Annotated in this window: 49 protein-coding genes (1 of these 49 cut by a window edge); 19 read left to right on the top strand and 30 right to left on the bottom strand. The window is 36.0% G+C overall.

The window, feature by feature from the left end; translation table 11 throughout:
• Positions 1-450 carry the 5' portion of a helix-turn-helix domain-containing protein gene (locus tag EHR07_RS16150; protein ID WP_135746000.1) on the bottom strand. Its footprint begins 324 nt before the window's first position, so the window shows 450 of its 774 coding nt (coding positions 1-450); its start codon is at positions 448-450; its stop codon lies beyond the left edge, outside the window.
• Positions 451-702: 252 nt separating this feature from the next.
• Between EHR07_RS16150 and EHR07_RS16145 the strand changes: the two genes are divergently transcribed.
• Positions 703-1,683, top strand: a complete 981-nt coding sequence (locus EHR07_RS16145) for an LLM class flavin-dependent oxidoreductase (RefSeq protein WP_135746332.1) — start codon at positions 703-705, stop codon at positions 1,681-1,683.
• A gap of 5 nt (positions 1,684-1,688) precedes the next feature.
• Positions 1,689-2,717, top strand: coding sequence for a CE1 family esterase (locus EHR07_RS16140; protein WP_135745999.1), 1,029 nt, complete (start codon positions 1,689-1,691; stop codon positions 2,715-2,717).
• 41 nt (positions 2,718-2,758) lie between these two features.
• Here the strand turns inward: EHR07_RS16140 and EHR07_RS16135 are convergent, their stop codons facing one another.
• Both EHR07_RS16135 and EHR07_RS16130 read right to left on the bottom strand, forming a co-directional pair.
• A complete protein-coding gene (locus EHR07_RS16135) occupies positions 2,759-4,045 on the bottom strand; it encodes an alanine racemase (protein WP_135745998.1) in 1,287 nt (428 codons plus the stop codon).
• 146 nt (positions 4,046-4,191) lie between these two features.
• Positions 4,192-5,982 (bottom strand): methyl-accepting chemotaxis protein, encoded by a 1,791-nt coding sequence (locus EHR07_RS16130; protein WP_135745997.1) that lies wholly within the window; start codon positions 5,980-5,982, stop codon positions 4,192-4,194.
• Positions 5,983-6,303: 321 nt separating this feature from the next.
• Here EHR07_RS16130 and EHR07_RS16125 point away from each other — a divergent pair, with 321 nt between their 5' ends.
• Entirely contained in the window at positions 6,304-6,675 is a 372-nt protein-coding gene (locus tag EHR07_RS16125; RefSeq protein ID WP_135745996.1) for a hypothetical protein, read from the top strand.
• Between the two features lie 52 nt (positions 6,676-6,727).
• Here EHR07_RS16125 and EHR07_RS16120 read toward each other — a convergent pair whose 3' ends face one another.
• The 3 genes from EHR07_RS16120 to EHR07_RS16110 are packed head-to-tail and all read right to left on the bottom strand — an operon-like array spanning position 6,728 to position 8,306.
• Complete coding sequence (locus EHR07_RS16120) at positions 6,728-7,210, bottom strand: SRPBCC family protein (RefSeq protein WP_135745995.1); 483 nt, start codon at positions 7,208-7,210, stop codon at positions 6,728-6,730.
• Positions 7,211-7,212: 2 nt separating this feature from the next.
• Positions 7,213-7,560: an ArsR/SmtB family transcription factor gene (locus EHR07_RS16115; RefSeq protein ID WP_135745994.1), complete on the bottom strand. Its 348-nt coding sequence runs from the start codon at positions 7,558-7,560 to the stop codon at positions 7,213-7,215.
• A 41-nt stretch (positions 7,561-7,601) separates the two neighbouring features.
• Positions 7,602-8,306, bottom strand: a complete 705-nt coding sequence (locus EHR07_RS16110; protein ID WP_135745993.1) for a glutathione S-transferase family protein — start codon at positions 8,304-8,306, stop codon at positions 7,602-7,604.
• A 237-nt stretch (positions 8,307-8,543) separates the two neighbouring features.
• Here EHR07_RS16110 and EHR07_RS16105 point away from each other — a divergent pair, with 237 nt between their 5' ends.
• Positions 8,544-9,503 carry a hypothetical protein gene (locus tag EHR07_RS16105; RefSeq protein ID WP_135745992.1) on the top strand — a complete coding sequence of 320 codons (960 nt, stop codon included), beginning with the start codon at positions 8,544-8,546 and terminating at the stop codon, positions 9,501-9,503.
• The gene (locus EHR07_RS16100; protein WP_135745991.1) at positions 9,496-10,560 is read left to right on the top strand and encodes a DUF1554 domain-containing protein; all 1,065 of its coding nucleotides are present in this window, start codon (positions 9,496-9,498) and stop codon (positions 10,558-10,560) included. Before EHR07_RS16105 ends, EHR07_RS16100 begins: the two co-directional genes overlap by 8 nt.
• A 50-nt stretch (positions 10,561-10,610) precedes the next feature.
• On the opposite strand, the gene EHR07_RS16095 is transcribed toward EHR07_RS16100, so the two are convergent.
• From EHR07_RS16095 to EHR07_RS16075, 5 genes are all read right to left on the bottom strand, one after another.
• Positions 10,611-11,699, bottom strand: coding sequence for a helix-turn-helix transcriptional regulator (locus tag EHR07_RS16095; protein ID WP_135745990.1), 1,089 nt, complete (start codon positions 11,697-11,699; stop codon positions 10,611-10,613).
• Positions 11,700-11,860: 161 nt separating this feature from the next.
• Positions 11,861-12,127, bottom strand: a complete 267-nt coding sequence (locus tag EHR07_RS16090) for a cysteine-rich CWC family protein (RefSeq protein ID WP_135745989.1) — start codon at positions 12,125-12,127, stop codon at positions 11,861-11,863.
• 304 nt (positions 12,128-12,431) lie between these two features.
• Positions 12,432-13,214, bottom strand: coding sequence for an ethanolamine ammonia-lyase subunit EutC (gene eutC, locus EHR07_RS16085; protein WP_135745988.1), 783 nt, complete (start codon positions 13,212-13,214; stop codon positions 12,432-12,434).
• 4 nt (positions 13,215-13,218) lie between these two features.
• The gene (locus EHR07_RS16080) at positions 13,219-14,604 is read right to left on the bottom strand and encodes an ethanolamine ammonia-lyase subunit EutB (RefSeq protein WP_135745987.1); all 1,386 of its coding nucleotides are present in this window, start codon (positions 14,602-14,604) and stop codon (positions 13,219-13,221) included.
• Positions 14,605-14,784: 180 nt separating this feature from the next.
• Positions 14,785-15,111: a hypothetical protein gene (locus EHR07_RS16075; RefSeq protein WP_135745986.1), complete on the bottom strand. Its 327-nt coding sequence runs from the start codon at positions 15,109-15,111 to the stop codon at positions 14,785-14,787.
• A 406-nt stretch (positions 15,112-15,517) separates the two neighbouring features.
• Between EHR07_RS16075 and katG the strand changes: the two genes are divergently transcribed.
• Both katG and EHR07_RS16065 read left to right on the top strand, forming a co-directional pair.
• Positions 15,518-17,749 (top strand): catalase/peroxidase HPI, encoded by a 2,232-nt coding sequence (katG, locus tag EHR07_RS16070; protein WP_135745985.1) that lies wholly within the window; start codon positions 15,518-15,520, stop codon positions 17,747-17,749.
• Between the two features lie 2 nt (positions 17,750-17,751).
• On the top strand, positions 17,752-18,126 hold the full coding sequence (locus EHR07_RS16065; RefSeq protein ID WP_135745984.1) for a high-potential iron-sulfur protein: 375 nt from the start codon (positions 17,752-17,754) through the stop codon (positions 18,124-18,126).
• Between the two features lie 10 nt (positions 18,127-18,136).
• Here the strand turns inward: EHR07_RS16065 and EHR07_RS19235 are convergent, their stop codons facing one another.
• Positions 18,137-18,649, bottom strand: coding sequence for a hypothetical protein (locus EHR07_RS19235; protein ID WP_244288965.1), 513 nt, complete (start codon positions 18,647-18,649; stop codon positions 18,137-18,139).
• Between the two features lie 721 nt (positions 18,650-19,370).
• Positions 19,371-19,943: a TetR/AcrR family transcriptional regulator gene (locus tag EHR07_RS16055; protein ID WP_135745983.1), complete on the bottom strand. Its 573-nt coding sequence runs from the start codon at positions 19,941-19,943 to the stop codon at positions 19,371-19,373.
• Between the two features lie 103 nt (positions 19,944-20,046).
• Here EHR07_RS16055 and EHR07_RS16050 point away from each other — a divergent pair, with 103 nt between their 5' ends.
• From EHR07_RS16050 to EHR07_RS16040, 3 genes are all read left to right on the top strand, one after another.
• Positions 20,047-20,565, top strand: coding sequence for a DUF4442 domain-containing protein (locus EHR07_RS16050; protein ID WP_135745982.1), 519 nt, complete (start codon positions 20,047-20,049; stop codon positions 20,563-20,565).
• A complete protein-coding gene (locus tag EHR07_RS16045; RefSeq protein ID WP_135745981.1) occupies positions 20,562-21,320 on the top strand; it encodes a response regulator transcription factor in 759 nt (252 codons plus the stop codon). The genes EHR07_RS16050 and EHR07_RS16045 overlap by 4 nt, the downstream gene beginning before the upstream one ends.
• Before the next feature lie 113 nt (positions 21,321-21,433).
• On the top strand, positions 21,434-22,444 hold the full coding sequence (locus EHR07_RS16040; protein ID WP_135745980.1) for a hypothetical protein: 1,011 nt from the start codon (positions 21,434-21,436) through the stop codon (positions 22,442-22,444).
• A gap of 80 nt (positions 22,445-22,524) precedes the next feature.
• Here EHR07_RS16040 and EHR07_RS16035 read toward each other — a convergent pair whose 3' ends face one another.
• Entirely contained in the window at positions 22,525-22,812 is a 288-nt protein-coding gene (locus EHR07_RS16035; protein WP_135745979.1) for a hypothetical protein, read from the bottom strand.
• Positions 22,813-22,839: 27 nt separating this feature from the next.
• Positions 22,840-24,279 (bottom strand): lactonase family protein, encoded by a 1,440-nt coding sequence (locus EHR07_RS16030; protein WP_244288964.1) that lies wholly within the window; start codon positions 24,277-24,279, stop codon positions 22,840-22,842.
• A gap of 78 nt (positions 24,280-24,357) precedes the next feature.
• Here EHR07_RS16030 and EHR07_RS16025 point away from each other — a divergent pair, with 78 nt between their 5' ends.
• The 4 genes from EHR07_RS16025 (at position 24,358) to EHR07_RS19225 (ending at position 28,301) form a co-directional block, all read left to right on the top strand.
• Positions 24,358-26,319: a sensor histidine kinase gene (locus EHR07_RS16025; RefSeq protein WP_244288963.1), complete on the top strand. Its 1,962-nt coding sequence runs from the start codon at positions 24,358-24,360 to the stop codon at positions 26,317-26,319.
• 1 nt (position 26,320) lies between these two features.
• Complete coding sequence (locus EHR07_RS16020) at positions 26,321-27,115, top strand: response regulator transcription factor (protein ID WP_135745977.1); 795 nt, start codon at positions 26,321-26,323, stop codon at positions 27,113-27,115.
• Between the two features lie 277 nt (positions 27,116-27,392).
• Positions 27,393-27,860, top strand: coding sequence for a hypothetical protein (locus EHR07_RS19230; protein WP_238778218.1), 468 nt, complete (start codon positions 27,393-27,395; stop codon positions 27,858-27,860).
• Positions 27,861-27,878: 18 nt separating this feature from the next.
• Positions 27,879-28,301, top strand: a complete 423-nt coding sequence (locus tag EHR07_RS19225) for a hypothetical protein (RefSeq protein WP_238778220.1) — start codon at positions 27,879-27,881, stop codon at positions 28,299-28,301.
• 171 nt (positions 28,302-28,472) lie between these two features.
• Here the strand turns inward: EHR07_RS19225 and EHR07_RS16010 are convergent, their stop codons facing one another.
• Positions 28,473-29,918 (bottom strand): RecQ family ATP-dependent DNA helicase, encoded by a 1,446-nt coding sequence (locus EHR07_RS16010; protein ID WP_135745976.1) that lies wholly within the window; start codon positions 29,916-29,918, stop codon positions 28,473-28,475.
• A 69-nt stretch (positions 29,919-29,987) separates the two neighbouring features.
• Positions 29,988-31,862, bottom strand: coding sequence for an AMP-binding protein (locus EHR07_RS16005; RefSeq protein ID WP_135745975.1), 1,875 nt, complete (start codon positions 31,860-31,862; stop codon positions 29,988-29,990).
• Between the two features lie 305 nt (positions 31,863-32,167).
• On the opposite strand from EHR07_RS16005, the gene EHR07_RS16000 reads away from it, so the two are divergent.
• The 3 genes from EHR07_RS16000 to EHR07_RS15990 all read left to right on the top strand — a co-directional run bounded on the left by EHR07_RS16000 (position 32,168) and on the right by EHR07_RS15990 (position 38,802).
• The gene (locus EHR07_RS16000) at positions 32,168-32,743 is read left to right on the top strand and encodes a WG repeat-containing protein (protein WP_135745974.1); all 576 of its coding nucleotides are present in this window, start codon (positions 32,168-32,170) and stop codon (positions 32,741-32,743) included.
• A gap of 208 nt (positions 32,744-32,951) precedes the next feature.
• Positions 32,952-34,991 carry a sensor histidine kinase gene (locus EHR07_RS15995; protein WP_135745973.1) on the top strand — a complete coding sequence of 680 codons (2,040 nt, stop codon included), beginning with the start codon at positions 32,952-32,954 and terminating at the stop codon, positions 34,989-34,991.
• 94 nt (positions 34,992-35,085) lie between these two features.
• Positions 35,086-38,802: a LamG-like jellyroll fold domain-containing protein gene (locus tag EHR07_RS15990; protein ID WP_135745972.1), complete on the top strand. Its 3,717-nt coding sequence runs from the start codon at positions 35,086-35,088 to the stop codon at positions 38,800-38,802.
• 90 nt (positions 38,803-38,892) lie between these two features.
• On the opposite strand, the gene EHR07_RS15985 is transcribed toward EHR07_RS15990, so the two are convergent.
• The 3 genes from EHR07_RS15985 to EHR07_RS15975 form a co-directional block, all read right to left on the bottom strand.
• Positions 38,893-39,156, bottom strand: coding sequence for an RNA recognition motif domain-containing protein (locus EHR07_RS15985; RefSeq protein WP_135745971.1), 264 nt, complete (start codon positions 39,154-39,156; stop codon positions 38,893-38,895).
• Positions 39,157-39,643: 487 nt separating this feature from the next.
• Positions 39,644-40,366 (bottom strand): DUF4386 domain-containing protein, encoded by a 723-nt coding sequence (locus EHR07_RS15980; protein ID WP_135745970.1) that lies wholly within the window; start codon positions 40,364-40,366, stop codon positions 39,644-39,646.
• Positions 40,367-40,376: 10 nt separating this feature from the next.
• Positions 40,377-40,847, bottom strand: coding sequence for a hypothetical protein (locus tag EHR07_RS15975; protein WP_135745969.1), 471 nt, complete (start codon positions 40,845-40,847; stop codon positions 40,377-40,379).
• A gap of 137 nt (positions 40,848-40,984) precedes the next feature.
• Here EHR07_RS15975 and EHR07_RS15970 point away from each other — a divergent pair, with 137 nt between their 5' ends.
• The gene (locus EHR07_RS15970; RefSeq protein ID WP_135745968.1) at positions 40,985-42,079 is read left to right on the top strand and encodes a helix-turn-helix transcriptional regulator; all 1,095 of its coding nucleotides are present in this window, start codon (positions 40,985-40,987) and stop codon (positions 42,077-42,079) included.
• 51 nt (positions 42,080-42,130) lie between these two features.
• Here EHR07_RS15970 and EHR07_RS15965 read toward each other — a convergent pair whose 3' ends face one another.
• Both EHR07_RS15965 and EHR07_RS15960 read right to left on the bottom strand, forming a co-directional pair.
• The gene (locus EHR07_RS15965; RefSeq protein ID WP_135745967.1) at positions 42,131-43,279 is read right to left on the bottom strand and encodes an MFS transporter; all 1,149 of its coding nucleotides are present in this window, start codon (positions 43,277-43,279) and stop codon (positions 42,131-42,133) included.
• Between the two features lie 21 nt (positions 43,280-43,300).
• Positions 43,301-43,801 (bottom strand): DUF2938 domain-containing protein, encoded by a 501-nt coding sequence (locus EHR07_RS15960; RefSeq protein WP_135745966.1) that lies wholly within the window; start codon positions 43,799-43,801, stop codon positions 43,301-43,303.
• A 136-nt stretch (positions 43,802-43,937) separates the two neighbouring features.
• Here EHR07_RS15960 and EHR07_RS15955 point away from each other — a divergent pair, with 136 nt between their 5' ends.
• Entirely contained in the window at positions 43,938-44,555 is a 618-nt protein-coding gene (locus tag EHR07_RS15955; protein ID WP_238753678.1) for an ArsR/SmtB family transcription factor, read from the top strand.
• A gap of 39 nt (positions 44,556-44,594) precedes the next feature.
• Here the strand turns inward: EHR07_RS15955 and EHR07_RS15950 are convergent, their stop codons facing one another.
• From EHR07_RS15950 to EHR07_RS15915, 8 genes are all read right to left on the bottom strand, one after another.
• The gene (locus EHR07_RS15950) at positions 44,595-46,451 is read right to left on the bottom strand and encodes a 7TM-DISM domain-containing protein (protein ID WP_238778224.1); all 1,857 of its coding nucleotides are present in this window, start codon (positions 46,449-46,451) and stop codon (positions 44,595-44,597) included.
• A 29-nt stretch (positions 46,452-46,480) separates the two neighbouring features.
• Positions 46,481-47,140, bottom strand: a complete 660-nt coding sequence (locus EHR07_RS15945; protein ID WP_135745964.1) for a response regulator transcription factor — start codon at positions 47,138-47,140, stop codon at positions 46,481-46,483.
• Positions 47,130-50,741: an adenylate/guanylate cyclase domain-containing protein gene (locus tag EHR07_RS15940; protein WP_135745963.1), complete on the bottom strand. Its 3,612-nt coding sequence runs from the start codon at positions 50,739-50,741 to the stop codon at positions 47,130-47,132. The genes EHR07_RS15945 and EHR07_RS15940 overlap by 11 nt, the downstream gene beginning before the upstream one ends.
• Positions 50,742-51,048: 307 nt before the next feature.
• Positions 51,049-52,326, bottom strand: coding sequence for an ankyrin repeat domain-containing protein (locus tag EHR07_RS15935; RefSeq protein WP_135745962.1), 1,278 nt, complete (start codon positions 52,324-52,326; stop codon positions 51,049-51,051).
• Between the two features lies 1 nt (position 52,327).
• The gene (locus EHR07_RS15930; RefSeq protein ID WP_135745961.1) at positions 52,328-53,854 is read right to left on the bottom strand and encodes a parallel beta-helix domain-containing protein; all 1,527 of its coding nucleotides are present in this window, start codon (positions 53,852-53,854) and stop codon (positions 52,328-52,330) included.
• Positions 53,854-55,212, bottom strand: coding sequence for a cytochrome-c peroxidase (locus tag EHR07_RS15925; RefSeq protein WP_238778226.1), 1,359 nt, complete (start codon positions 55,210-55,212; stop codon positions 53,854-53,856). The genes EHR07_RS15930 and EHR07_RS15925 overlap by 1 nt, the downstream gene beginning before the upstream one ends.
• Before the next feature lie 68 nt (positions 55,213-55,280).
• A complete protein-coding gene (locus EHR07_RS15920; protein ID WP_135745960.1) occupies positions 55,281-56,084 on the bottom strand; it encodes a hypothetical protein in 804 nt (267 codons plus the stop codon).
• Between the two features lie 291 nt (positions 56,085-56,375).
• Positions 56,376-57,260 carry a tyrosine-type recombinase/integrase gene (locus tag EHR07_RS15915; protein ID WP_208739811.1) on the bottom strand — a complete coding sequence of 295 codons (885 nt, stop codon included), beginning with the start codon at positions 57,258-57,260 and terminating at the stop codon, positions 56,376-56,378.
• Between the last annotated feature and the right edge of the window lie 411 nt (positions 57,261-57,671).

Genomic DNA, 57,671 nt, shown 5'->3' with positions numbered 1-57,671 from the left:
CTTCTCCCCTCTTTCTAGAACAAATTTTATTAATACAGAAGAAGCAAGTGAAGAAGAGAACTCATTGATCGCAATTCTAAAACCGGGTTCCTTGCTCCAATCCAAAGCAGGAATGGTCCAACATGAATTTGTTAGCTCAATGGCAGGTATTCCAAATGATTCTTCCACTAAAGCAGGGAAAAGTTGGACCATCACAAAGAAAAAAGGGCCGTATATTTCGATTTGAATTGGTTCTATGGTTTGTCCATACACAAAGACTGGATCCATAATTTTGGATTCTGATCCAACATAAACCGTTACCGGTTTTTCAGAATGGAAAAATACAATTCCAGGAAATCCATCTGCATAAAAAGGGAGCAACTGCCTTTCTTCTTTATCTGATTCAAAAACATAAACAGCTTGGATGAATGACTTTTCTTTCGGACTTAAACTTGCTTTCCATACTTTCATGTGTATTCTTTAAATAATCGTCCGAGGAACTCTCGGACTGGTTTCTTTTTCTTAAAAAAGATGAAAAAGAAAAAATTCCTCACTCACAATGGACTTAGACTTTTATTTTATATCTTTAGATATTTTTTTTATCATTTAAAACTACAAAATTGAAATCTCACATAACAGATGTATTAATTTTTTTTATTGAAAACATGATTTTCATTTTTTACAAATTTACAGGGGAAAGTGGCAAAAGCGAATGTGTTCTTAATGGTAAAATTATCAATTCTCGATTTAGTATTTATCAACGAAGGAAACACCGCAAAAGATGCACTTGCGAATTCTGTCCGTGTGGCAAAGGCTGCGGAAAGTTTAGGTTACCACCGCATTTGGGTTGCCGAACACCATAACTTCCCTTCGATTGCCAGTGCCGCTACTTCTGTGGTCATCGGACATTTGGCAGGGCATACAAAGAAAATTCGAATTGGTGCCGGTGGGATCATGTTGCCAAATCATTCTCCACTTGTCATTGCAGAACAATTTGGAACTTTAGAGAGTTTATATCCAGGAAGGATTGACTTAGGTCTTGGTCGCGCTCCAGGAACCGATCAACTCACCTTACGTGCGTTAAGACGTGATGCGATGAGTTCACAAACTTTTCCAGATGATGTCCAGGAACTACTTACTTATTTTGAAGATGACGGAAACCAATTACAAGTTCGTGCGATCCCAGGAATGGGAACTCATGTACCCGTATGGATTTTGGGTTCCAGCTTGTTTGGCGCCCAACTGGCAGCTATCCTTGGACTCCCTTATGCATTTGCTTCCCATTTTGCACCAGCTGCTCTTATGGAAGCCATCAGTATTTATAGAAAACAATTTCGACCCTCTGCTTACTTGGAGAAACCTTATGTGATGGTTGGAGTAAATGTAATAGCAGCGGATACAGACAAAGAAGCAAAGTTTCTTTTCACAAGTTCCCAACAATCGTTTACACGTATCCTCAGAAATGCAAGGAGCACGTTTCCTCCTCCTATCGAAGATATTGATTCTTACTGGTCCCCACAAGAAAAACAAATGGCTTCCCAAATGTTATCTTATTCAGTTGTAGGTGCAAAAGAAACAGTTAAAGAGGGAATCACAAAGATACTCGAGGAAACAAAAGCTGATGAACTAATGACAGTTACCTCTGTTTATGATACAGATGCCAAAATCAGATCCTTAGAAATTTTATCAAAATTGGAAATTTGACTTCTATGAAATATAACTCAAAAGCGCTATGGTTTGTCTCACTTGCCCTCCTCATTTTTTCCTCTGTCTCCTGTTCTCGTGGTTGGTTACGCAGCAAAATCCAAGAACGTTTTCAAAAGAAAATGGATGAAAAACCAGCACCCATTGCTTCCAGTGATCTCTCCCAAAAAATCGAAAGTCCAGGTGATTATACCTTTACTTTTCCTTTTGACGGAATTCCACGTTATTACAAAATTCATGTACCTAAATCATATTCACCTAACAAAAAAACTCCATTACTCTTTGTATTGCACGGTGGTGGTGGAGATATGGAAATTCAATCAAACGAAGATTATTATCACCAAATATCTAAATCAGAAGATAATGGACATATTGTCATATTTCCAAACGGGTATAGTAAATACAAATCTGGCAAAATTGCTACTTGGAATGCAGGAAATTGTTGTGCCGAAGCTCGAGACAAAAAAATCGATGATGTTGGCTTTATTAAAGAAATTTTAAATTACACCACTAAACAGCTGCATATTGACAAATCCAAAGTATATTCTACGGGGATGTCCAATGGAGCAATGATGAGCTATCGCCTTGCTTGTGAAATGACAGACAATCTCACAGCAATCGCAACGATTGCTGGAACGGATAATACAATTTCCTGTAATCCATCCAAACCAATTTCTGTTTTGCATATTCATGCAAAAGATGATGATAAAGTTTTATTTTATGGTGGTGCTGGAGAAAGTTTTAGAGACAGGTCTCTTGTTACTGATTTTGTTTCTGTTCCAAAATCCATTTCCAAATGGGTCCAATTCAACCAGTGTAACCCAACTCCCAAACGAGTATTAGACGAACCAGGTGTGACTTGCGACGAATACAATGAATGTAAAGAGGGTGTGAAGGTAAAACTTTGTGTCACTGAAAATGGAGGTCACTCATGGCCGGGTGGCAAAAAACCCTCTCTATTCTTTGGCTCGGCCTCACCATCAATGGCCATCAAAGCCAATGATGTAATGTGGGATTTTTTTAAAGACAAGTAACCTAAAATGATATCAACTAGAATATGAATCTTAGTCCTATCCTAGTTGATAAAACACTTCCAGGTTCCTATGATTTTTCCTTTTCGTAAAAGAACCACTTCACCCATCTCCGCCATCACCTTTTCACTTTGTGTGGGGCGAAAAAAAACGTAATCATCCGGTTGCAATGCAGTGGCCAAACTTCCATTTAAGATCCCTTGGTTTGTGCTTGCCCCATACAGACTATTATCAAAAAGACCTTGCGGTGATTCTTTTTTGGCAAGATAAGCACCACCATAAATAAAATATGTTACCTGTAAGTTCGGATTCCATATAGGAAATAAAAACGAAATAGATTCTAAAAAAGGAATGGTTGTCCCGTCCAATCGCTTCAAAACGGGAGCTGCAATATAAAACGCTGGTTTGTGTTCTTTGAGTGTAATTACATCAAAATCGGTAGGCATTACAAGGGCCGAACCAACAGAAACATCATTCACAACTTGTTGGTTCTTTTGATAAAACCGGTAAGTTTTACTTCCCCCACCATTCATAAGTAATTCTTTATTAAATAAGGAAGGAAAAGATTTTTTAGCATCACTCACAAATCCTTCATATTTTTTTAAAGAGGATTCAATCTCTTTTTCAATTGCCTCTGTCTTGTCACCTAACAAGTTCGGAACGGAAGCCACATGAGGCTCATATCCCATAAATCCTCCAAATTCTAAATGATTTGGATGATCTTGGATTTTCGAAATAGATTGAGTTGTCAAAGTCGGATAAGTAAATCCTCCCCGGTGTAGCCCAATATCAATTTCTAAAACAATATTTAATTTTATGTTCTTCGATTTAGCAAATTCCAAATATTGGTTGAGTCTAGTTTCGGTATCCACTAACCAATGGATTTTTTGGAACCGATCTTTCTTTGATTTTTGGTAAATTTCTTCTAAAGCACGAACTGGCATCGGTTTCCCAAGTAGAATATCAAACGAAGAAAACTCGGGATCTCTTAGTAACATCACAAGGTCACCAGAATGAAAAACCATTAGACGCCTTGTGTTAGTTGCCTTTGTAATATATCTAAGAAGATCCAATGAAGGAAGAGACTTTACAACGATACGGTAGTGTAAAGGAGGTGGGATGTTTTTGGAAAGTGTGGATAAATTTTCATCCAATCGGTCCAAATCCAAAAGTACTACAGGTTTTCCAAATCCATTTGTTTTTAGCTCTTTGTTTATTGCGGAGAAATATTCTGAATATGATGAACCTTCGTCTTTTGGTTTGAAGATTAAAACAACGACGATAATAATTATTAGAAAAACCCAGATATATAACTTTCGATTTTTAAACATAAGTTACCAACTTACATTGATTATCAAAAATGTTTGGTAGATGTAAATAGAAAAAAGTTTTCTTCACAATCCCCAAAGTTTACACTGAACAGTTCAAAACCTTAAGGATTATATAAAACTCAAAAATAGAAAAAAATAGAAGTTTATTATATTTTAAACTTCTCGATTTCCGACTTTAACTCATCGGCAAGCACACCTAAATTGTTTGCGGCAGCAGTTACTTCTTCGGAGGAAGCAAGTTGTTCTTCAGAAGAAGCTGCAATGGCCTGCGTACTATCAGAAATTCCATTGGAAATTTGTGCTAATTGTTCGGTCGATGCATTTAATTCTTCCGTGCTCGCAGAAATTTCTTCTGTAGTGGCAGAAACCCCTTGCATTTCATCAGTTACTTTTTCAATTGATCCGGCAATCCTTTCAAAAGTTTGACCTACTTCGTTTACCATTGAAACACCTTGGTCGACTTCCCTACTGCCATTTTCCATCATCGCTACCGCAGATGATGTGTTTTTTTGAATTTCCCCAATCAATACACTGATTTGTTTCGTTGCATCTTCCGAACGTTCTGCCAACTTTCGAACTTCGTCCGCTACTACCGCAAAACCCCTTCCCTGTTCTCCAGCCCTTGCCGCCTCAATGGCAGCATTGAGTGCCAGTAAATTAGTTTGGCTTGCAATTTGATTGATCGTTTCTACAATTTGTCCAATGGCTTTCGAATTCTCACCTAACACATGAATACTGCTCGATATACCACTTACGGAAGAATTAACAACTGCCATCTGTTTAATGGTAGTTCCAATAACATTTCTTCCCTCTTGTACTTTTTCCAAAACTCCATTCGCTAAATCAGAAACGGTTGCAGTAGATTCAGCAATTTTTGCTACAGCTTGCGCGTTCTCAAGCATGGCCCGTTTATTTTCTGTAAAAGCAACCAATTGAGATTCTGTGCTTACCGCAACCTGTTGAATGGATTTAGCAATGCTGCCAGCAACGGCAGAAGAATGTTCTGCACCTATGTACATTTCTTTTGCTGACTCAGCCACTTTAACGGAAGAATTAGATACATGTTTCATCATCTCTCGTAAGTTATTTGCCATTTTATTAAAGTCATCACCAAGGATTCCAAATTCATCCTTAAATGCTAAATCGACTTTTTCGCGGAGGTCTCCTTCGCTTGCCTTCTCCACAACAAATTTAATTTTCTGAATTCTTTTTGCAATGAAGGAAGCAAGGATATAGGAGAATAACATCGATAAGGTTAAACTGATTGCGGCGCTAACCAAAAAAACAATTTGCATTCCACGTAATCTTCTTTCGTAAATGATCTGCTCACGTCCACCGGCTCCAATGACCCAATTCCAAGGTTTATAATAAGCTTGGTAAGCCATAAAGGTATAAATAGGTTCACCAGGGTTTTGCCAAATTTCACGTAACGGGTATCCAGTCGCCTTTGGGTTTCCCCAAGTATCTCGCACAGTGTATTTTCCTTCGATTTGGTAATCCCAAATATTAGCACCTTCGATATTGAATGGATGCATAGTAGCAATCCCTTCTGGTGTGATCCCCCAAAGATACATATAATCATTTGTAGACATTTTAGTTTTGGAAATATCACGATTCCCATCTGGCATCTTTGGTCCGACAATGTATTCTTTGGCCATGTCTTGAGCTTCTTCTAATGTCATGTCACCTGCCTTAACTCTTTCGTTTAAAGCATCCACAAGTCCAACCGCATCCTTAAGTACGTTGGTAAACATTTCTTCACCGACATTCAAAACCTGCTCTTTTGCAGTTGTATAGGAAATATAAAAGATACAAGTAAGGACAATTGATAGAATCAAAAATATAAATAACATAAGTTGGCCTTTAATTCCAATTGCCCTACTTGTGTTGATTTTTTCTTTTACGGATTTTTGAGAATTAGAAGTAGAATTTGTCATATAATGTTTCTGTTCATTTGTATTATAATGATCCAAACCAATCACTAAAAATTTAGCAATTCTGAATATTTTCTTTAGTTTTTTCTAAAGAAGATTTCGGAAAAGACATTTTGTACTAAATACTTGCTTAACTATGTAAATCCGCATCAAAATTCTAAAACAAGAGACTTTGGTAGTTTTCTTAGGAATTATACGAGGAAATAGATCCCTTTTTTGTCTCAATTTGAGTTTTAGAATCAGATTTTTTTTATTTTTTTTCTCAGGACAAACGCATTTTGTCCTACCTAGCTTGTATTCTGTTTTTACTGAGGTTAACAATAAATGGAATACATTGAATCACTTTTGGAAGAATACTATGAGCTTTCTGAAGCGTTATTGGCACTTGGTGGGCCGAACAAAGATTCAGATCTTTATGATGAGATTTTATCAATTGAAGAAGAAATCTGTTGGGAATGTTCACTACCTGCTTCAATTAAAAACCGACAACTCTTTCAATTTTACAAACCAAGTGAATCAAGAGAAACCAACATCCAAAATGCAATCCATTCTTTGGAACAAGCAAGATCCAAATATTTTTATAAACCTGAAAAAACATTTTCCCAGTTTCTAGAAATGAATGCAAATCATGATCTAAAAAACATTAGAGTTCCTATGGTCAATGGCACATTTTATGAATTTTTATATCCAGTTTGATTCTTTAGTAGAATCATTATAAGAGATACAACCTAAGGTTTTCCAGTTTGCCTTAGGTAAATTCCTTTTCCAATCTGTCAAATCCAGCATTAGTTCCTTCCACACGACCGCGGATTTCTTCTTCAGTAGAAAAACCTGAAACCTTTGGATCTTGTAAAAGTACAATCTGTTCGGTAAATATCATCTTTGTTCTACCAATTATTTCTGACTCAAAAAGCACAGTTACCAAAGAAACAGAGATGCGAATGTTATTTACATACATTCCGAAAGCATATACAATCCTTTCATTCGGGATGATGTCATAATAAGTGGCATCAAATACATGACGACTTCCGGCTGGTGTTAATACAAGGTTCGTTTCTTTTCCACCAACCTGGAAGTCCAAACCGAATTCGACAGTTTTCCAGTCATCATGACAAGCAAACCATCTTCTTTTGGAATCAGGGTTAGCCCAAGCAGCAAAGGCCCTTTCTTTGGAAGCAGGTAAAATCCTTTCAATCGTAAATGTTGAATTTCTGACTTGTTTTTCTTTCACTTTTATGCTCCGTCGGAATTCTCTTCCGATGTTTCGATTAAAAAATTTCCTAAACGATCAAAACTGCGATTCCAGGCGGTCTTCCTTTCTTCTATCCAAGAATCAATTCCTGTCAGTTGTTTAGGATCCAATCGATACGTGCGAACTCGACCTGTCTTTTCGGAAATAACAAGCCCTCCATCTTCTAACACTTTTAAATGTTTTAAAACGGAAGGTAAGGCCATCGTGAGTGGTTCAGCTAATTCTTTTACAGAAGCAGGACCAAGACTCAATCGTTCGACCATCTGCAATCGACTACGATCGGCGAGTGCATGAAAAATATGTTCCAAACCTTGTGTATTATACTTCATAGCGGAATCGATTCATAGTTTTCTTAGGGAAAAAGGTGTCTTTACTTTTTTTCTTTTAGAAATCGTTTTGGAATTTGATCAAATAAAGGATACATATAAAAATAAGGCTCAGCTTCAGCTATCGTTCGTTTGACGGAAGGTCTTTCCAATAGCCTTTCAAAATAGGCGGTGAGTTTTGGATAAGAGTTCCGGAAACTTAAAATTGTATCTGTATAAAATAATGCAGGAGCTGCAGAACAATCTGCCATACTAAAATGATCACCAGCAATAAAGCGCTGAGAATTCAATTTTGCCTCAAGCATACCATAAGCAATCGGAAGTTTTTGGTAAGCTTGTTCCACACCTAAATGATCTCTTTGGTTTTCGGGTCGCAAACGATCGACCACAATTTTCTGCATAGGTTCACTGACATAAAGATCGAAAAATCGATCCCACAGTTTTGTCTCTAAGGCCAAAGGAAATTCAGAAGGAATCAGCTTCACTTTTCCTGGATAAAATTCATTTAAATATTCAATAATAATCGTGGTCTCAGGGACCGTCTTTTCCCTGAAACGATCCCGAAGGAGAGGGATTTTTCCCACGGGCCAATAAGCGAAGAGCTCCGCACTGGATTCTTCAGATAATAAATCCACCAATCGAGGTTCGAACTCTGTTCCATTTTCATACAAAGCGATGAGAACTTTATGACAAAAAGATGCGAGAGGATGGTAATAGAGTAAAAGTTGGGGAGTTTGATAGTTATCCATTTGGAAAACTATTATCAAATAGGGATTTAAGTGCAAGTAAAATAGTTAGCTAAAAGGGAAACTTTCTTGCTGAAATACCTTTTTTTGATCCTTCGCCAAGGGGAAGGAAACGGCGAACATTCTAAGCAAGAAATATACTCAATGGGATTCAAACATGACATTTGGGATAGGTCAAATTTCCTACACGTGACATCCGGGACATGGTATAAACAATAGGACCATGTTACCTTGGGTGGCATGAAAACATCCAACCAAACCAATCTACATTGTGACAGGTTATACCAAAGATCCATTCAGTTTCTACGTTGGAACCTACCGGTTTTAACTTGGACTGTGATTTCACTTTCTGTCTTAAAGTGTGAAGGAACTTCTCCCGATCCCAAAACCATTCTTGTGCCATTGCTCGTTGCAGCGGAACCAAATACATCGGCAAACCTTGGAGGGAATCAATCAGGTTCAGGAACGGAAACTCCTATAGGAGTCGGTGAGATCCCCGCAAGTCCTCCATTACTCAATGAAGTTACTTATATCACAAATCCTGCAAATCCAGCAGACGACCCCTACTCCACCAAGGGATTATTACAATTTCAAAAAACAAGCGTTAGCTTCCAGAAACCAGTTCCCGCAAATACTGAAATTAATTTTTATTTTGGAAAAAACAATATGGCATTAAATCCAGATGGAACAGTAACGAATGCAATAGAAACTTTGAAACGCACAACTAGTAACTTTTCTGGTTTTACTTACCTTTGTGATTCTGATAAAAAATACAAAGTGTTCGTTGTGGCAAAAAATGAATTTGGAATCGCAACAAAAGAACTAAGAATCGGACATGCAAGAAAGTGTGCGGATGCACCAAAGACACCGGCATTTTTTGGGGACTGTAATGACCACTGCATTGAAGCTACAAAGGAAGGTGATACCATAGAGCTTACTGCAAAGTTCAACTTACCGGTTCAGGGGTCATCTCTTAACTTAGATATAATTGGATACAGTCCGAGAAGTTTGCCAGAAACAATTGCCCCTTTTGCCGACTTAGAAATCCCAATCCCAAATGCCGGCTTTCATACAATTAAAACAAGTTTCAACATTCAAAATAAAGAACTCCTGTGTGCGAGAGTGGAATCCACCTTAATTATGGGCCAACCATTTCAGTTTACCATCACAAATGGATATATAAGTATTCCCAATGAATGATAACAAATTAACAAATTCCAGATGTTACTTTGTAACAAAAATCCAAAGGACATCTGGGATTGAAAATCATTCGAAACCAATTACAAAAGAACCAAAGTTTAAAAAACTTTTTTACCATTTCCATACCTTTTCTGATTTTACTTTGGGCCTCATTTTTGTAATCAGCTTGGTCACAAATTGTTCTCCATCGGAACTAGAAAACACATGTGATATAAGTTCAAAATCTTATGAAAAAACCATTGCCGCAAAATTCATACTCAGCGACTCAAATCCTCTTTGTTTATCCGCGAATTCGTTTAATCAAACAGACTTCACTGTTGGTGGAAAAATTTTTGGATTAACTGGGAGCGGTTTGACATTGATTTTAAATCATAATAATTCAATTACGATTCCTTCTGGTAGCACAGAATTCTCTTTTCCCATCCAGATTCCAAAAGGTGCTCATTACGAAGTTAATTTTGGCAGCCAAGCGGAAGGTAACTTCTGTGAGTTGGTAAATTCTACGGGGACAGTTTCCAATAAAAACATAAGAGATATTGAAATCAACTGCCAACCCTCCTGTTTAAAATGTATTATATTCATAACTCAGAATGGTTACCCTGCAAATATCGGTAAAGCATCAAACTTTGACTCTAGTTGCCACTCTGACCCAAACTACCCTGGTTCTGGTACTTACAAAGCAATGGTTGTCGATGGGATTTCACGTCGAGCCAGTATCACTGCTAATTTAGGAGATGGTCAAATGGATTGGGTTTTTAAACCCAATCAAGCTTATATCAGGCCAGGTGGGATCAATATAGAAACATCCAACGCCAAAGGATTATTTACATCAGCCCTATCTGCTCCAATAACAACCATTAGCTCCGACCATTGGACCGGTCTCAATACAGATTGGACAACCAACTTAGATGGTGTTTGTTTGAAGTGGACTACAAACTCTGCTTCTGAACTTGGAACCGCTGGAGATGCATATACTCAAGATATTGTGACCCTAACAGCAGGAAAAGGACTACAAAATTGTTCCGTGAATCGAGAGTTAGTTTGTGTAGAACAATAAAAATTGAATCAATATTTCGAATTAACAAAACGTTTATTTAGTTCGATATCTTATGATACATTGATTTTTTGTTTCGATAAAAAGACCGTTAAACGTTGGAGTTGGTCTTTGGATGTTGAATTTGATTCAGGTAATACTTTGCCATAAATGTTTTTTAGATGGTTTCGTAAAGTTCCGTCAGAAACATTCAGAATCAATCGAATGAAAGAACGACTATGACCTTCCGCTATCAATTCACAAATTCGAAGTTCTTGTTTCGACAATCCATAACTCTCCAGTGGAAGTGAAAAATTTAGATTTGGTTTATTGTCTTTTAGTGTAGTTTTCAACAAGTAGGAAAAAAACACAAGGCTCGTCAATGTCGTAACAATGGAAATCATATACTCTTTATAGCTAAATTTAGGAAGAATTCCTAAAACTAAAATCCCGATGAGTAAGCCAACAGCAAGCGATATCAAGATGGAAGCAATAAAACCATAAATACTTGGTTTAGATGCATTAAACCGATTTAGGTAAATAGAAAATAATACAGACAAAGTGGCATCTACTACAGGGTGAAGGGGAGGAAAATTAAATCCATACATAGGTAAAAAATTAGAAAAAAGACCAATCCACCAAACACACAAGGCAATGATAAAGGTACGTCTTTCAAAAAATACATTCCATTCCAAAGGAATTAATACAAAGTATAATGACAATGAGATTGCAAAAAAATGCACTGAACCGCCAAGTATACCACCAACATCAGTGAGTAAGGGTGCCATTCCAAAAGGAAACTTAGCAAAACCGTATACCACAGTTTTCGGTATCGAAGAACATATCAAATCAACAACCAATGCATAAATTGCAATGCCAACGGTTCCTTGATTCATTAATTTTCTTCCAGTACAAAACGAACAAATAGCAACTAACACGGGAGCCAATAGAAAAAAAGAATGGCACTGAAAGATCCAAAACGCAAGACCAGTGGTCTCATCAGGTGCAAAACAAAGGGCTGCTGTGGCAGCATTCTGAACGCCTATGGTAAAATAAAAAACACTCAGGAGTCTATGGAAGCGATGATCACGTGTAATATTTTCAATAAAACAACTTATATTTGCCAAGGATGCAAACAAAGGGACTAAGAAGAAAACACTCATCTGGAAAAGTTTAACCTAACTTTAACTAATTAAGCTCTGTGCTTATTTTTTTTACCATTCAAATTTACAATTTAAATAAAAAGAATGAATAAAATAATACTATCATTTGGCGAACTTATATGTTTAAGACAAACGATTGGTTCCTTTTATTCTATAAAAAGTCAAGAGGTAACCTTATAGGATTTACCTTTCCTAAATTCAAATGCTAAAGTTTCCATACATTGGTAACAAAGACAATCGGCATACTGTGTCGCCAAGTATTCTCTTTCTTCTAAGGAAAGATTCACTTTCGTACATTGGCATAGGCTAATGGAGCCCACTTTACATTCAAAAATTCGCAGACAATGAGGGCAAATTTTATTCTCATGTTTGCCATCACTATGGACTAAATTGTTATTTTTTAATTGTTTGGTATTATAATCTTCCAAGAAAATCTCCTTTCAAAAGAGATCTCTAACTGATATTTTTGCACGCAAGTTAGAGATTCCTAATTCTTTGTCCGGGATCCCTTAGAAAAATTTAGGAACGAATGATCGTTTACGGGCGATTCATTTGTGGGAAGATCCGACTTTTCCATCCAAAATCGATAAGGATGAGAATTCACGGTTGCACCGTCAGTTGAGGAGTTTCACCTCATTCCTCCCGGAATTACTTTGATGATCAATGGAAAGCACCAAATCTGTCAATCTTCTGTTCCTATCTTTTTCATTTTTTCTATTGTGAAACTTTATGTTAATGAGAATTGCCAATCACCTTGTTATCTTTGGATTGTAATAAAAATTCAGGTGGCATTTCATCTTTTAATCCTACACCAGACAACTTTCTTTGTATAACTTCAGTGATTAGATAGATTGTTTTTTTCACAGCACTTTCAAATCCAAAACCACTAGGCCTAATATTAGAAATACAATTACGGCTTTCATCTGTTTTACCAACTTGCGGATGATAGGTGATATATACGCCCAAACTATCAGCAGAAGAGAGGCCTGGACGTTCACCGATAATGACAACAGATACCTTCGCATTTAATACTTCTCCAATTTCGTCTCCAATGGCAACCCGCCCCCACTTCGAAAGTATAAGGGGAGCAATTCGTATACCAGTGTTACTTAACGAATTCATTAATTTCGTTATAAAAGGAATAAAATTCTCATCTAGTGCCTTTGCTGAAAGGCCGTCAACTCCAACCAAAACCAAATCATATTCACCAGAAAATTTCCTAATCTTTTCAAGCGAGTTTAAAGACAATCGCCTTCCTAAATCAGGTCGCATCAAATATTCCTCTTTTGAACTGATTTGACTTTCTAAAAATAAAGAAGGAATGGATTTGGGTTTTCCTAAATCTTCCAGTTCTTTTAATAACTTTGCAAAATCGGGACTTAATAAAACTGCATCTCTAGCCCTCGCATGATCCAACCGAAAACGTAACATATCTTTTGTGGAAATAGATCCACCAGACCGCGCTAAACCAATCCTTGCTTGAGTCAATAGTTTCCATTCTTCTAAAAAAGTCATAACTTTACTTTCCTAATAAATCTTCGAGTAAATTCAAGTTTCGATTTTCCTTCGGGAAAAACCCATTTTCATTGGTAAAAATTCCTCTATCAAGTAACCAACGTTCAAACTCAGGTGCAGGTTTTAATCCTAAAACTTGCCTTAAATATAAAGCATCATGAAAGGAAGTACTTTGGTAAGACAACATCACATCGTCGGCACCTGGAATTCCCATGATATATGTACATCCAGCAACACCCAAAAGTGTCAAAAGTGTATCCATATCATCTTGGTCTGCTTCTGCATGATTGGTATAACAAATATCCACTCCCATAGGAAGGCCGAGTAACTTTCCACAGAAATGATCCTCAAGACCTGCTCGAATGATTTGTTTTCCATTATATAGATATTCTGGTCCGATAAAACCAACAACTGTGTTTACAAGAAGGGGGGAAAACTTTCTGGCAACAGCATAAGCTCGTACTTCTAAAGTTTGTTGGTCAATTCCATGATGGGCACCCGCAGACAAAGCACTTCCTTGTCCCGTTTCAAAATACATAACGTTATCGCCAACAGTCCCACGTCCAAGAGACAAAGCCATCTGTCTTGCTTCATCCAAAATGGATAAACTAACACCAAAACTTTTATTTAAGTCTTCTGATCCACCTATCGATTGAAAAACCAAATCCAAAGGTGCTCCTCGTTTCATAACTTCCATGGAAGTAGTTACATGAGATAAAATACAGGATTGGGTAGGAATGGAATACTTTTGAATGAGGTTGTCCAACATTTCTAAAAGTGTAATGGAAGTAGGAATATTATCAGTGGCGGGGTTAATTCCAATCACAGCATCTCCACTTCCGAGTAATAACCCATCCAAAAGACTTGCTGCAATTCCTTTTGGATCATCTGTAGGATGATTGGGTTGCAACCGAACTGAGAGTCTGCCAGGTAAACCAATCGTATTTCTAAATTTTGTAATGATGTTTATTTTCTTACTAACAAGAATTAAATCCTGGTTGGACATTAGTTTTGATACGGCAGCTACCATCTCAGGGGTAATGCCCCATCGAATCGAAGTAATTACCTCAGCATCAGTTGATTCAGCTAACAAAAAATCACGAAACCCACCAACAGTAAGATGAGAAATCGATAAAAAATCCTCTTTTTTATGAGATTCCAATATCAGTTTTGTCACCTCATCTTTGTTTGCTGGAATTAATTCCAGGTTTAAAAATTCAGAAAGGTAAACATCAGCAAGGGCCATTTGTGCGGCCACTCTTTCTTCTTGGCTTTTTGCCGAAAGTCCCGCAAGGACATCACCAGAGCGATGAGTACTCGCTTTGGCCAAAAGGTCTTTTAAATCGGGGAATTGGTAGGTTTTGGTGCCGAGGATTGTTTTATAACCCATAGACAAATTCTAACCGAGATCATCTGTTTCGGATAGAATTTTTCCATTGGATAGGGAAGGATCTGAAAGATTTTTGAAATACTAGGACCAAGGAGTCAAAAACAATTCCCTCCATTGGAAATGGCATTTACCAAAGTTCCAAAAGTCAGATCTATCAATCTAAAGATATTTGGATGAAAATTATTCACCACATTTCTTTTTTTTCTGGTCTTTACAGCTTTGGGTTAAAGCGAAACGAGTCAGTTCGCACCCAGTATCACTCACTTTTACCGTATAAGTTGTTGGGTTAGATGGGTATTGATAAGAAGTTCTACGATCTTCTTTCACGCAACTAGGGTAGGCCACATAAACTGCTAATTCACAAATAGCTGCTTCATCTTTGGCTTTGGAACAATCATTACCTGTGGGTAAACCACAGTGGTAACTAAACACTGTTAAAAACATAAATAGAATGATTCGAAACAATGTTTTAGGGAAATATGAGAGAATAGAATCATTAAAAAACAAACATGCACCTTCCTGAATATAATGTATAACTTATATTTTCTAAATTAAAAATGTTTTGTTTTTTTTTACAACAAAACATTTGTTTTGCTATAGAAATTAATATATGTTAGCTCCTTTCAAGCGAACATATATTAAATTTTAGCTCTAATAAACTCATCGTTTTCCCCAAGTGACAAATCGAAATCAACTTCCGATTTTGTAGGGTAACCTGACTTCCTTCTCCCAAAGGCCAAACCGTCTCAGTCCCTAAAAAGAATCGAATTCAGAATTTTTTACCGTTCCCCTTGACAAACTATTGAATTTCTGCCTCCAACAGTTTAAATTTAGACTAAATCTAAAAAATTGCTTGCCCCAAATAACTAGATTAAATCTAAATCTATACTAAATCTAGAAAGTGAAGGTCAATATGAGAACGTTAAAAATTTCTACAATGGCCCTCTTGGTGCTCGTTTTGAGCCCATTGGGAGCGACAGACACAAAAGAACCTTCGAGCGTCATGGAACGCCAAAACATCTCCAATCAGTTTTGGTGGCCAGAACGACTCGATTTAGCCCCACTCCGCCAACATGCAGCGGAATCAAACCCAATGGGTAGACAATACAACTACTCCAAAGAATTCAAAGAACTAGACCTCCAACAACTTAAAGAAGAGATTAAAACCTTGATGAAAACTTCACAAGATTGGTGGCCTTCTGACTATGGTCACTACGGCCCCTTCTTCATTCGGATGGCTTGGCATAGCGCCGGAACCTATCGAATCTCTGATGGACGGGGAGGCGCCGGCGGCGGACAACAAAGATTTGAGCCACTGAATAGTTGGCCCGATAACGCAAACCTAGACAAGGCCCGTCGTCTCCTTTGGCCTATCAAAAAGAAATATGGAAAAAAAATCTCTTGGGCAGACCTAATGGTTTTAACAGGAAACGTCGCTCTCGAATCAATGGGATTCAAAACTTATGGGTTTGCCGGTGGAAGGACCGATGATTGGGAAGCCGACCTAGTATACTGGGGACCAGAAAAAAAATGGTTGGCCGACGAACGATACGAAGGTGAAAGAAAATTAAAAAATCCACTTGGTGCCGTACAAATGGGACTTATTTATGTCAACCCAGAAGGACCTAACGGAAACCCAGACCCACTAGCGGCCGCTAAAGACATCAGGGAAACCTTTGGCCGAATGGCTATGAATGACGAGGAGACCGTAGCTCTGATTGCTGGTGGCCATACTTTCGGTAAGGCTCATGGAAAAGCAGATCCATCCAAACATGTAGGTAAAGAACCAGCAGCAGCAGGAATCGAAGAACAAGGGTTTGGTTGGAAAAATAACTATAAAAAAGGAAATGCGGAAGATACGATTACCAGTGGACTCGAAGGTGCCTGGACCGCCAATCCAACTAAATGGACCACTCAATACCTAAACAACTTGTTTGGTTTCGAATGGGTGCAATCAAAAAGTCCAGCAGGTGCCATCCAATGGATTCCTAAGGATGGAGCCGGTGCCAATATGGTTCCGGATGCCCATGACAAAACACTTCGTCATGCTCCTATCATGTTTACAACTGATTTGGCTTTAAAATTTGACCCAAGTTACAAAGTAATCGCAAAAAAATTCCAAGAAAATCCAAAAGAATTTGAACTCGCTTTTGCTAAGGCTTGGTTTAAACTCACTCATAGAGATATGGGTCCCCTTTCTCGATACATTTCAAAAGATTTACCAAAAGAACCACTCATTTGGCAAGATCCTTTACCAGCCGTAGACCATAAGTTAGTTGGAACAAAAGAAATTGAAGCTCTTAAAGCTAAAATTTTAAAATCAGGATTAACGATTCCTGAGCTTGTAAAAACGGCTTGGGCCTCGGCCGCAAGTTTTCGCAGCACAGATATGAGAGGTGGAGCCAATGGAGCAAGGATTCGTTTAGAACCTCAAAAAAACTGGGCAGTCAATGATCCGGAAGAACTCGCAAAAACATTGAAAAAATTGGAAAAAATCCAATCCGAATTCAATGAGTCTGAGAACAAAATTTCACTTGCCGACTTAATCGTGCTAGGTGGAAATACTGCCATCGAAGAAGCCGCAAAAAAGGCAGGAATTAAGGTGACTGTGCCTTTTACACCTGGAAGAACTGATGCAAAGGTAGAACAAACAGACGTTTATTCCTTTTCTGTTTTAGAACCCAAAGCAGATGCTTTCAGAAACTACTATGGCCCGGGGAACTCTTTGTCTCCAACCGAAATGTTAGTAGATCGTTCCAACCTGTTGTCTTTAACCATTCCTGAAATGACAGTGTTATTAGGTGGAATGAGATCTTTAGATGGCAATGCGGGGAAATCAAAACATGGAATTTTGACAAATCGTCCAGGAGTCCTAAGTAACGATTTTTTTGTCAATTTGCTGGATATGTCTACTAAATGGCAAAAGTCTTCACAGGCAGATGGTCTTTATGAAGGTTTAGACCGCAAAACAGGCGCTAAAAAATGGACGGCAACTTCTGTGGATCTTATCTTTGGATCTCATTCAGAGTTACGAGCTGTGGCAGAAGTTTATGCGGCAGACGACGGAAAAGACAAGTTTGTAAAAGACTTTGTTTCGGCTTGGAACAAAGTGATGATGCTTGATCGTTTTGATGTGAAGAAGTAACAATGAGTAAAACTTCAAGAAAACAATTTTTTATAACATCGTTCTCTTGGATGGCCTCCCTCTTTTTTCTAGAGGGGGGGTTGGGATTGGTAAACAAACTAAGTGCAGATAAAAAAAATTCTACCCCCATTCCGGGTGATGCACATCCTGTTTTAGAATCTGATCCGACAGCCAAAGCACTTGGATTCCATCAAGATGCAAAGGATACTGATTTTAATTTGTATCCCGAGAGAAAGGAACCCACCGCAAAAAATCAATTTTGTAAACATTGTGCCCAGTATACCAAAATAAACGAAGGATGGGGAAAGTGTAATATCATTACCTCTGGAATTGTATCCTCTAACGGTTGGTGTTCTGCCTGGTCAAAGAGATCCTAATCAAAAATTTTTATTTCCAAACACATTTGGTTAAATCAACTCTCTCATATACCCAAGGTTTGTGAGCGTGTTTCGCATTTTTATCTTCGATTAAATCGAATGATCCTGCTTGGGAAGATATACTTTGAAAATAGAGGGAAAAAGGAGTATTTTTCATCTGAGTTCGTTTCGGACAAAGCCCCACTCCCTCTGTTTTTAAAAAAGAATAGGATGTTCCTAAATCATCTTGGAAAACCATACCTTCTTTTAATACACAAACTTTTTTAGATTCTTTAGTATATAATTCTAATTTTGTTTCGGTATCCGATACACAAATTTTACTGAGTACAACGACTCCTAAAAATTCCGAATGAAGATCACAACAAAGAGGTGCCGCATTCCAAGTTCGCTTAGTCAGTGTAGATACTTCAGATTTTTCTAAAGTATTTTCCTTAACGGTTTCTGTTGAACAAAACAGCTGTGAAAAGAATACACATAAAAATAAAAAAATATATTTTTTGAAAATCTTAGAAACCACAATCATTTTCCTTAAAGTTTATAGTCGTTTAATGTAACTTTTGTTCATGAAATGTGAATTTTCAGATTTGTTCCATCTATTTTTTGGAAACCATAAAATTTCAGAACGGAAAAGCCTAGGCTTCCCCCTTATTTTATTAGGTGTTGCAAAAAATGAAAGATTATAAATACAAACAAATCTCTAACTAAAAACTAAAACAATTTGCATCCGGATTCCCGTCCCTGGACGACAAATAAGCTGCTTTATATTAAAATGTGATTCAAATATTTATTTTAAGGAACATATTATCGTGAATTCGAAAATAATTTCATATATTCTTCCATCATTACTTATATTTTATTGTGGCTCTTTTCCTGTCGGTCAAAAACGTTTTAACGAAATGATCACGAAAAGGTAAAGGCAAGAGCGGCCTATGATTTTGATTGTCCAGTTGAAAATATAAAAATTAGTATAATAGACGATAAAAATTACGGAGCCAATGGTTGCAAACAACGTGCAACATTTACTGTATATCCTGCAGATTGTTCTCCGGCAACTACGAACGAGTATGGAGTTGAAAAGTATTGTCAAATTATAAAAAATTAAAATATATGCTTTGACTATATGACAAAATCCCAGTGTAATTTGGGTTACATTGGGAAATTTATAGTTACAGAAAAGAATTTTGTCAACCGTGAACATTCGCAATATTTGCAATTTGCCTCTAGTTTCTCTGCCAAAAAACGAATCAGTTCGATTTAAGATTTTCCATTAGAATTTTGTTTAACTTTTTAATACGGTTCTGAAAATAATTTTTATCATCCAATGAACAAGAAAAGAGATAACTTCCATAAACGGATACTATCACGTTTTCAGAAATATTCCATGCTTTACTATGCGGATACCCCTCCTTCGAAATTACTTTTGACAATTTCAAGGTAAGATCCTTATAAAAAAGATTAAGTTTGTCCATATAGTGGACTCTATGATGGCTTAATGCCAAACTACTCATAAAATGAATATAAGACAAAAGAAGAGTATCATACACAAAGGTGTTAAGAAAATCTTCGATCCCTTTTTTACCCTTAAGTTTATTTTCACTTAATAACGACAATTTCTCATTCAGATACTGCTCTGCATGTAAAATTATATAATCTACCATATCCGGTTTTCCACCGGGAAAAAAATAATAAATACTCCCTTTCCCTAAACCTGTGGCTTCTCCAACCATTTTAATGGATACACCATCAACTCCATAATTACAAAACAACTCGAGTAACTTAGGAACTAAATCAACCTTTTCCGTAACTGCCTTCGCCATGTTTACCAAACGGTCAACTGTTTACCAATCAGTAAATACTATTTCAAGAATTCCATTTTTTTTCATTGCATACTATAATCCTCTTTCAAATTCTAATTTTCAAATGAAAGAAAATTTGGCTGATTCTTTCCATCCAGATCCAAAGTGGAAATGGATGGAGTTTTTTTTAGGATTTAAAAAAGCAATCAACCTCTATAGTCCCTTCTGGGGATCCGGTATAAAAGTATTAAATTACAATAAAGAAAAACAACAAATCAATGTTCAGTTAAAAATGAACTTCTTTAATAAGGGCTACATGGGCACACATTTCGGCGGATCTCTTTATTCCATGTGTGATCCATTTTATGTTTATCTATTAATGAAAAGTTTAGGAAGCAGTTATATGGTTTGGGACAAACGTGCAGAGATAGAATACATTAAACGAAACAACAATTCAGTTTTTGCAAAATTTGAAGTATCAGAAAATGATATAGAGACCATAAAATCTCAGTTAATGAAACAAAAGAAAATCGATTATTCTTTTACGATAAACGTAACTGATTCAAAAGAAAACACAATCGCATTAGTTAAAAAAACAATATACGTAAGAAAGCTGACACCAAAGTCAAAAAACAGAATATGAAAGTATTGATTTTAGAAGACGAACCTATACACGCAAAATACCTAACAAAACTATTAAATTCAATTTCAGAATTTCCGATTGATGAAATATTTCACGCTACTTCCCTGGAAATGGCTTATAGTTATTATAGGCAATTGACTATTAATATATTTTTCTTAGATCTTACTATATTTGGTTCTGATGGTTTTCAATTTTTAGATCAATTCCCTAATGAAACAACAAAAACCATTGTTGTTTCTGCAAATATTGATATTGCCATTCGTGCTTTTGAGTATGGAGTAATAGACTTTCTAGCAAAACCGGTTTCCGATGAAAGGTTACGATTGGCCTTAGAAAGATATTCCCTTAGATCAGGAACTAGTCTAAAAGAAACAAAAAACCGAAACTATGTTAAATCACGTTTATTACAAGTTGATATAGATAAACTCGAGAGTCGTTTGTCTGAGCTAATGGAAGTTAAAAAGGTTTATCAAAACGAAGAATTAACCCTTGAAACATTAGCTGAAAAACTAGAGTTACACCCAAGACAGCTATCAGAATTTTTGAATGGAATCAAACAAACTAGTTTTAATTCATTTTTACATAGTTACCGAATTAAAGAAGCTAAAGAACTTTTGATCAAATATCCAGAAATGAAAGTCAGTGATGTATGTTTTGAAGTTGGCTACAAATCCCTTTCGAGTTTTTACGAAGCTTTTAAAAAAGAACAAAAAACCACCACATCAGAATTTAGACAAAAGACATTAACTACGTAAAAAATTCAAAACCTATAATCCTGACTCCCCTCCCAGGACGACAGGAAAATCAAAATGTATTAGAATCATATAAACTCACAATATAACTAGCTCATTTAGTTTAGGAGACTTTGATGTTTAGAGCAAATGATTCATTGAACCGTTCGATTTTCTCAGAAAAAATTAATTTAATGAAAGCGATATTTAATATATCAGTGTTTTATCTATGTTTAATAATTTCTATAACATTCGTCAGTTGCGCAAAGGAAGAAAATAAATCTGACAAACCAGATACCATTGGATTATTAGGATTACCAGATGAAAAAGAGACTTCTATAAGTTCGGAAGGTAACAATCCAGGAGGAGTATTGCCTCCCATCCCACCAGTGGTAGGCCAATCTGCTCCTCCGGGGCAACCGCTAAATGCTCCTATTTTAAACCAACCACAAAGTAAAGTTGAAAATGCACCTGTGTCAGAAGATCCAAGTGGATTCCATGGAAATATTCTCATCGATCATATTAGCTTTCAACTACCGGTACATAATCAGACAACGATTACTGCCTATATTGGAAAACGTAATATGAAACTAGAGCAGGATGGAACAGTTGTTAATGCAACAAACTTTAAGACATTAACTCCACTGAATCCCAATGGAGGTGCATTTTGGTTTAATTTTAAATTTCCTTCAGACCAAAAGCAGAAACTAATTCTTGTGGCACGAAATGAATTCGGTGCATCTTCGAAAGAAATTGACTTTTCTCACAATAGAAACTGCATCGGTGCACCTCTTGTGCCCATTACCATTGGCGATTGCGATCAACATTGTTTTGAAATCACAAACATTGCAGGAAATTTGGAATTTAGATCAAAACTCAAACATGGAGAAATTACTTATATTGAATTTGATTTTACTGGACCTTCGCCTAAAACGGGAGGACATCTTCTTGTTCCTAATTTCTTCAGTTATCTATGGGATGATCCTGCGTTTCCACCCCTGCAGCCAGGGATTACATCTGTTGTAACAGGTCTAAATCAAGAAGGTAAAGATAGTGTTTGTGTCCTATTGCAAAGTAATATAAATATGGAGGATGGAAACGGAAATTTTAACACCGAATTCTTTCATAGTTTAATTAGATTGGAATAGAAACCAAAATTAAACATAAGTGGAAAAGAAAATTTACTTCTTTTAGTATCAAAACCCTCTTGTGAATCTAAATGGGAGGGTTAGATAATAAAATTCCCTTCCATCTTCATTGATAAGTTTTCAGCTGAAATGGATATTCCATCATTTCCCTCGACTATAAAAGACGATCCTCTTATTGTTTTATCTTGAAACCAATAAATATGTGTTTTGCCATCATTCTTATTGTCTTCATAAAAATAACTAGGAATATCAGAAGTCCACAACCCTGTCATCGACCATTGTATACTTCTTTTTTTAAATCCAATAACCGTAGGTTGAGGTGACAGACTAGAAACGTTATAAAAAAACATATCAGATTCACCTAACAAAAGAATGCTTATTCATTCTTTTATATTTTATGGATTTGATCCAGATGTAACTATCGCACTTGGTAAAGTACTGGTACCAACATTTCCATTGGATGTCAAATTTCCATCACTCAAATTGATCCTAAACATATCGACTGTGTTTGAATTGATATTAGTTACATATAAAAATTTCCCTGAAGTATCTGTAGAAATTCCATTTGGTGCATCACCTTGGTTGACCAGATACGTAGGCCCTTGAGACAAACCACCATTGATCGGATCAACTCTGTACATAGAAACTAAATCAGATCCCTGGTAAGTTATGTAAATATATTTCCCTGTAGGATCAACAGTTAATGATTTAGCATTTATACCAATAGCGGTTGTGGGGGAACCCAAAGATTCTAACAGTCCATTATCAGGATTAATTCGGTAAGATGAAATATTATTATCTGAATCATTAGCGAGGTAAAGATTTTTACCATTGGCCAATATTTCCAAGCTTCTCGGAAAGGCTCCTGTACCAATCGATTGAATTACAGTCGGATTAGGTATACCCGTTGTTGGATCTATATGATAGACATCCATACTCCTTCCGCCATAATTAAGAACATATAAGTAATTTCCCAAAGGATCTATCATTAAGCTAGATGCACCTGTGTTTACTGCCATCGTATATACTGATGATAAAGTTCCCGTTGCTTGGTTCACAACAAAAGTATTTACATTTTCAAAATTCCGAATATAGACCATATCCTTATAAGGATGGTATACTAAACTTGATGGAGAATTTCCGCCACTAGCGATATTTCCTAAGCTCGTTAAATTTCCATTGGTTTGGTTAATCGAAAATTGGGTAATGTCATTGGAATTTCTATTTGGTACAGTTAAATATTTTTGGCTGGGACTAACAGCCAAAGATTCTGGTCCCCCGCCAGCAGCTACAAACCCGGAAGCATTTAACACTCCTGAACTTGCATTAACTGAATAGGAATTCACTAGTCCCGAATTTGTATTTACTACATAAGCAAATTTAGGGATAAACAAAGATTTAATGATGATAGAAATAGTGGTTTGTTTACTTCTGCTATTAGCAGTAATAGAATATTTAGTTGAATTCATCCCATATAAAGGAGTACCAGAAATCACACAATTCGATTCATCTAAGTTCAGTCCTATCGGCAAACTTGGTTTAGATTGGCAATGCTCAATTGGCTCAGAAGAAAAAGGAATAATCGGCGTAAGAGTTTCATTTTGTCGTACGACAAGAAAATCAGAACTATAATTTAATCGCAGAGGAGCAAATCCAGCAAACAAAGGACATAAATATTGACCATCATCAGAAGCAAATTCTAATACAGCTGACATAGCAAAACTTGGACTTTCTGGATCGCAAGTTCCATTTAATCTGGCGGGTGCACATTGGAAAATTAAAAATAGGATTAAAAAACTAAATAATAAATAGACAATAATTAATTTATTTTGCACTACAGAGACAACCTCACTAAACATTCTAATACAACTGTTAGAGTTTGTCGTCCGGGGACGGGAATCAGGAGTCTTGAATTGAAAAAAGCAAAATCAATGAAGTCTGATCAGACAACAAACTTGTTATGGATTTCTCGTAGCTTAATAAACCAGATTCAAACCTTTGTTATCGCGGTATTCCTAATATCTTGTCAAAATAAAGATACAGGCTTACTATTACCGAAAGCCATTGATGGTAAAATGATTACTCATGAGTCGATGTTTAACAAACAAACATCGATAAAACTTGATGGAGAATGGGATTTTTATTACGAAAAGCTTTTGGATTCCGATGATTTCAAATACCCAACTACAATATTATCAAAAGAGTTAATGACACTTCCTGGTTTTTGGAACGAAAAAAAGTTGATAGGAAAAGTTTATTCTCCGCAAACCTACGGTACTTTTCGCCTACACCTAACTTTGCCTAAAAAACCGACAAACTTCCAATGGTCTTTTTATATTCCTCACGCTTTCACTACATATCGAATGTATTTAGATGGATATCTGATTTCTGAAAATGGAATTGTTGGTAAAACAGAAATAGAAACAAAAGAATATTGGTTACCAAAGATTGTTTTTTTTACACCGAAATCAGAAACGGTAGAAATTATTATCCAAGTAGCAAACTTTAAGTCTTTAAATGCAGGGTTTCGGCAGAGTATTGAAGTTGGAACACAAGAATCAATGATTCAACTTAAACAAACTAGACTTGCATTAGATATTTTTTTAATTGCCAGTTTGTTTGTTATTTCATTATACCACTTCACACTTTTCCTTTTGAGAAAAAAAGAAATTGGTCTGCTGTATTTCTCAATGTATTCCTTTGTTAGTTTGATATACAAATCAACAAGCGGGGAATTTTTCCTACTAATACTCTTTCCCAATTTCGAATGGAATTGGCTCATTAAAATTTTCTTTATTTCAATTTATTTAACTTTACCTTTGTTCACCAGCTTTATAAGCAATTTATTTCCAAACGAAACCAACAAAAAGATAAATATTCTTTTTCAATTTACCTTTATCACTCTTTCTATTTTTGTCCTATTTTCTAAATCAAATTGGATAGAAAGAACTCTTTTACCTGCTGAATTTATTATTCTCCTATGTTGTCTTTATATTTTTTGGATTTTAGTTAGAGCGATTATTCAAAAAAGAGAAAGCTCTCATGGATTCTTATTTGGATTTATTTTCCTATTTTTAACCGTACTGAATGACATATTATTCGAAAAAAATATCATTAAAACAGAAGTTTATGGCCCAATTGGTACCTTTGTTTTGTTTTTTTCCCAATCTTTCTTCTTATCGAAAAAATACTCCAAACTCTATTCAACCATTGAAAAACAAAATGAAGAACTAGAACATTCTGCCCAATTAAAGGATAAAATATATTTATCAAACATTCAGTCAAAGCGAATGGAACTCGAACTATATAAAAAAACAATCCAACCACACTTCCTGATGAACTCACTTTCTGCAATTCGTTATTGGGTTTCTGAAAGTCCTGAAAAATCCGCACAAATATTAGATTCTCTAGTAGGTGAACTTCGTATCATCTTAAAAGTTGCTTCAAAACAATTAATTCCTATCAAAGACGAAATTGATTTATGCAAATACCATATTGAAGTCATGAAAATAAGAATGGAAAAAGACTATAGATTCCGAATTTTTGGAATCAATTTTTCAGAGGAAATTCCACCTCTAATCTTTCACACACTCATCGAAAATGCCTTTACCCACGAAGATTCTGTAAAGGCAAAATTAAGCTTTTTGATTCTCAAAAAAAATATCAAGAAAGATGAGAATTTAATTTCGGTCTATTGTTTTATTGTGTATAACCATTGTAAGACAAAGGAACCTATTACTTCAAAGAATGGATCGGGAACAGGGTTGGAATATGTAAGACTCCGATTGGAAGAATCCTATTCTGGGAAGTGGTCGTTACAACACGGGAAATCTAAAAAAGGATATCGAGTTCTCATCAAAATTCAGACAAATTAAAATGAAAATATTGATATTAGAAGACGAACCAGTCCATGCAAAATTTTTAACCAAATTATTACTCTCGATTTTAGAACCTTCTGGTTTGGAAATTAAACATGTAACTTCCATTGATGAAGCTGATACAGAATTAAAACAATTGCCAATCAATCTTCTTTTTTTAGATCTCAATATCTTTGGATTTGATGGTTTTGAAATTTTAGAGAGGATTCCTACAATCTTCACGAGCACCATTGTTGTTTCCGCAAACACTAACAACGCAATTCGAGCATTCGAATTTGGTGTCATCGATTTCATAGCAAAACCTATTTCGGAAGACCGTTTGCGTTTGGCATTAGATAGACATTCCCTTTTTGCAAGCACATACCAAAGAGGAGGAGACCCAAAAAACAATACTAAGTCTCGTCTGCAGCGAGTTGATCTTGAAAACCTACAAAATCGATTAAGCTACCAAATGGATGTTAAAAAAGTTTATTTAAACGAAGACCTTTCTCTTGAACTTTTAGCGGAAGAACTTGATTTACACCCAAGACAACTCTCCGAATTTCTAAATGGAAAAAAAAAGACAAGCTTTAATTCTTTTTTACACGGATATAGAATAAAAGAAGCAAAAGAACTTCTCATTAAATTTCCTGAAAAAAATATCAGTGAAATAGGATTTGAAGTAGGTTATAAATCTCTTTCTTCTTTTTACGAAGCTTTCAAAAAAGAAATCAAGATCACTGCTTCCGAATTTAGACAACAACAACTCTCTACTGATTCAACAGTCGACCCTATTTGCATTTCTAACAGTTAATTTATTTGAATCAAAAATCCAAATCATTCTTACTTTATCGTAGTGTATGGAAAGATAGAACGACATCCTTGAAAACCTTCATTAGTCCATATATTCTAAATTATCATGGTAACCGAAAAAATATCTGCAAATTCAAATTTAACTACGACATAGTATAGTTTAAGTCTTTGATCTATATTTTTGAACTTTTTTTCATACATCGATAGGTATTTATTCGTAATTATGTTATGAATAAATACTGCTCCCAACCAATTCAAAGTTTGGGTTAGTAGGAAAAATGGCAGAAATGTCTCGAGAAATCACAATTAAAGAATTTACATATGCCTTTTTCTCTTCACTTCCTGATGGGAACTATGTTCTTCTTTCAAAAAATGGTCAAATTTCGGAAGCAATTCACGCCAAAACAAATCGATTGGGAATCAATTGTGAAAGTATCGGAAAATCATTTCGAAATCTTTTGCCTGAGTCATTGACAACACTCGAAGAAACTTTTCCACAAATAGTCTCATCAGGAAATTCGCTTGAGAAACGTTATCCCTTTCCAAAATTCCAACTGATCGTAAAACTTGCCCCTTTTGCAATACCCTCACAGTCTGAAAAATATATTTTATTTTCTGCCTTAGAAATGGATGAAGAAACGGACGGATATTTATCTGAAGTAGAAAGGTCTGTCATTCAATATGAAGAAAACCTACATAAAGAAATTATAAAAATCTTTAATTGGAGGCATGAAATTGAAGGTTAAGGTAATCACAGAGATTGGATGGAAAAAGCACTTCAAAACTTGTATACATCTTTAAGGCGAGGATCAGGACTAGGAGCTTTAGTTACTACAGTTGGTTCCCTACTTAAGAAAGCAAAAATAGATGGAAACCATCATATTATCCCCTCCACCATTTATGAATTATTAGAAGAGAATTTTAGTAGTATCAAAAAGCTGGTTCAAACATTAGCAAAAGCGCAAATTATTTTTGAAGGGAGTGCTACCAAAACAGAAACCACTTCACTAGAAGATTTTCGAAACATGATACAGGAAGAAGTAAACTATCTTTCTGATATGGCCTCAATTAAAAACCAAAAGTTTCATATTTCGAATTTACAGTTAGGTGCAGAAAGTAAGTTTCAATGTCATTTTAAACTTTTACAAACTGCGATTAGAAAACTTCTCATCAATGCAATGAAATAAGGCCTTGAAAGTTCAAGTATATACATTCTTTTTATAAAAGCCGGAGAAAAAATTTCACTTAAAATTTCAAATGCACCTATGTATCCTTCAATTCAACAAATTGATTGTAAAAAAATCAATCGACGAAATTCCTTTGACAGAGGTAACAAACGTAATTTAAAAAATTGGTATTCAATTCGAAACTTGACTCTTTAAACACAAATCACAATTGCCACATCCACTAAACGTTGAATCAAAATATTCATGGATGAACTTACGCCTACAATCCTTTGTTTTTGTATACAAAAGAGTTTGATATAATCTTTTTTGAGATTCCTTTTTCTTTTCCAACAACTCCTCTTCAGAAAACAAAGAATCTGACCATTCAGATTCAATTTGTAATGTTCCTCTTTCCATATCCCCTGATATCAAACCTTTACTTGCTAATAAGTTAAGTGCAGTTTGAATCCGATGATCTCCTTTATTTTTAAAGGTCATATAGGATTGTAAGGTTCCATAATCTAGACCAGACAATTCATTTTGTTTAGATAATAGGGTAGTAAATAATTTTTTCAAATACGTTCTATCTGGATTTTGCCAGTCAATAAACTCCATTTGCACAGCAAGGTCGTCCTCGCAGTAGAAAAGTTTACAATCAGAATCGTTGCCATCTCTTCCTGCACGACCAATTTCTTGATAATAAGATTCTATACTTCCCGGAATTTGTGCGTGATAAATGTTTCGGATATTTGGTTTATCAATACCCATTCCAAATGCATTTGTAGCAAGAAGGATTCCATTTTCGATATTAAGAAACTTGGTTTGCACTTTATTCCTTTGGTCAGATGAAAGTTTACCGTGATAAACAAAATGTTTTTTATGTTTGGTATCCAGCCAATGACTGAATTTTTCTAACTCTTGAATCAAACTAAAGTAGATGATCGAAGCACCATTTGTTTTTTTCAATTCGGAAAAGATAGTTTGGTATTTTGCCTCTGTATCAAAACAATCAACAACAGACAATTTTAAGTTTGGTCGAAACAATCCATCGTCGAATATTTTTATTTTTTCTTTAACAACTCCCAATTGGTTCACAATATCTTCTTGGACACGAAAGGAGGCCGTAGCAGTTAAAGCAATCGTAGTAGGATTTCCAAGTATCTCACGAAACCAAGATATTTTTGTATAATCAGGCCGAAAATCATGACCCCATTGGCTAATACAATGTGCTTCATCGATCGCTAAAAGAGACACTGATTGGTGATTTAGAGCCTCTAAAAATTCTTTTTTCTGAAACCGTTCTGGAGAAACATATAATATTTTATACTCTCCAGATTTTAGCTTACTATATCTTTCTAATCGTTCTGACTTCGACAAACTTGAGTTAATAAAATCCGCCGATACACCTTTTCTTTGTAAGGCGGAGACTTGGTCTTTCATCAAAGCAATCAATGGTGATATCACAATACAAATGCCTGGCATAAACAAAGCAGGAACCTGATAACATAGAGATTTTCCCATGCCCGTAGGCATAAGGACCAAAGCATCTCCCCGATTAAGGATATGTTTGATTATGATCTCCTGCTTTCCTCGAAAAGAGGAAATTCCGAATGTATTTTTAATAAGATCTAAATCCAAAGAAAAAACAAACCACCAACTGCGTACAAAGTTATTTCGAGAGGTTGTTTCTAAAGATTTGACAATGTTTTATCTTTGAATTTTTAGCTGAACCGCATCCATTACCTCTTCCAAGATAGAAGGATCGTCAATCGTTGATGGGATAACATAAGTCTCTCCATCAATCATTTTCCTCATCGTTTTACGAAGAATTTTCCCTGACCGAGTTTTTGGTAGTCTTTTTACAAAGACAACGGTTTTCAAAGAAGCGATTGCACCAATCTTTTCACGAATTCGGTGAGTGATATCGGATTCGACTGCCTTTTCTTCCAAAACCACTCCATCCTTACAAACAACAATTGCTAACGGGACCTGTCCTTTGATCTCATCGGCGATTCCAATTACCGCTGATTCTGCTATCGCAGGATTTTCTGCAACTATCTCTTCCATTTCTCCAGTAGACAACCTATGTCCTGCTACGTTGATTACATCATCAATGCGACCTAATATGAATAAATAACCATCTTCATCAAAATATCCACCATCTCCTGTTAGATAATATCCAGGATAATGTGATAAATAGGAAGATTCATAATTTTTATGATCCATCCAAAGTGTAGGCAAACATCCTGGTGGTAATGGAAGTTTAATGACAATATTTCCTTTTTCTCCTTGATTGACTTCATGTCCTTCTTCATCAAGAATTCTCACATCAAAACCAGTGACTGGCTTTGTCGCAGAACCAGCTTTAGCTGGCAATGGATTTGAACCCATCATATTGGCTGCAATGGCCCAACCTGTTTCTGTTTGCCACCAGTGATCCACAACTGGTACTTTTAGAAGTTCACAGGCCCAATCATAGGTAACAGGATCCGTCCTTTCTCCCGCTAAAAATAAATATTTAAGAGAAGATATATTGTATTTAGATAATTCTTTTCCTTCTGGATCTTCCTTTCGAATCGCACGAAAAGCAGTGGGAGCACAAAACAATGTTTTAACATTATATTCTTCAATGATCCTATAAAAAGCTCCTGCGTCTGGTGTACGGACAGGTTTCCCTTCATACAATACAGTGGTACAACCATAAATGAGCGGTGCATAAACAATGTAGGAATGTCCCACAACCCAACCTACGTCAGAAGCCGCAAAAAAAACTTCGCCGGGTTTCATATCGTAAATGGTTTCCATAGAATAATGCATGGCAATAGCATGACCGCCATTGTCCCGAACCACTCCTTTAGGTTTACCTGTTGTACCGGATGTATAAAGTATATAAAGCGGATCAGAAGCAGAAACAGGAACAGATTTTTTTTTGCCCGCCGTTTCCATCAGCTCATCCCAATCAAAATCACGTCCAGTATGCATAATTACTTCTAAATTTGGCCGAGATTTTAGAATTACATATTCTGGTTTATGATTAGAAAGATGCATTGCTTCATCTAACAATGGTTTATAAGGTATAATTTTTGAAACCTCAACACCATAAGAGGAAGTGATAACAAGTTTAGGTCGACAATCATCCAATCTAACGGCAAGTTCATGGGGAGCAAAACCGCCAAACACAACGGAATGAACGGCTCCAATACGAGCACAGGCCAACATAGAAACCAATGCTTCCGGAATCATTGGCATATAAATGACTACCGTATCTCCTTTCTTAACACCAAAGGAATCTAAAACGAATGCCATTTTTTCTACTGATTCTAAAAGTTGAAAATAGGATAATTTTGTTTTCGTTTTTGTAACAGGAGAATCATAGATAATAGCAGTATCCTCGCCTTTTCCAGATTCAATATGGTGATCTAAAGCTAAATAAGAAGTATTTAATATACCATCGGGGAACCAATGATTCAGACCATCTACACCAGGCCCGTATGATACCGTTGGCTTTTTTTGCCATGGAATACGATTGATTTGGGACATCCAGAAATTAGATGTATCTTCACTATGAGCCGACAGAACCATTTTACTACTTCCTAATTGTTTATAAGATGCAAATTCTTGTAAAATCCCAACAAAAATTCATATATTTGGCAATAACGTTTTAGAAATAAAAAAGGTGACATTTCTTATATGCGTATTTCCTCATACGGTAATCATTGCATTGATTAAGTCGCATTTTTAAGAAATTTAATTTTAGAATCAATCCAAAAGCCTTGACATAAGCTTAACATAACTTAGCGTAATGAGACTTTAGGAGAAATAATGATTCAAAAATCATTCATAACAAGTGCGTTATGTATTTTTTTTATCTTTAATCAGTAGGTATTATGAAATTTATTATTACATTTTTATTATTTAGTTTGCCAATATTAGCTAAGTCAAATCTTCTAATTTCTTTTGAAGAAAACAATCTTTACGGTTTCAAAGACAAATCTGGAAAAGTCATTATCAATCCACAATACCAACATGCATTGGACTTCACAAAGGAACAGGTTGCCTTTGTTGTAAAAGAAAACCATTGGGTATGTATCAACACAAAGAACCAGGTTTTATTAGAAACTTTTGTATATGATAATGGACCCGATTATTTTTCGGAAAACCTTGCTCGCTTTGTAGAAAATAAAAAATTTGGGTTTTACGATTCACGTTGTAAAAAACAAATCGCTGCCGCTTATGATTTTGTGTATCCGTTTGAAAATGGCCTTTCCATCGTTTGTAATGGCTGTGAATCACAACGAGAAGAAGAACATAGCCGAATCGTCGGTGGAAAATATGGGGTTATTAATAAAAAAGGAAAAGTTATCATTCCCATCGAATGGGATTCGATCGAATCAATTGATTTCAAAAAGAAAACGGCAACGGGGATCTTAAACAATTCAAAAAAGAGAATCCACTTCAACTAGACTGGGGAAGTGGCCGATGGATGGACTGGATTACAAACAAAGCCAACGAAACTAGAATTAAATTAATTCCATTCTAGTACTTTTACGGTTAGTTTTGGGAACTTGATCCAATTGTCACATGACTGGGTCCAAATTACCTGTGACATTTTTTTACCCGTTTCAACGATGGCTGTGGCGGGTAAAATCCGAACCAACGGATTTCAAATTAATGAATAGGAACATTCTGATAGGATTATTAATTCTTTGTAGTTGTTCACCAATAACTGAAGATTCAAATTTAATCTTTGCTAGCAAAGGAGAAATCGATTTAAGAACCTACGATTTTCAAAAGGTGGTTCCCCTCTCTGGTGAATGGGTATTTGATTGGAAAAATTTAATTCCTCCTCTACCTACAAGTTCCGCAAACCAGACCAGCCAAAACTCTATAAAAGCAACTTCAAAACCCATAAAAAGTTTTTTACAAGTTGGAGAAAGATGGAAAGAACATTTTGAAGGAATAGGCTTTGGAACTTACCAACTCAAAATCCTGCTTCCAGAGACAGCAAAACAAAATATATATGCTCTTCGATTCTTTCAAACGGGCGGGGCTGCTATGTCCATTTATGTGAATGGGCAACTAGAACTGGAACTTGGAAAAGTAGGAACATCCAAAGATTCCATGATTCCGACTCGCAGTTCAGGAATCGTTTTACTTCCCCATCCCAATGCCGAAACAAACATCCTTGTTCATATTTCTAATTTTTATCATGATGATGGATCCTTTTGGTATCCACCCACATTAGGTTTATACAAAAAAATCAATACTCAAGTATTCAATGAAGCGATAAGAGATGCCTTACTCACGGGTGCTCTTATTTTTATGGCCTTTTACCACTTTACCGTTTATTTTTTTCGAAGACATAAAACTATTGTTTTCTACTTCGGATTGTATAGTTTAATCATCGCCTTACACTCGATCTCCTTAAATGGTGATTCTTTATATTTTTTATTCCCTGATGTTCCCTATCGATTAGCATTTGCCCTATCGCTTATTTTTTTCCTGGCGATGCCTAGTTATCTTTTATTTTTATACCAAAGATTTCCTGAAAATTTTTCTAAACCAATTATCACGTTTTTTATCATTTCATGTACAAGTTTATATATTTATGTATTGGTAACACCTTCTGAATTAGGTTCCCAAGCAACTTTTTATGGAATATTTCTGACAATACTTGCCTTATTTTATTCCGTACTTTGTATGATCCATGCTGTTTATCAAAAAAAAGATATGGCGATACCACTTCTTTTGATTCAGTTTTTTTTATTTTTAAGTGCGATCAATGACACACTTTACTTATACGGGATCTTAAATTATTTTATGATTCTCAAATATTCCTATTTATCAACTGCCTTGTTCCAATCGCTTGTTTTAGCTTCTTACTTTACTAAATCTTTTCTTAAAAATGAAATACTAGGGAAGGAACTTTCATTACTCAACGAGTCATTAGAAAAAACCGTTATCGTTCGCACGAAGGAATACAAAGAAGCAAAACAAGTCGCTGAAGAAGCGAACCAATGGAAGGATAAATTTTTATCACTGGCTGCCCATGACCTTCGCTCTCCATTAAGCACAGTATACTCAGCCCTAACTTTAATCACAGATAAAGATTCTTCAGAAGAAGAAAAAAGCCACATACTAAAACAAGTGTTTGTGATCTTAGAGAACGCGATGTCTACCGTAGAACATCTATTAAATCTAAATCGTTTCCGATTAGACCAGGGACAAATCTCTATTCAATTAACGGAAAATCATTTTACTACTTTAATTCAAACTCTTCTCGATTCATTTACAATTGAGTTTAAGAAAAAAAAGTTAAAAATTCAATTATTGATTCCTCCGAATGCCATTGTTTATGCAGATACTTCTATACTCATAGAAATCCTCCGCAATTTAATTGCGAATGCTATTAAATTTAGTCATACCGATGGTTCGATTCAAATTTCATTCGATGAGACTGAAGAATATGCAGAAATCAGAATCAAAGATGATGGTTCGGGAATTTCCTTAGATCGCCAAAAGGATTTATTTTTAAAGCCAATGTCATCTCTAGGTACATTGGGAGAAAAAGGTTTTGGGATTGGATTAAAACTCTGTTTTGAACTGATAAGACTCCACGAAGGCAGTATCCAAGTCCATTCGGAACCAGGAAAAGGCAGCCTATTCGTTCTAAAATTCCCAAAAGAAAACCGTACAGTTCCCCTAGCATGATCACAAATATTCTACAACTACAGAATCTGGCGCTGAAATTTCTTGATATATAATCCAATCTTTCCATAGTTCTTTATAGCGACGGATTTCCCTAATGAAGAGATTGACCCTACCCCTGGTATTTTTGTTCCTCTTTTCCTGTGGATTGCCTTCGCTTTCCAGAGATCCACTAGAATTCCTAACTTTCCTTAGGTTTTTCACAGGCCCACAGTTTACTGGATTTACTCTTGGAGGTGCGGTCTCTGGTCTCGTTCCGGGAACTTCGGTAACCCTCAAAAACAACCAAGAAACGGTTACTGTTAGCACTGACGGAAATTTTACATTTCCGACAAAACTCAGTACAGGTCAAAATTACAATGTCAGCTTTGTTACCAATGGGGCTGGACTTACATGTTCCATAACCAATGCCCAGGGTGTAGTCCAAAATAGCAATATAACAAATATTAGTATTACTTGTGGGGCTGGCGCAAACTTCTATGAAGTAGGAGTGAATGTTTCTGGAATCAGTGGAACCATAACCGTCCAAAACAACGGGGCAGAAACATTAAACATATCTTCGAACGGATTAACCAAATTTTCAACATTAGCCGCGACAGGTTCTAACTATTCTGTGGCTCTCACAGCACAGCCTGCTGGTACAATTTGTTCGTTTGATGATCCCACACTAACCATGGGAACCATTGCAGCAGCGAATGTTACGATCTTTATCACATGTGTGAATGGATATATTGTAGGTGGGAACGTCCATCCTACCATCAGTTCGGATCTAGGCACAAACCTAATCGGAAGACAAACTTTCTTAAAAACAATCTCAGGTTCATTTCCATTCAATTCGGGTGGAGGTGGTGCCAGTCCTGGTGGAGCTGCCGCAACTGCCGGCCCAACAGCTGCTCGGTTTAATGGACCCAATATGATCACAGCCGATAATAATTTTATTTACTTGGCTGATTCGATCAATGCCGTCATTCGTAAGATTGACAAATCCAATGGAACAACCACCATCCTTGCAGGAGGAAACTCTGGGGGTGGTACAGTTTGTCCGGGAACTGTCACGACTAACTGCAAAGATGGTGTAGGAACAGCGGCAGAATTTAATGGGATCACAGGTCTCACCAATGATGGAAATAATTTATTCGTTTTAGAATCCAGTGGAAGAAGGATTCGTAAGGTAAACTTAGCAACTTCTGTTGTTTCCACTTTTGCTGGATCCGGAAATGCAGCGGCAGCAGATAACACATCGGGAATTCTTGCTTCCTTCAACAATCCCTCTTGGATTTCACTTTTTAACGGGAACCTCTACGTTGTGGATCGAGGAAATTGTACCATTCGTGTGATTAATCCCATCACCACTGCTGTCAGTACAATTGCCGGTGGACCTACTCTTTGTAGTTTTGCCAACGACCCAGTAGGAACTAATGCTCGTTTTGTGTCACCGATCGCTGTGGTTGGGCTTGGTAGTTATCTTTATGTCACAGACATTGGGGTTGGCGGAGGTCATAAAATACGGAGAATTTCTCTGAGTGGAACAAACCCAGTAGATACCATCGCGGGGGATGGAGTGCAAGCATCCACCGATGGAATTGGAACCTTGGCACAGTTTAATGATCCTCATGGAATCACAACGGATGGAACCAACTTATTTATCTCTGAATGGTCAGGACATAAAATCAGACATTTAAACCTAAGTACAAATAAAGTCACAACCCTTGTAGGAAGTGTTTCCGGATATTCAGACAATACTGGTGGGAATGGTCTTTTGAATTTTCCCGGTTATCTATTGTCAGATGGTCAAAATATTTACATTGCCGATACAGGAAACCATTCTCTCAGAAGAATCGAACCATCAGAAGTTTTACGTTATACATTTGATGGAAACACAAACGACTCCATAGGAACTAACAATGGTACCATTGCTGGTTCTCCTACTCTAACTGCAGATGAAAATGCTCTTGTGAATGGAGCATATGAACTACATGGGGGTGGTGACTTCATTCAGTCTACCACAGGTATCACTACACCTCAGATTTCTGATAACCTCACCATTTCTGCCTGGGTTTTTCCTGCAGGGGGAACCGGTTCTCAGTTTATCTTTTACAATGGACAAGGTGGGGCCAATGGATACGGGCTCATTTTCGATACTACGGGTACTTCTAGAAGATTATCTGTGTCCCTAGGTGCCGTAGGACCAAGTGGCAATACGACTGCGAAGTTACCACTCAACCAATGGACACATGTGGTACTCCAACGTTCCTATCCAAACTGGAAAATCTACATCAATGGATTACAAGATCCTTTGGTATTTACGACAAATCCGAATCTTCCCGCTGGTACATTTAAGGTTGGTGATGCAGGAAATGGTTATTATTTCAAAGGGAAAGTCTCCGATGTTCGGTTTTTTAAAGGGGCTATCGATGATGAATCCATACGAAGGTTGGCTGTGCAAATTCCCGCAGGTCTTGTCACCTACTATCCGTTCAACGGAAATACAAAAGACTATGGCACAGAAAAAAATGATTTAACAGTCACTGGAGCTACACCCACCTTCGATCGCAGTGGCAACCCAAATAGTGCTTACCTCTTTAACGGTGCCTCTTTTATGCAAAAATTAAGTCCCACTGGATTGCCAATGGCGACTGACCCAAGAACCATTTGTGGATGGTTTAATAAATCAAGTACTTTTGGGGAATACATTGTGGGATATGGATCCTTCACAAATTCGCAAGGGAATGGACTTGTGGTTTCGGATACCGTTACAGGTATGTTTGGCGTCTCTAATGATGTCACAATCTTTCATGAAGGTTTTCGAAACCAGTGGATGCATCTCTGCGGTACCTTTAATTCCCCAAATGTTGAAGTTTATGAGAATGGAGTTTTACGTGTTTCTGCCTCAATGCCGACTTGGTCTACACTACCCGGTCCAAGCCTAGAAGTAGGAAGACGTCTCGATGGCGCTGGCCAATTTTCAGGTGTCCTTGATGAAATTCGGATTTATAACCGAGTTCTTTCTTTATCCGAAATCCGTACGCTCTCCGGTGCTTATCCCACACAAGTTAGCACCTGGAACCAAACACCTGCTAGTAGTAGTTTGAAATTTTTTCTTATGCCGGAAGCTGCTTCCTTTGGACCAGGAGCTTGCAGTGGCGGGGCAAATTGTATCGGGATTGTGGACGACCGCAGCGGGAATGGCTTTCATGTGAGCCAAGGCACGGGAGCCCAACAGCCAATTTTTAGTGCTACTGGCATCAATGGATTCAAGGCGATACGTTATTCTGATACCGCAGGAACTTTTTTATCGAGAGCTTGTACTCCTGAATTAAACACCGCTGCTAATACTATTTTTGCGGTATTCAACGATTTAGGTGGAGGTGGAAGCGACGGACTTTTTCAAAATGGTGCCTATTTAGCCGGTAAGTTACTGTATTTACCGGATGGAGGGGGAGGAAAACTTGTAAGTTTGTTTGATCAGGTAATAAATACTCCTAGGTTAGTTACGGATTTATCATTTTATACAGCCAATACAATCACCCTCCTCTCTCTTGAATACAATGGGACATCAGGGAATATATATAATGCTGGTGGTGTCGTGAGTTCTACTAGTTCGGGACCTCCTACCTACAATTGCGGAGGTGGAACCCTTGATATTGGCAGGTATTTTTTTGGAGGAACACCTCCAGGAGATGGTGATTATTTAGATGGTTTTATGGGAGATTTTATTTATTACGACCAAGCCCTCTCCAATAGTGATAGGGAAATTGTCGAGTGTTATCTATCCAATAAATACAGCCTACCGGTAAACCATTCCTGTAAATAAGGAAACTTACATGCGGGATAATACAAAAATTTCAGTCCTTAGTAAAATGAACTAAGAACTGAAATTTAAAAAAATAAAGTTATGTAAAACTTAATTCCAATTGTTGGTTTTAGGTTTTGCAATATTCACTTTCATTTCACGGTTTAGAATATTTTTTCCGTTTAAATCATTGATAGCGTTATCTGCTTCTTTACGTTCTTTCATTTCGATAAAACCGAAACCTTTTGAACCACCAGTATACTGGTCTGTAATGATTTTTGCAGAAGATACTGCTCCGTGTACTGAAAAAAGCTCATTAAGCTTGCTCTCGGTCATTTCGTAAGAAAGGTTGCCTACATATATATTAACTGACATTTGATTTCCTCAAATTTTGATTTTGACTCTTAAATTTTAATGATTTAGAAACGACTTTCCCAAGAGGAAATTAGGTAAAAACACAACGAAAATGCAGGGGAAAACTTTAAGGGAGATCAGAATGCAAAAAAGTGAGGACTACTTAGAGGTTAAAAAAACGCATTTATTTTGAATCTGTTACCAGCTAAATTTAGTTCCATTTAAATAGAAAGCCCAATTCATTTTTTTTCATTCCTTATAGGCAAAAAAACCGATTTATCAATAAATTTTAAAGATAAGATTAATTCTTATACAAATTTTGTTTTGTTATTCTTTTTTGGACTGAATTGAAAGCCTGAAAAATTTGTAACATACATGATTCTGAAAAAGAATGTGGATGAACCAACATAATCATTGAATCAAACTGGAAGTAGTTCATTATCAAGTGCATCCTTAACTTGCGGAAGCTCATATTATTTACTTTGTGTGGAACAGTAACATTTGAATTTTACTTCACATCGTTTTTTGTTTTAAATATTTGAAATCCTATACAAACCATCCATAAAAGCCAAAACAAACTTCCCAAAAGACCAGTCAGAGGAATTTCTTTTACATAAGGAATTACTATGGCAAACAATTCCCATTGCGCTAAAATATAAACCAAGGAAGAAACCATTCCGAAAACGGCAATCCATCTTGGAAAAACTTGATCTCTCCAAATCAAAATAGAAACCATCAACATCCAAAGAATGGTAAAGAGTTGGCCTAAATGTTCACCAATCAAAACACCAAACAAATGGTGAATAGCTTGGAAATTAACTAAAACCGCAGTTTTCACTAAATCAGAACTGAGTGGATCCATATACAAATTAGCAAGGATAGGAACAACAAACACCCATCGCAAAAGCCCAACCAACTGAAAAAACAAAGAAACGATTCCAAACATAACAGCCGCTAAAGACAATAATGGGTTATTTTTTTTTGTCATTTGATACAAATAAAGGTACCCAAAAAGAAGTGGTAGTCCCGAAATTCCAAAAAACCACCAAGTCCACACAAGGAAAGGACCGGCCTTGTGAAATTCCGTTAAAATAGTCTCAGCTGGTTCCCGCAAAATATCAGGATATTGAAAATTCAAAATTAAGATTGTATAGGGTATTTGAATGAGTAAGGGAATCATAATAAATATCATTCCTATATAACGATTTTCTTTGATTGTTTGATTTTGCATACTTTCCTCTTTAAAAAAATACTGAATAACTAATTCCCGGTGTGGGATTGAGTTCTGGAGAGGCACCATCTGCAACAAGTAGAATGATACCGAAACGAAAACTAAGACCTTTCCACAACATAAATCGATAACCCAATTCGTACATAAATGAATCTTTATTTTTATATCCTAAATTAATTCCTTTTCCATAGGATAAATAAGTATAAAAGGATGATGGTTGTTCTATAAATGAATTTAACTTCGTAGGTAAAAACCAATAACCAAATCCAACTTTATAAAACTCAGTTGTGATTCCAGGATCAAAATTGGTAACATAATAACCTCCATGTATAGAAAACTGGTCTTTTCTATACTCGCCGCCGACGGAAGGAGCACGAAAAAAATTTGCACTGTATTCTTCTTTTGAAAAATTAGAATTTCCGAAAACTGGATCTTGTATCAAAACGAAGAAGAATGGAATGAGCCAAATAACTAATTTCAAATGTTTTCCTTTTTTGAAAGTAAGTGTAACTCAAAACCAATCCTTTGTCGCCCCACCCCATCGGATGGGACCTATCTTTTATAAAAAAAACTAATTTCATTCTTTGAATCATCTGACAGTTATGGAATATTCTTCAAATGATTGGAACTATCTTACTCGGTGCAGGTTTTATACAGTCTGTGTTTCTTGGCCTTTACTTCTATCGCGAAGAAAATAAAGGTAGAAAGTTCAGTCGTGACTTAGGTTTTTTATTTTTTTTTCTTTCCATCATTATGATCTGTAACCTGGTTTATTTTTCAGGAAACCTGAATGAATTTCCTCATCTTATCAAATTAGGATATGGGTTCGGATTTAGCATAGCTCCGTTTTTTTCATTTGCCGTAACCAGGTATTTTGGAATTCCCAAAGAAAATCGCATTTGGTTCGGATTGTTTCTATTGGTTCCAATTTTATTTTTTATCTTTCATATTCCATTTTTTCTATTGAATGGAGAAAAGAAACTTTTGTTTCTAAAGAACACACTTCCTATCGAAGTATTCAGTGAATCAAACTTGCTCCAAATGATGACTTTATTCTTCTCACTCATTGTTTTTATGCGAACCCGTTTCCGATTCCAATTGGTTCTCAGTGAATTTCCGAAAGATTTTCTCAGAGAAGGAAAACTTTTTTCTCAATATATTTTGCTTTTGGTGTTTTGGTTATTTCTCTGCATTCTACTTTGTATTTTTATTCCTGGGCAAATTTCAGAAAGTATATCTAACATTGGTTTTTCGGTATGGATTCTTGGTTTTGCATGGCACCGCATTTATCTCGATCAAAAAGAAGATGAGAACCACCAAATTTTTAGTTCGAATCAAAACACAAACAAATACCAAAAGTCTTACCTATCGGATCAAAAATTAACTGAGTTAGGAAAACAATTCGATGTTCTTTTGAATGACAAAAATACCATTTCAGATGGAGATTTAACTCTTAACAAAATTTCTGAAATTCTTGGAGTATCCTCTCATACCACTTCACAAGTTTGCAATCGGTATTATGGCCAAAGTCTAATTGAAATTATACGAGAAAAAAGGATAACATTAGCGAAAATTGCATTATTAGAATCAGAGACACCTGTACTTCGCATTGGTTTTGATATTGGCTTTAATTCCAAAAATGCTTTTAATAGGGCCTTTAAAGAACTTACCCAGTTAACACCTTCAGAGTATCGAAGAAAATACAAATCTTAGCCAAAAGAAACAATGGAATGAAAGTTCCTTTTGGCTAAAACACTGCAATCTTTAGGCTTCGTTCAATTTTTTAGTATCTTTTAAACTAAAGGCAATGAGAAAAGAAACCATACAAGTGACCATTCCAAAAGCATACACTGCCGCATAACCAAAGTGATTGGCTACAAAACCCGCTAGCGGTCCTGTCACTCCCAATGCTAGATCAAAAAAAGCTACATAAGCTCCAAGAGCGACACCGCGAAACTTTGCTTCCATATTTTTAACGGCTTCTACACCAAAGGCAGGGAACACGAGTGAATAACCAAAACCTGTCAGTGCGGCACCTAAAAATGCCAAGGAAGAATGATTTGTCTGCCATAACAAACCTTGTCCGAGTATCGCAACAGCAGAGAAAATCATGGCAATTTTTTTACCACCATACTGGTCTACTGTTTGAGCAAAAAAGATTCGAGCAGCTACATAGGCAGTTCCAAAAATGACCATCACCCACTCTGCATTCGCCCATCCTTTTTCTTTAAAAAGTAATGTATTAAAACCTGCAATCCCCGCAAAACAAACGGCGGCAAAAAATAGTCCTAGACCATGTTTCCAAACTTTGGGAACCACTTGATAAAATGGAATCCGCACTTGACTTGCAGGTGGAACTTTAGGAACAAAATAGGAAATGATTCCTGCAAAGATAGGAAATAATATCGATAGAACCACCCCACCCTGAAATCCAAATTGATGAACCATTAGAAACCCTAAGGGTGCAGAGATGGCAATCGCTGCATACATCGCCATTCCACTCCAAGCCATCACACGACCAGCGTTAGCTGATCCAACCAAACCAACACCCCAAGAAAGGGCACCCGTGATGAGTAAACTCTCTGAGTAACCCAACACGATTCGTGCAAGAAGGAGAATGACAAGTCCCAATGTTCCTTGAAAATAAACGACACCGAAGCTAACAAAACCGGAAATCACACTAAAAAATATTCCCCGGAGCACTGCCACTTTTGGACCTTTTAAATCCGATAGCGAACCGGAATGATGGCGACTTAGTAATGTCACAAGTGACTGAGTTCCTAGTATGATCCCAAGCCAAACATCACTTAAACCTAAGGTTCCTTTAATAAATCCCGGAAGTGTTGCAATGGGAATACCCACGGAAAAAAATCCCAAAAGAACAATGACTGCAGTAACAATAATATATTTCATAAAAAATTCCTCATCCTAAACTTAACGGAACAAAACATTTGTTAGAAGAGCAGATCCATAAAGTCCAAGTCCATAGACAATGTGAATGGCAATATTTCTAAGACGCACTTGGTAAGGTTTGGGAGTTTTGGAAGCAGCAATCCCTATTCCCATAGCCGGTTGCATGAACAACCAAGGAGCCAAAACAGTTCCAACGCCCACAAGAATTGCAGGTTGGACCGTCGGATTCTTTAACCACTCTTCTCCCCAAATGACAGGCAAAAGAAAGGAAAAGAAAATCCCTATGGCATAATGGGAGGTCCAACCCAGTTTGGTTTCATTCGGGATCGCCTCAGCTTTTCCCATCGAGGTATGGAAAATTTTCCCTCGAAACAGATAACCAACCCAACGCCCCAAAAGCCCCAGATCAAGCGAACTCACACCAAACGTTTTCTGTAATAGAAACCTCCAAATGTCCATAGCTGCCGTAGCACCTATTCCAACAGGAACGATCTTCCAATAATTTTCTAAAAGAAAAGCCATAATATCCTCCAACATTCATTCTATCATTCAATTGTTTTATTGAATGATAGAATGTCTATAGTTTTTTATTAGCGGATACAAAATTTCTTGCCTGAAATCGGATTTTTCTTTTTTAGTGAGATAGTATATGAGAAGTATGGAAATCATTCCACGTATGAGCGAAGTTGCCAGTATGCTTGGAAACGAATCTCGCCTGATTTTACTCCAACTTTTATCAAATGGTGAAAAATCAGTGGAGATTTTGTCTGAAGAATCAGGCATCCCAGTTGCCAATACTTCTCAACACCTCCAGGCTTTAAAAAAAACAAATTTGGTTACTACTCGTAGAGACGGAAAAAGAATTCTTTACCGTTGGGAACAAGGACCAATGAAAGATTTGTTTTTCGCTTTAGAAAAGTTTGCAGTGTTTAGTATGGCAGAACGAGAAATCCCTTCTAATGCTGCGGTTTCCTCTACAAAACAAAACATCAACTATACGGAACTGCAAAAGAAAATAAAAAAAGGCGGTACCCTCCTTATTGATGTGCGTTCTAAAGAAGAATATAAAAAAGGCCATATTCCTGAAGCAATAAACGTTCCATACAACGATCTATTAACTCATAAATTTCCTAAAACCAAAGAGGTTATCGTCTATTGCCGAGGACCACTTTGTTTGTTATCTGTGAATGCAATGAATCTCTTGAAATCACGCGAAATCACCGTATCACGTTTTGGCGGGGGTTATAGTGGTTGGATAGAAAATGAAGAAAACTAAACTTTTAATCAAAGCGAATAGTTTAACAAATAACTTCGATCAAGCTGGAAACTGAATTTTCAATTGGAAACTTTCATCGGAAATCTTAACCTCCAAGTTTCCATTCAATAGTGATAATCTCTTTTTAATGCTTTTCAAATCGAAGTCAGTCTTTTGTTTTTGAATTGATAGGTTCAGTAAGTTTCTTTGATTAATACTAAAAGTGCCATTAATAAAATCTAATTTCCAAACAGATTCGCCTCTACCATACTTAATATCATTAGTACAAACTTCATATAACATATAATATATATTCAAAAAATAACTTTGGTTTTTACCGATAATTTTTATTTCATTGAAATAATTCAAAAATTCATTAGATGGAGAAAACTCAAACTCTCTCCCAACATCAGAATATCTTCTTAATAAAGTTAAATGTAAGCCTGTGACAAAGTTTTCAAAAATTAAATTTTGATCTTCTATGTAAAGTAATTGGTTACGGAGCGATTGGATGATCGAAACAACTCGATCATAAATATAATCCAGATCAAAAGATTGTTTTACCGATTCGTTTAAACTTAACATTTTTCTTTCCAAAAAAACCTTTAGATCCGTTAAATTCGCGCCCAATTGGTCGTGAACCATTAATTGCATTTCTGCCCTTTGTTTTGACAAAGCTTGTAAAGATTCTTCATGTAAGGCCATTTCTATATTTGCTCTAGATTCAATAGCGTAGGCAAAAAATTTACTCAAAGACACCGTCTGAAAAATTACATAAAACAAATATCCTAGAATTAGATATAATCCGCCGTGAACGCCATAAAAGTTAAGAGATATTGATAAAATACAAAACAAAGCAAGTGAGAAGAGAGCAATTCCCATAGAATACAATCCCTGTGCTTCTTTTTTATGTTTATAAAGTAAATAAAAAGAGAATGCCAAAAACATTACCAAATACACAACGAGATAAAGAAAATTCAGATAATATTGAAAAGTTTTAGAAACAAATGGAGTAAACAAAGCAAGGATAGCGCCAATAAAGAAGAAATTTTTTATGTATTTGTATTGTTTCGACCTAAACAATTCACTCAAAAATAAAATAGAAAACAGAAAGGTGAAGATATTTACATAATGTAACCATATAGACTGAAACTCAAAACTCTGCATTGGAATAAAATAACCGTGTGATTTGCTATTTAAAAAAGGGATTCGAATTAAAAAGGTTATACAGACTATTGAAAAATATAAGAAGGCACGTTGGTTACGGTTAATGAAATAAAATGAAAGATGATACAAAACAGATCCGAAAATTAGTCCAAAAACAAAAATTTCAACAATTAGATTCCTGCTTTTATACAAATCGATTTGCGGAGGATAACCAATTAAAAACTCACCTCTTGGCCCACCCTGATAAAAATCTTGATTTGCAATTTGAATAACTATATCCAGTTCTAATTGGTCTGTTAAAAACTCAATCGTTGAATTTGTTCTATCAGGTATAACTTCAGCAAGTTGAGAGGATACCTTTCCTTTCTCCTGAATAAGTTCACCATTGATGTAAACTTTAGATGAAGAAAACAAATGCATAAAATAAATAGAAAAATGTTTTAACTTAGAACTATTTTGAACCTTAATTCTTTTACGATAGGTTGCAAAACCTTTTGCAGAAAACTTCTGGCCCGCTAAATCTAGATTAGTCCAAGGCCGAAATTCAACAATTGGAACACCACCTAACAGAGAATTTATCGGAAAAACCTTTGGATCGAATAACTGGTTCCAATAGAACTCCCAACCAGATGATAAATTAATTGGAAGCGAATTTTCCCAATTTGTATCAGATAAATCTATGTAGGCGCTATTTTGAAACTTTTCACTTAATTTTTGGTAACAATTTACTGGAATCGTCGCGATTATCAAAAATAAAATAATTTTTCCAAAACATCTCATTATAAAATAAAATATTCTTGCACTTTGAGCGCTAATTCAGATCGATTATGAACCTGCAATTTTCGATAAATCGATTTTACATAGCCTTGCACCGTATGTTCACTTAAATCCAAAAATTTTGATACCAACGGAATGGTTTTCCCTTTGACTAGTAATTCCAGAATTTGTTTTTCCCGATCCGTTAAATATACTTTTGGCCTATCAATAGGACGCCTAAAACTAGAAAACACTCTTAGCGCAATAGTCGGAGTGATATAAGCTCCGCCACCTAACAGAACTTCTACAATATTTTTTATCTGACCTAATTCCGATTTTAAAAGGTAACCAAGTGCACCATTTTTAATAGAATTAAAAATCATCTCATCAGAATTCATATTGGTTAACATAATTACTTTTACGTTTTCATTTTTCTCTGATAAATTTTTTACGACTTCGATTCCGCTTATACCTGGTAACATAATATCCAAAAATAATATATCGATATTTTTATGTTTGGGATCTCGTAAAAGCATCTCACCAGTTTTCCAAAAAAGAATCTCCGATACATTGTCCAATTCAGAGATACGATTTTTTAGCTCTTCCAGAAAGAAATCGTCATTTTCCAAAATTCCAATTTTGATCTTATTAGGTTCAACTATACTTTCATTTTTAAGCGACATGTTCTCTAGTCCCTGCCAATGTTTCGTAATATTTCCAAAAATTTCCATTCGGTGTTCGTTTATCTTCTGATAGGGAAAATTCCGTTTTTAGTCCTAGAACATAAAACATTTCGACTTCACCTTTGTTTTTGGCATTTATTTTTCCCCTGTATTCGCATTCAAAAACGTCTTTAATGAGATCATAGGTTTCACCACTAACATTGATTTTTCCTGGAGTCCCCGAAGATTCCATTCTAGAAGCAGTGTTCACTGTATCTCCCCAAACATCATAGGCAAATTTCTTTTCTCCAATCACACCTGCAACTAACGGACCTGAATGAATTCCTAATCGAAGTTCCCAAAATGGTAATCCTTGATCTGCTTTGATTTGTTTCATTAAATTCATAAATGCTTGGATCTCCAATGCAGCAAGAACTGAATCGATTGCATGTGTTTGATTTCGTTTTGGAATTCCACCAGCACACATATAACTATCTCCAATCGTCTTTAGTTTCTCTAATTTATATCTTTCCGTAATTTTATCAAACTGAACAAAACAAGCATCTAAATCTCGAATCAATTCTTGTGGTGATAAGACTTCCGCGATTTGAGTAAACCCTTTAAAATCAGTAAACATAACACTCACATTTTCGTATAAGATTGGTTCTGTGGCTCCTTTTTCCTTCAACTCCTTTGCAATATCAACAGGCAAAATATTGAGCAAAAGTTTTTCATTTTTTCGTCTCTCTTCCTCGGCAATATTTCTAGAAATCTCTAATTCTTGAAATAAGGCAGAACCATAAATAATTCCAGCTAATTGTTCTCCTAAAATAGATAGTTTCGAAATATCTTCATCCGTTAGGTCCATCGATTTATCTGAATTTGATAAATCAAGTAACCCGACAACTTCTCCATTCAATATCATAGGGATAAAAAGGAACGATGTGATCTTACAAACATTAATCACCCATTTTTCATCTTCAGAAAGTAATCTTTCTATCTTTTCCAGATCTTTCGGCATATAAATCGGCTTTTTCTTACGCAAAGTCATCTGGTGACCTCCTGCTGCCCCCTTCAGAGGTACTCTCATTTCATAAATTCTATTTTTTTGAAATTCCGTAACATATTCGGGGACCTCCATCTCCAAAAACCGTAGATATCTTTTTTCACCATCAACGACTAACAATGAATAATACATAATTCCGAAATTTGTTTTCACATAGTTGTGTATTTTTTTCATGATCAAATGAATATCCATATTCTCATTGATATCCTTGATAAATCCATTTAACGCCAAAATATCTTTTTTTTGTTTTTCCGTTTGTCTTAGGAGGTGAACCCTTTGAATGACACCTGCCACTTGAGCACATAGATGTTCAATGGATCTGGCTTGCGATTTTGTCAAATTCAGTCGCTCTTGAAAATTTGAGAACATAATTAGTCCGATAGTTTCATTTTTTAAAACCAATGGCACATGTAAAAAAGAGGTGGCTTTAACTCCTTCACCGATACGTTTATCAATCTCAAATTCAAATCGTTTAATTTGAGGCAGTAACATACTTTTTTTCCGTTTCCAAACTAAATAAGCAATCCCCCCTGATTCATTCATAGGAATCCTCAAATTATTGACAAAAGCTCTTTGTTCTTCAGAGGCATCAATAAATGCCTCCGCGTGAACACTTTTGATTTCACCATGGTTTTCATCTAATAAAAATAACCAAGTGCCCATAATTCCATATTTTTGATTCACGTATTCTGCAATGGCAGTTATAATTTTTGGCAATTCAGATTCAGAATTGATTACTTTCGTTAAGAAATTGATGGCTTCTATTTCCTTTTTGGCTTCTTCGGATTGAATCAGTGCATTATCTGCCTTAACCTTTTCTTTAGCCAATGCAAACATTGTTTGATCTAACTTTACTGCCGTTGATCGTAAAAAAACAAACGATACAAGATAAAAAGCCAAACCAATCGGAGATGCAACAAATAACGCGTGATAAATTGTTATGCTTAGTGGAAAAACTTCACTTAAGTTCAAAACATAAAAAGACATCGAAAGCGGAACAAAAAATAAAATCATTAACGAAACTCGATTTCCAATCAAAGTAGCTTGTCCCGAAGTAGGAATGGCTCCCAGTTTGATGATAAAAATAGAAATCAAAAGTGCTGGAATACATTGTAATTCACCAAATGAATACAACGGAATTCCCATTGTAGCTGGTAAATTGAGGAAAATAAGGATGTCACCAAAAAATAATGATAGCACAATGAGATTAGCCATCCTATTACGTTTCTCTTTCCAAATAGTAATCCATTCTTTTAAAAAAAATGTCATTCCAATCATACCAAGTAATCCAAAAGCATTGAGTCCGAAGTTTCCCGAAGAAATACGACCGAAGGAATATTCATAAAATCCTCCAAAAAAATAGGGAGTCCAAAGGATAAACGATAAAAGGAGAGATCCAAAATCTAAAAGTCGCACCATTTTCGGAGACTTTCTACCAAATAACGCATAACAGAAACGTAAATGGATTCCTGGTGTGAATACAAATAATGTATAAAAAATTTGTTCTAATCTTCTATGTACTATTAATGGCAAATCAAATTTAAAAGTAACCATAACGATCGTAAAAGCACCCGCTAAAAAAAATGATATGGATGCCAACATATTCAATTTGATATCAGGATTACTACCGGCGATATAAATGGCCAAAGCAAATACCATAACACTAGAGAAAAGTGGAATTAAAAAATAAGGTCGATTGTAAGCTGTTATCTGGTCACTCGGATGAAGATAAAAAGAAACTAAATAAGCAATCAGGATTAAAATCGTAGTGATAAACCCCGATAAAAAGTAAAACAATCCCCTTTGTTTGAATAATAAATCATTTAGATTCAAAAAATCTGACCGAAAAATTCCATATCCAAGGATTGATAACGGAAGAAATGCAAAACTACTTAATGGAAATACTGGATATCCAACTAAACTTAATAAATTGGTAATTAAGAGAAAACTACATATATGAAGACCCAAAAACAAAAATTTTTTTGACTCAAAGTCTTTTTGATTCTTCATCCAATAATGAATGGAGGTTGGAGTGTAAACAAATATGTAATTAATAACTAAAATTACTCCCCAAATTTTAAGAGGGAGTTCAGCAATTGGATATTTGCCAAACGAATAAATAAACCAACCACCTGTAAAATCATAATGTGTGAAAAGTCCGTAATAACCAAACACTAGAGTAAACATAGCCAATAAGCCGGAGATGATCAAATATCGGTAAGATTGATTTGTCAAATAGTATGTTAAAAAAGCAGCAGACGGAGATAATAATATAACTCCAAAGTAGCCAACACGATTCCAAAACAATAAAGTAGGTTGGTCTTGAAGTAATGTACGTAATGATAGAACTAAACCGAGGGAAGCAAATGAAAAACAAAAACAAATGAAACTGAACAAAAGTTTACGATTCTCAGATCTTTTAAGTGCGAGTATCCCAAGTGCAGTGAGTGTCAATCCAACCAAGGTCGTAAAAAAATTTGGTATCGCCCAAGGAAGTTTATGCCAAATATATTCGATTGTAGAAGGATTTGTCGAAAGTTCAGGAAATGGTAACATTGGTCCTCAGTATTGTGCCGGTTATCATTCAAACGAAAGTGCGTTACGTTTGAATCCGTCAGAATTTACCTTGAAACCTTGGTTTGGAAATAAATATTTAATTAGATCTTCCCCCCTGTTTAGGGGGTTTTAGTATTCATGAACCCAAAGGAGTATTCTGCTATAAACTAAGGATAGTTCCCTATTGTCGATTTAGCCTATCCATGGACCATCCAATTTGAAATAATTTTACCTTTTAACATCCCAAATACAACGAACAGAATGTACATAAAAATCGAAAGAATTTTATGTTACCTCTAGATTGTTTTCATTTTTTTAATAAATCGGCAATTTCCTTATGACCAGAATCTAAAGCTAAACTCAAAGCAGATTGGCCTTTTTTATTCTTAAGATTGGGATTGGCTTTGTTTTTCAGTAGGATTTTTACTATCTCCAAACTTCCATCTCTTGCAGCTAATATCAAAGGAGTTTGTCCCTCCAAACTATCAGCACAGTTGATGTCAGATCCAAGTGAAATTAATTCTTGAACCATCATTTCATTTTTAACAAGAACAGCTAATATCAAAGGAGTTTGGCCAAACTCATTCCTTGCTTCTAAACCAGCCCCAGCTTTTACAATCGATTTCACAAAATCAATAGATCCGCCTTGGACCGCCCAAAAGAGCGGAGTATAGTTATGTTCATCCACTTCATTAACATGGACACCGGTTAGACGCAGAACATCAAAAAGTAAAATTTGGTTTTCCCTTGCTGCGTAAATCCAAAGTAATTTTTTTCTACGTGTATAATCCAAAAAGAACAAACTTATCAAAATAAAGACAAATAAAAAAATACCAAAAGCTCTTTTCGCCGCATACTTTGTCTCAGGATGAAAGAAAAATACAGAATTTTCTCCCAGAATGCGGATTACAGATTTGTATTTTTTAACAACTAAATACACCAAAAGTATGTTAGTTGGAAGTGTAAATGCTATCAAATAAGGAATGTTTACGATTTTCCCATTACCCGCATATAAAACAAAATAAATGGGGAATAGAAGGATCAGAAATCCATAAATCGTTATACTCTGTGCAATGTATCCTTTTGTGGATCCACCTTTGGCAAACACAAGCCCTCTATGAAAACTCATTAGTTGCAACAATAAAGAGGTAAGGATGGCCCAAATAACCGAACTCAATATTTGTAATGAAGGAAGTGGTATAGGCATGTCCCAACGATTTTTACTCATACCAACATAAAGACCAGCAAGAATGGCAACTCCTCCCACCAACCAAAGGGAAAAGAAAACTCGAATCGAATGTCTTGCCCTTCTCATTCTTGAGATTTTGTCTTCTACGATATCTTCTTCACCGAGGATATCTTCCACAGCAGACGCTGCACGTATGGTCCCAAAAACAGAGACAGCAATGTAATAACAAAGAAAGGAAGCCGCAAGAAGATTTCGTTTCCAAGAAACATCGCCCGAAAGATAACGTACAAAAACAATCAAAAGAATAGCCAATACTGGCGGGGTGAACAAACGAATGATGGAAATCAATCCGCCACGAAATGGATTCATCTCAGGAAGGTTTTTGTCTGCATTCATATTATTTTGCCACCCCTTTGGCACCTTCGTCTTTTAAATTCAAAATATAGTTTGCAACAGCTGTTAGTTTTTCATTACCTAAATACTTTTGAGAAGGCATTTCAATAAATCCCTCTCTCACTTTTTTGGGCATGGAAGCAAAAGAAACAACTCCGTAAACATCCTTCTTATACTTTTCTTGAATTTCTTTAATGGGAGGACCCACAGTGCGTAACGTCATTGAATGGCATCCTGAACAAACTGCACCAAACACTTGTTTTCCCAGTTCTCGTGCATCCGATTTTGATTCTCCTAGCTTCGGGTCACCAATCATAGTTTTAATTTTTTCAGTAGTGTCTGTTGGCTTACAAATTCCATAAGAACTCGTTCCAATTTTTGTAACAGAATCAGGAGAAATTAAACAATTGTCTTTCCCTTTTCCTGAAGCTACGACATCATATCCTTCCGGAAAAATTCCCACCTTCCCACCATTAGGTGATTCTGGGATTGGATTTCCAGAAAAGATGATCCTTATCACATAGAAAAGCCAAGAGATAATATCATTCCACTTCCGTTTCCCGTTATCGATAAAAACATTTTCCAATACTTTGTTTCGGTCTGGATTTGGTTCCACATCTGGATCCGGCGATTTTGAATTAGGAAGTAAGTTGTTATCACCAATCCCAATTCCAGCAAAACTATTCCTGCGTATGATATTTCCTTCTATGGTAACTTCATCTCCGGCCATCACACCAATTCCGATTCCAGGAGGAACACCAGCAACCAATGCTCCCGGTTCCGCAAAATTTCTATGGTTGTTATCAAATATAAAGTTTTTTCTTATGATTACGTTTTCTACCTTTTTTAATGGGAGTCCAGGTAATGCAAAAGCAACAATTCCTGCTGAATTATCGTAAACGGTATTTCCTTCGATCAAAACATTCGTTGAGTTTTCGATTTCAATCCCGATAACACTTCCATACACTTCGTTCCGTCTAACATCAACATTGTGACACATCCCGATATATATGGCGGCATCAGCAATTCCTAAACTAACCGTATCTTCAACGACTACGTTTGTACCCATTGTTGGATAAATTCCATAAATTCCTGTATTTTCTACGATGAGTTTACGCATAATGATGTTACCTGCACCTTGAGTCATCACACCATTTGCTTTATAGTTTTTAATATGGAAATTTTCGATTAAAAAGTTGGCACCGGATCCAATCACACCATCATTTAACTTCCCAACTCCGTCTAACACAGGCCACTTGCCATTGACGATCACTCCAGATAAAGTAAAATGAGTTTTATCCACGAACAAAAATTCATTGTAAACACCGGGATATACTTTAACAGTATCTCCTTTTTCAAGGGAATCAATTGCCTTTTGAATGGATTCTCCTTCATGGACTTCCAAAGTTCGAGAAAAAATTTGTGAAGACAAAAAGAAGAAAAAAAGAATCGCAAAAGAGAATTGGAAAGGATTCTTTTGATGGACGATCTTAGAAACACTAAAGAATAGAAACTTTTTTTTAAAACTCATTATTTTATAGAACTCCGATTGTGATATGATTCAATTTCTAGTGCCACTGGCAGACCCGAAGGAACAGACTTAGGAAATTTTGGCATACTCGTTTCATCAGTCAATGTATTCAGAAAAGAAATAAGTGAACTAATTTCTTTTTCACTAAGCCCCATTTTTCTAACATGCCAGTGGATTCTAAGATCACTCGGCGCTCCATTTCCTCGTCCCCCACCTTCATTATAAAAGCGAACAACGTCTTCTAAAGTATTCAAATTTCCCGCATGCATATATGGTGCTGTTTTTGCAATGTTTCTCAAACTGGGAACCCGGAAGGCTCCTCTGAGTAAATCTTGGCCAGTGATAGTCTCTCTACCAAAGTCCCTTTCTTTGGAATCCAAAACCCCAATCGTTGCAAAAACATTATTTGTAAACATAGGGGGAGGATGGCATTCCGCACATCGAGCCACAAAAGAACGGAAAATATTATAACCTAACAGTTCTTCTTTGTTTAAAGCTTCCTTATCTCCTGTAGACCATTTATCAAACCGACTACTAAAAGAAACGAGTGACCTCTCAAATGCAGAGAGAGCATCAATCACTAAAGATGCCGAAATTTTTAATCTTTTTTTTCCATAAGCTTGTTCAAACATTTTTTGATAATAAGAATTTTCATTTAACCTTGATTCAATGACCTCAGGAGAACTAGCCATTTCATCAGGTGAATACAGTGGACCTTCTGCTTGGTCTTCTAAATTGGAAGCTCTTCCCTCCCAAAATAAATGTTTCATATAAACTACATTCCACAAACTCGGTGCCGAACGTTTGAGTATAACTCCGTTTTTTCGCGTCGGTCCATAACCAACTCCATCTCTTCCTATACTTTGTTTCCTGCCATCAGAGAGACTATAAGCAGGATGATGGCAATGAGCACATGACAATTGTTTATCGCCGGAAAGAATAGGATCAAAAAATAAGTATCTTCCCAAATCAATGACTTTGGGATCTAATTTAACTTGTGCGAGAGTTTGTCCAAGGCCACCGTTTTTTTCTAAAGATTGGACATAACGATAATCAATCACACAAAAACCTTTTTCAAAGTTTAATCCAGGAGGGCAAACCGAAGAAAGTTGAAAATCTAAGGGAGGTTCCACGACCTCAAACTTAGATTGTTCTGGAATGATTCTAGACTCTTCTTTGGAACAATTACAAAATAAAACAAAAGAGACAATGAACCCAAAAACAAACCAAAACTTCACAAGACAAAGGAAACATAAAGAGAAAAAGTGAAAAATCTTTTTAATATTGAAAACCAAAAGAAAATAAGCCTTTTTACCATAAAAAATATTAGTAGTGTGAGACACATTGATATTTATCAAGACTTACTCTCGCATTCTTAACACTCACTATTTCCTCAAAAAAAAATCAGTATAACATGGGTTAGATTCTATACTTCGTTTTCTTCCAATTTTGCCTGGAACAAAAGAAAACCTAACGTAGCAATGACTCCTCCAAAAAATATAAACAACTCTGGTCCAAATCCTTTAGTTTCCCAATTAGTTCCGGCAATTAACAAGTAGATAACGGGAGCAATGTATTGGTTGATAAACAAACCGACAAAAGTCAATTGGTTGGCAAGCCCCCCTTTTAAAAATTTCCAAAGAAACAAATTGGGATTCGCTAAAATGGTAGAAAGAGCCAGAGTTGCCATAAACACCATCTCGAGTGGAGAAATTCCTACACGGGCGTCCATTGACATACTCAGGTAGGTTGGATTTTGGAAGATATGCCCAATTAAACTAATTCCACCAGGAACAAGCGCTAGGTGGATCAAAATATCATCCAAAATCCAAATACTTTTTGGAGTTTTTCGCAAATACAAAAGGATTTCATAAATACTAAAGAACACAAGACCAATGGATGTAAACACAGAAGTCATCACCAAACTTGACTTAGGATTGATATGAACTGCCGGTGCCGATAACAACATCAAAATGGAAGAAATATTCCCACCACCCACAATCATTAAAAAGGCAAGATTGGCTGTGAAAGGCCAAAGATGAAAATGTCTCGTGGAAAGTCGTAATCCGACAATCACAAGTAGAGAAATGGCTGTAAAAATTGATAATACTGGTCCATCAGTTCGGTAAAAAAATGGAACACCTAAAATCCAAGCACCTAACACAACCAATGCCCCTACCAAAATCGTTATGTCAAGAATCTCAGCCCAGGTTGCAAAACGTTTTTCCATACAGTTCTCCTACTCTTCTAAACTGCATAGATTGGCCTTGGTTTTTCTAATTTTGCAATTCAAATTTTTATTAAAGAATCTTCTAAACAAAAGTTTGGAAAAATTTTTGTGAGGTCGTTCCCCATGGGATTGGTGTTTCAATATCCCTATTAGAAGGGTCGGGCTACTCCGGGGTGCGCGTTCGCTTCCGTCTCACCTAATGTATAGGTGAGACCAAGCCCTTCGTATCCCTAACGAAAGAGATATTACCCTTTCATACAATCCAATATCCTTTTTCACTCGATTCCAAACTTACCTAAACTGGAACCCATATTGATTTCGATTTTCAAACATTCCTAGTTTGATATTTACGATTTTTTCCAAGGGACTTGTAATCTGTAGAAGCGAATTTGGACTAACATGTAGATAAACAAGTGTCGTTTTGATATCAGCATGTCCTAATAGTTTCTGTATATAAACTAAACCGTACCCATCCTCCAAAAGATGAGTGGCAAAGGAATGCCTGAGTGTATGCACAGTTCCATACTTTTGGATCCCAGCGAGTTTTCTAATTTTTTGAAACGCAGCTTGGATGGCCCTGGGACTTACAGCAACGTCCTTCCCTTTATGAGAAAAAAACAAATAAGATTTTGGATTATAAATTTCAATATATTCTTTTAGCAAAACAGCCGTTTTATCCGCCAAAAGTGCATACCTAGAGTGACCTCCTTTTCCTGAAGCGATAAAGATGGCCTTTCTTTCAAAGTCAATATGAGATAGTTGAAGGTTTACCACTTCACTGATACGTATCCCAGAAGAATAAAGTAAGGTAAAAATATTTTTTTCCCACACAGTACGACAGCTAGAAAGAAAATTAACAATTTCGCTTTGACTAAATACCGCAACTACCGTTCGTTTCCGTTTCGGGACAGGAATCAATTGCATCATGTCTTTTCTTTCGATTATATTGTAAAAAAATAAAAGTGCACTGTAAAAGTTGATGAGTGTGGAATCAGATTTATTTTCTAACCTCAAGTAGAGGAAAAAATCATATATGTCAATTGGTTCCAAATCCAAAGGAGACTTTTGAAAGTATCTAGTGACCACCTTCATACAAGCAGTATAACATCGAATTGTCTGATTTGAATATCCATGTACGATCATATCATTGATCATTTTATCTTTTAATATACCCATTAGTACATGAGTTTAAATTGATTAGAAATAAAAAAGTTTTTTCAGAAATACACATTTGTTTTATAAGCAAATACAGTTGAACTTTTGTGTCAAATTGATCGAAACAGGAAACAAAAGAATACCCGATTTTCTTAAGTTCAGCTTCCAACTTTTGATAAATTAAATAATTAGGATTACTTCAAATCACCAAACTCTCTTAAAAATTTGAATCCCATAATTCCATTTTCTTTCTTTGAAACTTTGACTTGTCCCAATCGAAATGATGTTTATCCAAAACAATTGGATCCGGTTCCAGTTGACTGGCTTTTTTAACATTTTTCAAATGTTTGATTTTGGAAAACTTATCTATGAGATATAGGTAAGCCTCCTTGTATTTTGATGATTGTAACTTCAATGTCCAAATCAATCCAT

This window comes from Leptospira bandrabouensis (genome assembly GCF_004770905.1).
Taxonomy (GTDB): domain Bacteria; phylum Spirochaetota; class Leptospiria; order Leptospirales; family Leptospiraceae; genus Leptospira_A; species Leptospira_A bandrabouensis.
This window is presented reverse-complemented; position numbering and strand designations above follow the sequence as displayed.

Coding starts and splice junctions, on each gene's coding strand:
- EHR07_RS15990 (WP_135745972.1), top strand. CDS start 35,086: ATGAAGAGATTGACCCTACCCCTGGTATTTTTGTTCCTCTTTTCCTGT.
- EHR07_RS15940 (WP_135745963.1), bottom strand. CDS start 50,741: ATGTTACCATTTCCTGAACTTTCGACAAATCCTTCTACAATCGAATAT.
- EHR07_RS16115 (WP_135745994.1), bottom strand. CDS start 7,560: ATGAAGTATAATACACAAGGTTTGGAACATATTTTTCATGCACTCGCC.
- EHR07_RS15970 (WP_135745968.1), top strand. CDS start 40,985: ATGATTGGAACTATCTTACTCGGTGCAGGTTTTATACAGTCTGTGTTT.
- EHR07_RS15915 (WP_208739811.1), bottom strand. CDS start 57,260: ATGGGTATATTAAAAGATAAAATGATCAATGATATGATCGTACATGGA.
- EHR07_RS16050 (WP_135745982.1), top strand. CDS start 20,047: ATGAAAGAAAATTTGGCTGATTCTTTCCATCCAGATCCAAAGTGGAAA.
- EHR07_RS15935 (WP_135745962.1), bottom strand. CDS start 52,326: ATGAATGCAGACAAAAACCTTCCTGAGATGAATCCATTTCGTGGCGGA.
- EHR07_RS15980 (WP_135745970.1), bottom strand. CDS start 40,366: ATGCAAAATCAAACAATCAAAGAAAATCGTTATATAGGAATGATATTT.
- EHR07_RS16095 (WP_135745990.1), bottom strand. CDS start 11,699: ATGAGTGTTTTCTTCTTAGTCCCTTTGTTTGCATCCTTGGCAAATATA.
- EHR07_RS16125 (WP_135745996.1), top strand. CDS start 6,304: ATGGAATACATTGAATCACTTTTGGAAGAATACTATGAGCTTTCTGAA.
- EHR07_RS15920 (WP_135745960.1), bottom strand. CDS start 56,084: ATGGAAAAACGTTTTGCAACCTGGGCTGAGATTCTTGACATAACGATT.
- EHR07_RS16020 (WP_135745977.1), top strand. CDS start 26,321: ATGAAAATATTGATATTAGAAGACGAACCAGTCCATGCAAAATTTTTA.
- EHR07_RS15955 (WP_238753678.1), top strand. CDS start 43,938: ATGGAAATCATTCCACGTATGAGCGAAGTTGCCAGTATGCTTGGAAAC.
- EHR07_RS16135 (WP_135745998.1), bottom strand. CDS start 4,045: ATGTTTAAAAATCGAAAGTTATATATCTGGGTTTTTCTAATAATTATT.
- EHR07_RS16080 (WP_135745987.1), bottom strand. CDS start 14,604: ATGGGTTATAAAACAATCCTCGGCACCAAAACCTACCAATTCCCCGAT.
- EHR07_RS16055 (WP_135745983.1), bottom strand. CDS start 19,943: ATGGCGAAGGCAGTTACGGAAAAGGTTGATTTAGTTCCTAAGTTACTC.
- EHR07_RS16000 (WP_135745974.1), top strand. CDS start 32,168: ATGAAATTTATTATTACATTTTTATTATTTAGTTTGCCAATATTAGCT.
- EHR07_RS16100 (WP_135745991.1), top strand. CDS start 9,496: ATGAATGATAACAAATTAACAAATTCCAGATGTTACTTTGTAACAAAA.
- EHR07_RS16140 (WP_135745999.1), top strand. CDS start 1,689: ATGAAATATAACTCAAAAGCGCTATGGTTTGTCTCACTTGCCCTCCTC.
- EHR07_RS16005 (WP_135745975.1), bottom strand. CDS start 31,862: ATGGTTCTGTCGGCTCATAGTGAAGATACATCTAATTTCTGGATGTCC.
- EHR07_RS19230 (WP_238778218.1), top strand. CDS start 27,393: ATGGCAGAAATGTCTCGAGAAATCACAATTAAAGAATTTACATATGCC.
- EHR07_RS16105 (WP_135745992.1), top strand. CDS start 8,544: ATGAAAACATCCAACCAAACCAATCTACATTGTGACAGGTTATACCAA.
- EHR07_RS15960 (WP_135745966.1), bottom strand. CDS start 43,801: ATGGCTTTTCTTTTAGAAAATTATTGGAAGATCGTTCCTGTTGGAATA.
- EHR07_RS16065 (WP_135745984.1), top strand. CDS start 17,752: ATGAGTAAAACTTCAAGAAAACAATTTTTTATAACATCGTTCTCTTGG.
- EHR07_RS16040 (WP_135745980.1), top strand. CDS start 21,434: ATGTTTAGAGCAAATGATTCATTGAACCGTTCGATTTTCTCAGAAAAA.
- EHR07_RS19225 (WP_238778220.1), top strand. CDS start 27,879: ATGGAAAAAGCACTTCAAAACTTGTATACATCTTTAAGGCGAGGATCA.
- EHR07_RS19235 (WP_244288965.1), bottom strand. CDS start 18,649: ATGATTGTGGTTTCTAAGATTTTCAAAAAATATATTTTTTTATTTTTA.
- EHR07_RS16130 (WP_135745997.1), bottom strand. CDS start 5,982: ATGACAAATTCTACTTCTAATTCTCAAAAATCCGTAAAAGAAAAAATC.
- EHR07_RS16110 (WP_135745993.1), bottom strand. CDS start 8,306: ATGGATAACTATCAAACTCCCCAACTTTTACTCTATTACCATCCTCTC.
- EHR07_RS16045 (WP_135745981.1), top strand. CDS start 20,562: ATGAAAGTATTGATTTTAGAAGACGAACCTATACACGCAAAATACCTA.
- eutC (WP_135745988.1), bottom strand. CDS start 13,214: ATGACTTTTTTAGAAGAATGGAAACTATTGACTCAAGCAAGGATTGGT.
- katG (WP_135745985.1), top strand. CDS start 15,518: ATGAGAACGTTAAAAATTTCTACAATGGCCCTCTTGGTGCTCGTTTTG.
- EHR07_RS15965 (WP_135745967.1), bottom strand. CDS start 43,279: ATGAAATATATTATTGTTACTGCAGTCATTGTTCTTTTGGGATTTTTT.
- EHR07_RS15945 (WP_135745964.1), bottom strand. CDS start 47,140: ATGTCGCTTAAAAATGAAAGTATAGTTGAACCTAATAAGATCAAAATT.
- EHR07_RS15995 (WP_135745973.1), top strand. CDS start 32,952: ATGAATAGGAACATTCTGATAGGATTATTAATTCTTTGTAGTTGTTCA.
- EHR07_RS16145 (WP_135746332.1), top strand. CDS start 703: ATGGTAAAATTATCAATTCTCGATTTAGTATTTATCAACGAAGGAAAC.
- EHR07_RS15985 (WP_135745971.1), bottom strand. CDS start 39,156: ATGTCAGTTAATATATATGTAGGCAACCTTTCTTACGAAATGACCGAG.
- EHR07_RS15930 (WP_135745961.1), bottom strand. CDS start 53,854: ATGAGTTTTAAAAAAAAGTTTCTATTCTTTAGTGTTTCTAAGATCGTC.